Raw genomic sequence first — 57,671 nt, forward strand, 5'->3', positions numbered from 1 at the left:
ACAACCTCGCCCTCACCGGATAGTTCAACGGGCCGCGCAACGACCAACCGTGCCCGAGGCGACCCGAAGATCATTTACGGGACGGCCCTTAGGAAACGGGACTTAACACGCACTGATATGTGCGCTGTGCCCGGACGAATCGTGCGTTGCTGGCGACGCGCTGCAGGTGCCCGGGGCCAGAGCCTGTGTCCCTGGGCTGCCACTGCCCGCCAGTCATGCCTCAGGCTCCTGTGTCATGCTTCTCTGTCCGTTGGCGATCAGCTCAGCGACTGCGAACGAGTCGCACAGCGTGCCGGCCGGGGACATGGGGACGGACCAGTACGACCGCCAGGCAGCCGGGTTGAGCTCGACAGCATCCACTCTCGGAACGCCCAGGTAGGTGCCGCGTCCTAGGCCGTCGACTCCCAGGGCGCGCCATGGGCGGGCCGCTGCCTGCCATTGCACGAGCATGCTGGGTCGCACCAGCGCGTAGTAGCGGCGGCCGTGCGGGTCGCAGATGACGGGGCCGCCGTCGAGGGCCTCGCTGAGGAAGGCGTCGACGGCCGGGGAGGGCATCGTCTCCTCGTCGGCTGCGGCGAGCACGAGGCGGGCGGGTAACCGTACGGCTGCGAAGAGCGTGCCCAGTGGCAGCAGCGCTACGCCTTGGTCGGTCCACTCCTGGCGGGCCGTGCCGGGTGCGCGGGTCGTGGACAGGAGCCAGTGTTCGGTCCCCAGCTGCTGGGTGGTGCGGCTGAGCACGAGCGTTCCGGGATCAGCTTCGACGGGGCGCAGGACGTGCGAGGACTTGCCGGTCACTGGACGGCTCCCAGCGCCCGCGGCGCGGGCATCGGGCGCACGAAGCCCAGGGCCTCGGCGAGTTCGGTGAACAGGCGCTGTCCGTCCGTACGGGACAGCACCAGATCGACGTCAGCGCGGCGCTCGTCGACGGCGTACAGGGCGAGGGGCACGCGCACTTCACCGGTGACCGCGTCGGTGGTGAGCGGCTCGTCGCGCCGGGTGGAGGCATGCAATCGGGAGAGCAATACGTGACCCCGTTTCCGTAGGTGACTGAGCGCGGAGCGTCACCGTAAGGGGCCGGGCAAGAGAGAAGGGGGACAGATTGTCCCCCTGTCCCTGGCTGTCCCTGTCGTCAGCCGGTGGCGACGCCTACCAGCTCGGCCAGGTGACTGGCCTCCTTGCGCATGGCACGCGGGGCGCTGCGCCAGAGGTCAGCCGCGACGTGCCGGGCGGATGGGGTGTAGGCGACGGTCTCGGCACCGATCCGGTGGGCCATCTGCATCACGTGCAGGGCGGCCGTACGGTCGCCGCGCTGCAGGTGGCCGCGGGCGACCTCAACCCACAGGCGGGCCTGCCGCTCGACGGAGGGCATCGTGTCGGGGTCGATGTCGTCTGCCAGGCCGAGGGCCTTCTGAGACTTCCGCAGGTCCGTCGCCACGCTCACAGCGTGAAAATCGACGTTCGCCCGTCCGAAGACAGTGGAGGGGTGCACATAGGCGGGGGGCAGCGACTTGGCGACCTGATCGCCCTTGCCCCAGTACCGCCACGCGTCACCCTCCCGACCCTCGCGGGCGGCAGTCACGGCGGCATGCAGTTGGAGTGCGCCGTAGACGCCTCGCCAGTCGTCGGGCGCGTCGTCCAGATGCGGGCGGATGAGGTCAGCGGCCTCGTTGACGACGCGTAGCGCCTCCTCGGGGTAGGCCGTTTCCCTGAGGATGTTGCCCATGTTCCAGGCCGCGGCCGCTATCGCGGCGGGCTGGTCAGCGTCCTGCGCGGCGGACAGGGCACGGTCTGCCACGACCCACGCAAGCTCAGCCGGCGCCACATAGGCGGTGGCCTGCCCAGTGAGCCGGTAGACGTCGGACAGGGCGACGAGGGCCGCCCGACGCCCCTCGCCGTCGAGAGCGCGCACGGCCGCCTCGGCGTCCCGGATCAGGTCAGGGAGGAGAGACCCGACCTCCGTGCGGTTGTGTTCGGAGGTGTGCCACAGGCGCCAGCTCTGGTCGACGCGCCCCTGCAGAATGGCGGGGTCCGCAGTGCTCGTCGTCCGGGGCGACATGGTGCGTTGCATGACGGCTGTCCAGATGGCCGGCATCGACGGATGGTTCAGCCTTCCGAGCGGCACGGGTGCTGCGGGGCCTTCCGTGTTGCCGGTGATCACGGACAAGTCGGAGAGCTGGAGCGCGGCAGCCAGACGCAACAGCAGCGTGTGTGAGCTTAGTTCGCGCTCGCCTGACTCGATCTTCTTCAGCCAGTCTGGGCCGCGGCCGCACAGCTGGGCGAGGGTGGGACGGGACATGCCGCGCGACTCGCGCAGCACCTTGATTCGTTCGCCGACGCTGAGGGTGGACGAGGTGTCGGACAGCTCGGGCATACTGAAGCTCCGTTCTGTGGTCGCACTCAGAACGGTACGCTGACCGGCCCCCGTGAACTACGGGGGCCGTCGTACTTCCGCCCCCGGAGACAACGCAGAGAGGCCCCCTGCGCCACCCGTGAGGGCAGTGCAGTGGCCCGGCTTAAGATCTCCGGTCGTGGCAGACATCCCCGACGAATTGATCAAGCTGGAACGATCCGCCGAAGAGGCGCACGTGAAACTCGCCGGCTAATCAAGTTCGACTACTCACTGGCGGGGCCACGCCCACGTCGTGATGTCCCCCACGTACACGTCCAACCGGGCGGAGGGCTTGCGCAAAGCTCAGCGCCGCGAGTGCCGGGTGGGCTGCGGGTTTTGCTCATCAATGTGTAAAGGCCCATGGCCCTTCGGGGGACGCACGGGCACGCGGGCCACGGCACGAGCGGCTGTCGTGAAGCGCCGGCTCCCTGCGGTGCGGGGGCCGGCGCCTCGGCGGCACTTGTTACGGGTTGACGCAGCCGATCGAGCCGACCGGATGGTTGTTGCCGGTGGAGGTGGCGGTGAAGCCGAAGCTCACGCTGCCGTCCGGCGCGACGGTCCGGTTGTGGTCGACGTTTCTGACCGTGACCGTGCCGTCGGATCCGGTACTGAGCGTGCCGTTCCAGACCTGGCTGAGCCGGGTGCCGGTGCCGAGTTGCCAGCGCACCGCCCAGCCGTTCATCGGCGACGTGTTGTGGTTCATCACCTGGACGGCTCCCTGGAAGCCGCCGTTCCAGGCGTTCGTCACCGAGTAGACGGCCATGCAGCCGGTGTGCGGGTCGGTCGGGGTGGGAGTCGGCGTGGGCGTCGGGGTCGGGGTCGGGGTCGGGGTACCGCCCGAGCCGCGGATGCCGGTCACCTCTCCGTTTCCGCCGTCGAAGACGATGTCGGAACAGGAGAAGAAGTTCTCCTGGCTGTCCGAGCGCACCCACTGGATGAACAGCACCGCGTCACCCGAGCGGCCCGCGGGCAGGTTCAGGTTCCAGAAGTAGTGCCCGGACTCGCTGCCCGGCGAGCCCGACTGGGCGGGGTTGGTGACGGTCTGGATGAGCTCCAGGTCGCTCCAGTCGAGCGAAGTGCTGGGGGAGTAGCCGGGCTTGGAGAGGTACACCCGGAAGTCGCCCGGGTGGGCCGCCCAGTTGCTGTACCGGACCTGCATGCTCTTCCCGGAGGTCAGATGTGTGCGAGGCCAGTCGGAGCGGGCGGCGTTGTAGCCGGTGAAGTTGTACGGGGAGCGGTCGCCGGCGCTGCACAGCTTGCCGTCCGGCACGTAACCCGCGCCGCGCCCGCCCGCGTTGGAGTCGAGAACGGCGAACCAGTTGTACAGCGCCGTGGATCCGCTCTCCGCCAGCGCGGCCTTGCACGCCGGGTTCGTCGGGTCCAGGGCGCCCGTGCCGGTCTTGGCGTCCAGATAGCAGAGATAGGTCCGCGATCCGGGCATCATCGCCACCCCGTGCGCCTGCGCGCTGCCCTGCCCGAGCAGGGCCAGACCGAGACCGCTGAGCAGGGTGGCGAGCACCGCCGCCAAGGAGAGGAGCCGGTTTCTGCGTCGAACCATGGTGTGCCTCCTGTCGTTCCGTGGCTGTCCGCTGTGGAGCCCCCGCCCGCCCGGGGACGCGGTCGCTCCGGGCGGGCAGGGGAGTGTGGGGATACGCGGATCAGGCGGGCGGTGCGCCCCAGGCCAGGACGGTGCCGAGGTAGCCGGGGATCGCCGGGGCGTCGGTGTACGTCGTGGCGGTGGTACGGCTGTGGTCGCCGACCTCGTTGAACGCGGACCAGTCGGACTTGGCCATCCGGAGCTGGATGTCACCGCTGTCCCGGCCCGCGGCCAGCGAGCCGGCCGAGAACCCGACCTCGAGGTAGGCGTCCGCGCCCGCGACCGGGGTGCTCAGCGGGACGACCCGGAGCTTGACGTTGGAGCAGCCGACCGCGGCGTAGTCGCAATAGGCGTTCACGGTCGGTGAGCCGCCGTCCCGGGTGAAGTAGTAGCGGGCGGTCACCCCGGTCAGGTCGAGAGCGGCGCTGCCGGTGTTGGTGATCCGCAGGCCGGGGCGGATGGCGTTGTCGGTGGCCGAGGAGTCGTTGTTCTTGTAGGCGACCTTGAGGCCGCCCGCCGGGTCGGGGCCGCCGCCGCCCGTCTCTGTGGTGACGCTCAGGGCGGTGGAGGCGGCGGAGACGTTCCCGGCCGCGTCACGGGCGCGCACGGTGTAGCTGTAGGCCGTGGCGGCGCTCAGCCCGGTGTCCGTGTAGGTGGTGCCGGAGGCCGGCGAGCCGACCCGGGTGCCGTCGCGGTACACGTCGTACCCGGTCACCCCCACGTTGTCGGTGGCCGCGGTCCAGGCCAGGGAGACACTGCTCGCGGTCTTGGCGGTGGCCTGCAGTCCGGTCGGGGCGGTCGGGGCGGTGGTGTCCCCCGGGTCGGTGCCGCCCGTCGGCACGGCAGGGTAGGCGTTGCGGACCAACATCAGGAACTGGTTGTGGAACCAGTGGCCGGCCAGCGGTGCGTCGGGCAGCGCCCCGGTCTTGTTGTTGCCGGCGTTCGGCGCGGTGTAGTCGGGGTCGCACATCGGGTCGGCGCGCTTGCCCTCCTCATTGGGGATGTCCTTGCTGGCCCCGTCGGACTCACCCGGCGGCTTGACCCACAAGAAGGCGTCGAGGTGCGAGTCGGGGTATCCCGAGGGCGCGGCCTGCGGCGGCTGTCCGAGCCCGGCTCCGCTCGCGTTGCACCACAGTCCTCGATGCGTGCGCCGGTCGGCCTTGGACTCGTTGACGTAGGTGTCGAGGGTGGTGCTGGTGCTCTCCGCGGTGGGCCGCGCGGGGCCGCCCCAGCCGTTGCGGGAGGTGTCGATCACCAGGCCGGTGGCGGCGGGCCAGCCCGCCGAGACCAGCGCCCGGTGCACGTTCTTCGTGAAGTCCACTTCGTCGAAGTTCGGGTTCCACTCGTAGTACTTGCCCGACTTGACCGGGTTGCCGCCGACCTGCTTGTCGGGGTTGGTCAGGAACGGCTCCTCCAGCGGCGTGTAGTTGGCGACGTTCGTGATCAGCCCGTCGACGCTGCTCAGCCCGGCCGCGGTGCCCCTGGCCACCTCGGTGTACTGCTGCACGGTCTGGGTGAGGTTGTTGTCCCAGCCGAGCCAGCCGGAGTGCGCGTAGTCCAGGTAGGTGTACACGTTCGGGATGGCGTGCAGCTTGTCCAGGGCGTATCGGATGCCCTCGACGTAGATGCCGCTGCTCTTGGCCTGGGCGCACTCGGGGTCGGAGGTGTTGGTGACCAGGTTGGGCAGGCTGTCGGGCTCGACGACGGTGGTGATGCGGATGTCCTGGTACTTGGGGTTCTTGAAGACGTTCGCGATGACGTCGATGTACTCGCTCTTGTAGCGGGCCAGGCCCGCCTGGGTGAGCGGCAGTTCGCCGCTGGAGGCGAGCGCGGCGCAGTCCCGTCCCGGCAGGTCGTACACCACGAAGGTGGCGGTGATCGGCTGTCCGGGCTTCTTCTGGGCGAGCGCCAGGTCGAGGTGGTCGGCCAGGCTCTTGCGTCCTGCGTTGGCCTCACCCCCGTGGACGGCCGCGATCCGGTCCATCCAGACGGCGGTCGGATAGCTCTTGACCTTCTCCATCTTCGCCTTGAGCGCGGCGTCGGAGGTCTGCGCGATGGACGTGCTCACGTGCTCGGCGTAGTCGGGGTTGAGGTAGAAGCTCGCCCCCGCGAAGGGGTTGTCGACATGGGCTTCCGCCGCTGCCGCGGGTTGTCCCCCGATCTGGCCCGCCACCCCGAGCATCAGGGTGGCCAGGGCGGTGGCCAGGGCTGCCGACCGTCGTCGGCGCGTGCGCGGCAGCCAGGCGCCGTCGGCTCTGGTCGGGTTGGTCATCATGCCCTCCTCGGTGGTACGTGCGGGTGTGCCGGTCGTACGTCAGGAGCCGGTGCACTGCGGAGCGGGCGAACCCGCGCCGCCGTTCGCGGTGAAGCCGAACGAGGTGGAGGCGCCGGGGGACAGGGCGCCGTTGTGGGCGGCGTTGCGGACGGTCGCGCGGCCCTGGGCCACGGTCAGGGAGCCGTTCCACAGGCTGGTGACCGTGGAGCCGCCCAGGTCCCAGTCGACGGACCAGCCGGTGAGCGGGCCGGTGCCGGAGTTCTTGACGGTCATCTCCGCCTGGTAGCCGCCGGTCCAGGCCGAGACGACCTTGAACTGAGCGGTGCAGGAGGTGGGTTGGGGCTCCGGGTCAGGGTCCGGGTCGGGGTCGGGATCGGTGCCGTAGGTGAGGCCGTGCCCGTAGGCGAAGAGGGGGCTCTTGCCGTCGCCGTCGTTGATGGGTTGCTGGGAGGCGCTGCGCATCCACGTCAGGGGGAGCTTGCCGGTGGGGGCGTGGTCGCCGAAGAGCACGTCCGCCACTCCGCCGCCCTCGGTGCCGGGCAGCCAGGCCGCCAGCAGGGCGCGCCAGTCCGGCAGTTGGGCGGCGATGTCGAGGGGGCGCCCGGAGACCAGGACCACCACGACGGGCACCCCGCTGGCCTTGAGCCGGCTGAGGGTCTGCAGGTCCTCCTGGTCCAGCCCCATGCCGCCGGGGCGGTCGCCGTGCATCTCGGCGTACGGTGTCTCCCCGACCACCGCGACGGCGGCGGTGTAGCTGCCGTCGATGCCGTTGCCGTAGCGGTCGTAGATGATGCGGGACGGGTCGGTCGCGGTGGCGCGGATGCCCTGGAGGACGGTGGTGCCCTGGGTGACGGGCCCGCTGCGGCCCTGCCAGCCCAGGGTCCAGCCGCCGCTCTGGTTGCCGATGTCGTCGGCGGACTTGCCGGCCACGAACAGCTTGGCGTTCTTCGGCAGCGGGAGGATCGCGCCGTCGTTCTTCAGCAGCACCTGCGACTGCCGCACCGCCTGCCGGGCCAGGGCCCGGTGTTCCGCGGAGCCCACGGTCGGGGTCAACGACCGGTCGGTGAGCGGCTTTTCGAACAGGCCGAGCTGGAACTTCTTGGTGAGGATGCGCCGGTTGGCGTCGTCGACGCGGGCCAGGGGGATCCGCCCGGCGTTCACCTCGCCGCGCAGCAGGGTGAGGAACTTCTTGTAGTCGTGCGGGACCATCACCATGTCGACACCGGCGTTGACGGCCGTGGTGATCTCGGCGCCGGTGAAGCCGCTCTGACCGTCGAGCTGGTCGAGTGCGGCCCAGTCCGAGACGACGAACCCGGTGAAGCCGAGCTCGCCCTTGAGTACGTCGGTGACCAGGTACTTGTGGGCGTGCGAGCGCACGCCGTTCCAGCTGCTGTAGGACAGCATGACCGAGCCCACGCCCCGCCGTACCGCCTCCTGGAAGGGCGGCAGATGGATCGCGCGCAGTTCGGCCTCGGACAGTTCGGTGTTGCCCTGGTCGACGCCTCCGGTGGTGCCGCCGTCGCCGATGTAGTGCTTGGCGGTGGCCAGTACCGACGCCGGGTCGCCGCCCAGGGCGGTGCCCTGCATGCCGGTGACGAACGTGGCCATGGAGGTGGGCAGTTCGGGCTTCTCCCCGAACGACTCGTAGGTGCGGCCCCACCGGTCGTTGCGGGCCACGCACAGACAGGGCGCGAAGGACCAGTCGATGCCGGTACCGGCCACCTCCTCGGCCACCGCCCGTCCGACCCGCTGCACCAGCGCCGGGTCACGGGTGGCGCCGAGGCCGATGTTGTGCGGGAAGAGGGTGGCGCCGCGTACCGCGTTGTGGCCGTGCACCGCGTCGATGCCGTAGATCATCGGGATGCCGAGCGGGGTGGTGAGGGCGGTGCGTTGGAGGGAGTCGTAGGTGTCGGCCCAGGTCTGTGCGTTGTTGGGGCTGACCGTCGAGTCGCCGCCGGAGAGCACCGAGCCGATGCGGTAGGCGGCGAGGTCGGACTGCGGGACGAGTGCGTCCTTCTCGATCTGGGTCATCTGCCCGAGCTTGTCGTCGAGCGTCATCCGGGAGAGCAGATCGGCGACTCGCTGGGGCACCGGGACGGACGGGTCCTGGTAGGGCAGGGCGACGGCGGCGGTCGGGACCTGGGCGGGTGGTGCGGCGGCGAGACCGGTCACGGCGAGGGCCGCGGCGCACAGGGCTGCGACGAGGGCGGGGCGGCGGGCCCGGGGACGTAAGGGCACGCCGGCGCGTGGGGTCGGCGGGCGGGGTGCGGACGCGGTGCGGCTCGGGCTCATGGGGTGCGGCCTTTCCGGGTGCGGGCCGGAGGGGCGGAGGTGGGGGGCCGGGGCCCGCTCTCGTCGGTGCGGGAAGGAGGGCGAGCCCCGGAGGAGGCCGGTGCGGCGTGCCGGCGAGGTCAGGCGCTGGCGCAGGCCGTGCCGTTGAGGGTGAAGGTGCCGGGCTTGGCGAAGGTGCCGCTGTAGGTGCCCTGGAAGCCGAAGGTCTGGCTGCCGCCGGCGGCGATCTGCGCGTTGTGCGCCACGGGAGTCGCCGTCACCGCGCCGGAGGCGCCGGACAGGGTGGCGTTCCAGGCGCTGGTGACGCGCTGTCCGGAGGGCAGGGTGAAGCCGAGCTGCCAGGTGTTCAGGGCTGTGGTGCCGGTGTTCTTGACCGTGACGTCGGCGGTGTAGCCGCCCTGCCAGACGTTGGTCGCGTAGGTCACCTGGCAGGTCGTGGTCGGGTTTCCGGGGCCGCCCGGACCGCCGCCGCCACCGAGGTTGACGGCGGAGGAGAAGGAGTTCACCGCGAGTCCGGCGCCGTTCTGCCACGGCTCGAACCCGGCCTGGACGCTGGTCAGGTACCAGTTGTTCTGCGCCATGCCCCGGGCAACCGTCTGGTCGACGAAGTCCATGACGTCGAAGCTCCAGTTGCTGATCGCCGAGGGAGCGACGAAGGAGATCACGTCGTTGGAGCCGTTGCTGCCGGTCCACACCTGCCAGGTGCGGCCGCCGACGGTGGCGGTGCCGACCTGCGAGCCGATCGGCTGGATGGAGCCCACCCGGTTGAACCAGATCATGATCTCGGTCCGGTTGACGCCGTCGGTGCGGGGCGTCGGGTCCAGCCAGATGTCGTACGAGGCGTTGTAGACGGCGTTCGAGACATAGCTGTACGAGATGCTGCTGGGCGCGGTGGAGATGTTGCTGAGCTGCGCCGGAAGGTTGGTGCCGGGCGAACAGTTGGTGTAGTGGCAGCCGTTGAACACCGACGGGTACGACTTCGGGGCGCCGTTGGTGGGCACCGAGCCGTCGGCCTGGGTGAGGCGGAAGCCGGTGTCGGTGGCGGTGACGCATTGGGTGGCGCTGGTGCCCCAGCGGTTGTTCTGTACGACGTAGCGGCCCTGGATGACGGTCGAGCCGTACTGCTCGCAGATCGTGGTGTCGGCCTGGGCCGGCGGTGCGGCGACGAGGAGAGCCGCGAGCGCGGCGAGAGCGGAGAGCAGTGCGGCGAACAGGCCGCGCGCGGTGCGGGGACGGTGCGGTGACGGTCGCATGCGGGTGCCTCTCTGGAACGTGGCTCGGTTTTCGGGGCTGGTACGGGAGCGCTCCCACCTCCCCACTGGTGGGAGCGCTCCCACTCCGCCGGTTCGGGTCGGACTGTAGGAGTGCTCCCATGTCCCTGACAACCCTGTGCGCACGAATGCGGTCGAAGGGATTTTGAAGTCGCAGGTGAGGCGAGTGCGTCCGTAACCTTTCGACGGGATCCGGGAGTTGGGAGCGCTCCCGAAAGGTTTCGCCCAGGCCCGTCGACCGGCCTCAGGCCGAGCCGCGCACCACCAGACGGGTGCGCAGGATGACATGGCGCCAGGCGACCTCCGGCTGCTCCATCTCCTCCATCAGCAGCCGCACCATGGTCCGCCCGATCTCCTCCAGCGGCTGCCGGACCGTCGTCAGCGACGGCTCGGTGTGCCGGGCGAGCGGGAAGTCGTCGAAACCGATCACCGCGACGTCCTCGGGCACGCGGCGGCCCGCCGCCCGCAGCACCTCGAGGGCTCCGGCCGCCATGGTGTCCGAGGCGGCGAAGACGGCGTCCATGTCCGGGTGCCGGGCGAGGAGTTCGGCCGTCGCCCGGCGCCCGCTGTCCTCGGTGAAGTCGCCCTCGACGACCAGTGAGGGAAGGGCTTCCGCACCGGCGGCGGCCAGTGCCTCCCGGTACCCGCGCAGCCGGCACTGGGTGACGTACATGTCGAGCGGCCCGGTGACGGCGGCGATCCGGCGGCGCCCTCCGCGCAGCAGGTGCTCGACCGCGCCGCGGGCCCCGCCGACGTTGTCCGCGTCCACATAGGTGACGTGCTCGTCGCCCGAGCGGCGGCCGAGCAGCACTGTGGGGAGTCCGGCGTCGGCGAGCATGTCCGGCAGCCGGTCCTCGGCCCGTACGGACAGCAGCAGCACTCCGTCCACCCGTCCGCCGCGCGCGTACTCGACGAGGCGCCGCCGCTCGGCGTCCGTGCGGACCAGGGTGAGCAGCAGCTGCACCGAGGTGTCGGCGAGGGCGTCGCCGACCGAGCGGATGATCTCGGAGAAGAAGGGTTCCCCGAACTGCCGCCAGTCCTGCTCGGTCAGCGCCAGCGCCACCGCGTCCGCGCGCCGCACGGCCAGTGAACGGGCCGCCAGGTTGGGCACGTAGCCCAGTTCGTCGATGGCCCGCTCGACGGCCCGGCGCGTGGACTCCTTCACGCCCGCAGCGTTGTTGACGACCCGCGAGACGGTGCCGCGCCCGACACCGGCGCGAGCCGCGACTTCCTCCAGCGTCGGCGAGCCAGGGCGCTGCCTGCCCATAACCACCCCCAGGACACCCGATCTTACGGGCCGCGCCCCGCTGTGATCGGACACCCCGGAAGATCGGCCGGAGTCGCGCTCCCGCGGCTCGGTCTTGCGCACCTTTCCGGACACCGTCAAGGAGAGGAGTCGATGACCCACACCCAGGCCGGTCTCGGGCCGGGATCCTGTAGGGGTCAACTGCCCCGCGCAGCACGCCCGTACGGCCTCCGGCGTGGGCAGGTCGGCCGGATCGCACGGGATGACGCAGCACCTTCACGCGCAATGGGTCTCGCCGGTGGCGTCACGAGGTGACGGACAGAGGCCATTTCTGAGCGCGAACGGGGAAGACGCTGATGTCTCAAGGGGTGATCGAGCAAGCACCCAGACCTCCGACCCCTGAAGCTGCCACTCGGGAAGCCGCGCCGCCTCGGAGGAAGCGGGCGAAGCCCTTGGGCGAGTGCCGCCACGTTATCGAGGCCGCACACGACAGGCAGGCCGGCGCTCTGGAGCATGGGGTTCACAGCGTCGGGGAAGCACGCGTTCACCACAGCGGTGCCGGGACTGGCCTCGAGGGCAGCAGTTGCCGCCCGAAGCACCGTGGCAGCCTGGAGTGGCAACGTGACTCCGAAGCCCGCCGCACGGACGAGTGAGGCCCAGGCGGAGGCCTGGGCTCACGTCTCGGTGGGTGAAGTCTCCGATGAGGCCACCACGAGGACCTGCGGTTGGTAACGGCTGAGAAGCGGGCGCAGGTCCGCGCCCTGACATTCGCCAGGATCCCCATCTGAGCCCAGGCCGGCGAACAGCCTGGCAACCAGTCACGCCGAAGACCGTTGCAGTGTCAGACCGTGCCCTACGAGCTCGTAACTTGATCTTGTTGCAGTACCGTGGTCCGGCGTGGCCGAGGTGACGATTCCGCCGTTCGGGAGGATGTGAGTACCCGGCCATGGATCGTGGACGACGACTTGCGGGTGTTGAAGATGCGTCCGTTGGGGCTACCGACCTGGTCGGACTCGCCCGTTGGTGAATTGGTCGGTCGCGGCGAACAGTGGCTGTTCTCACCATCTGACGCCCGCAGCAGACACCCTAACTCTCAGCTCGTTGCGGACTCTCGGGTGTCAGCGGTCAGAACCTCCACCAGGGCCTCAACAGGGACAACGGCCTCCGGGGCGGCTGGCGCGAGCACCGGGTCAGGGGGCTGTAACAGGAATCCGCTCCAGACCCGGAAGTCGGCGCTGCCACCTGCCGTGTCGTCACGGAGCACGGGGCGGCTAAGTTTCTGGAGCCGTCGAACGGCGACAGGCACTGGAGCCGTACCCCGAGCTCCCAGGCCCCTTCCGATCCTGCGAATGACCGACGTGGGCCCGAGTTGTAACGGTAGGACGAGCGGAAACGGCTTCTCGGAACCGGCCATTGAGGCACCGTCACCCCGCTAGGCTCGAAAGAGCGCCTCCGACCAGCGGGAATTGCGAAGTCTCACAGGAGTACCCGTACTCCAGCCGAAGTTCGTCATCGATGCCAGGGTCGTGTTGTGGACTGTGCTCGACGTACGCCTCCGCCTGATCCGGCGGAGGCGTACGTACCGGGCTCAGAACGGTGCGGGTGCCGACCACAGCCCGCGCCCGTGCGTCCCCACCAGGAGCCGTCGGCCGTCGGGGGAGACGTCCAGGGAGACGATTCCGGCGTGGGGCAGGGCGCCGGACAGCCGGTGCCAGGTGTACCCGCCCTTGCCGCCGGGCGTGGCCGCGAAGACGCCGACGTCCGTGCCGACGACGACGTGGCCGTGCCACAGGGCGAGCGCCCCGGCGGGTGCGTCGGGCAGGTCGCCGGTGCGGTCCGTCCAGGTGCTGCCGCCGTCGGTGCTCTCGAAGACGTGTCCCTCGCCCGCGCCGGAGACATAACTGCGGGTGAAGCCGCCATACGTGGCCCAGACGTGGCGAGCGTTGTGCGGGTCGACGGTCAGCGAGGTGACGTACCGGTTCGGCAGCGGTGCGGTGAGCCGTTGCCAGGTGCCGCCCGCGTTGGTGTCGATGCCGCTCGCATACGTGGGACCGCTCCAGTCCTCCCAGCCCGCGTAGGTCACGGAACCGTTCGCCGCAAGAGCGGTGACGGCGTGGTTCTCACCGGTGTCGTGGACGTTCTTCCAGTCGCAGGCGGTGGCTGCGCAACGGGTGTCCCAGCCCTTGCCGCCGTTGTCCCAGACGTACCGGCCGCCCGCGACCCAGTGGTTCACGTCGCCCACGTCGGAGGTGTAGGGGGCGATGAACTCCGGGCCGGGGTCGCAGCCCTTCAGGTCGGCGTTCCAGTCGCAGGCGGGGGAGACGTTCGTGAAGGAGGGTGTCTTGTGGTCGGAGCGACCGCCGTTGGTGGTCAGTACCAGGTCCAGGTTGACGTACTCGTTCACGGCACGGTCGGCGTTCGCCGGGTCGGCGAGGACGAAGCCGCCGTCACCGCCCGAGGGTTGGTACAGCTCGCGCGCACCCGGCAGGCTCAGCACGTTGCCGTTGTCCTGGGTGCCGCCCCAGGTGGACAGGGCGCCGGTGGCCGGGTCGCGGGCGTAGACGGCGTCGTAGTACTGCAAGGTGCGCAGGTCCTGGTTGAGGTTGGTCCATCCCTCGGAGGGGAGCAGAGGGTCAGGGTGCAGAGTGGCCGAACGCTCGTAGACACCGCCGTCGTTGCCGAAGTAGACGCGGTGGTCCGCGCCGAAGGCGATGGCGTGCTGGTCGGAGTGGGTCGTCATGGGGCAGCCGCCGGCGACCAGGCCGTCGGTGTAGCACTTCAGGCCGTAGTTCCAGTACGGACCGACCGTCGCCCAGGTCTTTCCGGCGTCCCAGCTCTCGAAGACCTCGGAGAAGGCAGCGTAGACGTGGTTCGGGTCGGCGGGGTCCACGGCGACGTACTGGTTGTACCAGGCGGCGCCGGCCGGGTCGCTGTTCTGCGCGCCCGCCTCCTTGAGGACGTCCTCGTCGGCGACGGCCGTCCAGGGGCCGGACGCCTCGCCGCCGGCCGAGCGGTACACAGCACCGTCGTCGCTACCGTTCGCGCCGTCGCCGACAAGGGCGAACAGCTCGTGGCCGTCGGCCGAGTACGACAGGGTGGACCGGCCCGGGGTGACGCCCGTGAGGTCGCCGGCCGGGATGACCTTGTGCCAGGTGCCGGGTGTGCCGTAGTCGTCGGACGCGTAGATGGCGTTCGCGTCGCCGGCGTAGGTGAACTGCCGTGCGATCACGGCCACGACCGTGCGCCCGCCGGTCCCGGGGCGTACGGCGACGTCCGTGGCCGCCGAGGAGAAGCTGGTGTCCGGGGCGCCGGGGGCGAGAACGACCGTCCAGTCGGAGGTGATGTCGTCGGCATCTCGACGCAGGACGCCCTCGTTGGTGGCGGCGTAGACGTGGCCCCCGCCGTCGAAGGTGATCCGAGGGACGACACTGCCGTCCATGCGCTTGCCGACCTGCTCCCAGGTACGGCCCCGGTCGGTCGACCGGTAGATGCCGAGGCCGGTGTAGGAGTCGCCGGAGTTGCTGGGCTCGCCGGTGCCGATCCACAGGGAGTGGTCGGCGGGGTTCACGGCCAGGGCGCCCATGGCGAGGGTCTGCTGATGGTCGGAAAGGGGCCGCCAGTGCCGTCCGTCGTCGTCCGAGCGCCACAGGCCGCCGTCGGCTGCGCCCATGTAGACCGTGTGCCCGTCGACGGCGAGGGAGGAGACGCGGCCGCTGTTCAGGCCGTATCCGGCGCCGAAGTTCGACGAGACGGAGTCGGCGTATCGCTTGTCCTCCTGTTGGAGAGGGACGTCGGTGACTTCCCGCCAGGAGGTCGGGACGGTCGGTAGAAACTCTGCCTGGCTCCAGGCATGGGGCAGCGCGCCCGGCGCGACCGTTGCGCCGGGCGCCGTCTTCATGCGGGCCTGCTGCGCGAAGGCGGCGGTCGGGTCGTCGTGGTCCGTGCCGTCGTCGCCGTCGTCGTCGTTCGCGATCAAGGCGTGGACGGCGGTGTCGTGAGAGGTGTCGACCGGGCCGGGTCTGAGGTGGGTGCCGGGGTTGCCGGTGGTGGCGGGCGACGCCGCGTCGGCGCGGCCTGCCACCAGTATCAGGGCGCAGGCGGCGACGATGGCCGCCAGAGCCCCATGTGGGGGGCGGTTGAGATGCATACGCCTGATCCCACAGCAACCACTTGAACCTTTGAGATACGGCGCGGCCATTCTTCTGCAAAGATCATCTCCCGTGCTGGTCAAGGGAGTTGAGTGAGTCGACGAGTCGACTTCAGCCCCTTCGCCGTCCCCTTCGAAACCGGCCCGGCCGGTGCCGCAGCGCCTCCAGCACAGCGCCCACGTCCCGCTTGCCGGCAGACCCCGTCGGACGACGGCACCATGCGCTTGTCGACCAGCCCCCACAAACCTGTTTGCGGCAGGCGTGCCGCATCCGCTGCACCGCCGTACGCGTCACCCGGGCGAAGCCGAGCGGCGCCAACTCTTACGCTCCGGCCACACGCAGCAGCGGTGCCACGGTCAGCTGCACCTCTTGCGCGGGGAGGCTGGCGCCGATCGCCCGCATCTGGCCGCCCTTCGGCCGGCCCAGAACCTGGGCCTATGCCGGCGGGCTGCCCGTCGCCGACTCCGTGCGCTTCCTGCCGGTCCTGCCGGAGGCGGTGGTAGAGATCGAGGTCGACCAGGCTAGGCCGGAGTTCGGCCGTTATCGACACAGACCGCGGGGCCGACGGGTTCGCGTGACCTGACACCTGAGCTCGTCGACGAGGGGCGTTGATCCAGAAGGCGGTCCGATTCCTGAAACGGGTATTCGTCAAAGTAGTCGAGGATGCATACTAGGGATATGGCTGACACGACTGTCAAGATCGATACAGAGACGCGCGACCGGTTCGCGGCCCTCGCCGCCGCCCGCGGTATGAGTGTCCGCGCCTACCTCGCGGAACTGGCTGTCGAGGAGGAGAACCAGGCCAAGCTGTCCACGGCCACAGACGCCTTCCGCGCCGCTATCCGGCGCCCGGGCTTCGCTGAGGCCTTCGACCGTGACTTCGGCGGGCTTCCTGCCCTGGCCCCCCGCCGGGCGGCCTGACCTTGGAACTGCACGTCGACATCCGCTGGCTCCTCGACCGACAGGAAGAACTCCTCGGCAAGGACCTCGCGGTACAGGACTACTCCGCCCTGGTCGCCGCTGTCGCCCGCCACCGGGTGAATACCCCGGCCTTGGACGAGGGCTCGCCCGACGCCTACTGGCGAGCGGCGGCGCTCATGGAACAGATCGTGCTGATCAGGCCCCTGCCGGCACGCAACGAGTTCTACGCCTACGGCGTCGCCGTGGCCTACATCGAGGCCTCCGGGGAGACTGTGGACGCCCCGTACGAACAGTGGCGGGACCTGATCACCGACATCCGTGCACTACGGCTCACCGTCTACGACATCGCCGACCGGCTGCGGTCCTGGCGCAGCAACGGGTGAACAACACTCGCTCGTGGTATGCCCCGGTTCTGATGGAGTCCTTCTGGGCCCGCGTCCAGGTCGAACTATTCAACCGCAGACGGTGACGGACGCGTCTGGAGCTGTCCACCGCGCTCTTCGAGTACCTGGAAATCTTCCATAACCGACAGCGCAGGCACTCCGCGCTGGGCATGCTCAGCCCAGTGGAGTACGAACTCCGCACCCACCGGTAGCGTGAAACCAAGCAACTCGACTCCACCCAACTCGGGGCAGTCCCGAGCCTCCATTAGACCCGGAGCGGTTCACTCTGGCAGGTACGAGAAGCATGGAGTGATCAACCGGTGAGTTCGGGCCCGGGGCTGGCCGGTCAGCCCGGTAGGTACCCCGGGAGTGCACCGTGCGTAGAACTGCTGGGGTGTGAGTGAGTCGTGGAAGCAGTGACGGATGTCGTCGGTGTGGACGAGAGTCCGCTGAGCGCCCCGGCCTCGATGAGTGCCGGGGGCTTGTGATCGTCTGCGAGCCCTGTTCGTGATCGCGGCAGCTTGTCCGGAGCTTCGTCAGGCGAGTGAGGTCCACACGCTCTTGATTTCGGTGTACAGGTCGATGGCGCCTCTGCCCATCTCGTGTCCCCAGCCGCTGGTGCCGAAGCCGCCCCACGGGGCGGAGGCGTCCACGGGGTTGGGCATGTTGATGAAGACGGTCCCGGCACGGACGGCACCGGCGACACGGTGGGCGGTGGCCACGGCGCGGGTCCAGACGGCGGCGAGGCCGTACTCGGTGTCGTTGGCGCGGGCGACCGCCTCGTGCTCGTCGTCGTAGGGGAGGACGGAGAGCACCGGGCCGAAGATCTCCTCGCGGGCGATGCGCATGTCGTCCCGTACGTCGGTGAAGACGGTGGGCCGGTAGAAGTAGCCGGGCAGATCCTCGTCGCGGGTGCCGCCCGTGACGAGGGTGGCGCCCTCCGCCGTGCCGCTGCGGACCAGCGCGTCGACGTGCGCCAGGTGGTCCGCGGTGACCAGCGGGCCGAGTTCCGTCTCGGGCGCCCGGCCCGGCCCGAGGCGCATCTGGCCAGCGGTCTTGGCGCAGCGCTCGGCGAACTCGTCGGTGAGGGAGCGGTGGACGAGGAAGCGGGTGTACGCGGCGCGCACCTGGCCGCTGTTGAGCAGCGCGCCCTGGAGGCAGCCGGCCACGGCCGGGTCGAGGTCGGCGTCGGGCAGCACGGTGCTGGGTGCCTTGCCGCCCAGTTCCAGCGAGACTCGCTTCAGGTTTCCGGCCGAGCTCTGCACGATCGCGCGGCCCGTCTCCGTGGAGCCGGTGAAGGAGACCTTGTCCACTCCCGGGTGCTCGACCAGGGCGCGGCCGACCTCCGGACCGCCGGTCAGCAGGTTCACCACTCCGTCCGGGACGCCCGCCTCCTGGCACAGCTGCACGAGGCGGAGCGTCGTCATCGGCGTCTGTTCGGCGGGCTTGACGATCACCGTGTTGCCGCAGGCCAACGCCGGTGCGATCTTCCAGCTCGCGATCATCAGCGGGAAGTTCCAGGGCGTGATCAGCGCACACACGCCGACCGGCTCCCGCTTGGTGTACTGCAGCACGTTCGGGAACGACACGGGCGCGGTCTCGCCATAGAGCTTGGTGACCCATCCCGCGTAGTAGCGGAAGTGCTCCGCGGCGCTCCTGACGCTCACCATGCGCGAGATGCCGATCGGCTGGCGCTGGTCGCGGGTCTCTACTGCTCAATTCTGCTTTCGGTGGGTATAGCTGCTGGTAGCGGGGTGGTTGCGGGTGCTCGGGGGCGGGTGCTGGATCATGGTGCTGAGGGCACGGCCGGGCCGTGACGAGGGTGAGCAAGCGGTGGTTCACCGCCTGGCGGCTGCCAGGAAGGCGCCGAAGGTTCTGGTGGAGCGGTATCGGATGGTCGAGCTGAGCTGGGACGGCTGGCTGGTCCCGCAGATCGCAGGCGAGCTGAGGTGCAGTCAGAAGACGGTGCGTCGCTGGCTGCACCGCTTCAACCGCTCGGGTCTTGAGGGCCTGGAGGATCTGGGCGGGCAGGGCCGCAAGCGAAGGATCACCGAGGCCGAACGCTCCCGGATCATCGCGATGGTCAAGCAGACCCCGCCCGGCCGGCTCGAGGTGCAGCCGTCGAACGAGATGTGGGCCGCGGACGAGTCGGGGCCCTCGGAGTGGACCTTGGACACACTGGCTGCAGCGGCCCGGGACCTGGGCATCGAGGTCAGTCGCTCCCAGGTGCGCCGGATCCTGCTGGCCGAGGGCGTGCGCTGGCGGCGCACGCGCTCGAGAGATGCGGACTTCGAGGGAAAAGGACGTGGATCGTCGAGCTCTACAACCAGCCCGCCCGCCGGCGCGACGGTCGTCTGCGCCGGCGATCGGGCGCAGGCCGCCTCGGGGCAGCGGAAGGCGCCCTGGCGAGGCCCGGCCCGGCACCCGGGAAACGGTGGCCGAGGTACTGGGTTGGGCCCCTCGCGTTCCGGGCGGCTTGAGCAGGGTCGCCGCCCCGCTCGCCGCTCATCTCGCAGCTCTCGAAACGGCCTTTGACGTTCGTTCCTTGCCGAACCGCCGGCACCCGAAGGCCTTCGACAGCGAGGCCCCCTGTGTGACGTGGATCACGACGATGGGAAAACCTGTCGCCCGGGGCGGCCGTCTAGAAGGTGTGAGATCAGTCAAAGCAGCGCTGCACGAGGTGGACGAGGAGCGTCTCGTCCGGCTGGTGGCAAAAGGCGACCGTGCCGCGTTCGAGGAGCTGTACCGGCGCACGTCACCGTGGATGGCGGTGCGGCTGCGCCGTCGGTGTGTGGACGAGCAGATCGTCGCGGAGGTCATGCAGGAGACCTACTTGGCGGTGTGGCGCGCGGCGGGCGCGTTCGCCGGGGCCGCGGTGGGAGGGACGGCCACAGGTTGGCTGTGGACGATCGCGGCGCGCCGCCTCATCGACGCGTTCCGGCGCAGGGCCCACCACGCGGAGCCGCCGCCGGCCGCCGCTCCGCCCGACGTGGCGCCCGCCGCCGAGGAGTTGGCGCTCGCGCAGACCGTCGGCGGTGAGGTCGGGGACGCGCTGCGGCGCCTCGCGCCGGAGCTGAGACAGGTGCTGCAGGCGATGGTGCTCGACGGGCTGTCCGTCCGGGAGACGGCGGTCCTGCTCGGGCTGCCCGAGGGCACGGTCAAGACCCGTGCCCGCCGGGCCCGGATCGAGATGCGGAGGACGCTGGCGTGAGTATCGAACACGCATCGAAGCGGATCATCGAGGGGTACGTGCGCGGCGGCGCGGACCTCTCCGCCGACGAAGTGTGGGCCGTGGAGGCGCATCTGGAGACGTGCCGGGTGTGCCGTGACCAGTTGTCCGCAGCTGTCGGTGCCGGGGTGCCCGCCGTGGCGTCGCTCGTCGACACCGTGTGGTCGGACCTCGAACCCCAACTCGCGGTCACTGCCACGATGCCGCACCGACAGCGCTGGTCGGCGCGGCTGTCGAGGTGGATGACGCCCACGATGGTGCCGTGGCTGGCCATGGTCGTGGGCATGACGCTGCTGGCCCTGCTGCTCGAACTGGCCGACACCGCATCCGGCGAGGTGTCGTTCGTCCTGCTGCTCGCGCCGGTCCTGCCCGTGCTCGGCGTCGCGGCGTCCTGGTCGCGCGGCCTGGACCCGGCGTACGAGCTGACGGCCTCGGTGCCCAGGGCCGGGCTTTATCTGGTGCTGCGGCGCACCGCGTCCGTGCTCGGTGTGGTCGTCCCCGCGCTGCTGGTGGGCGGCTGGGCGACGGGAGTGATGGTGGTGCAGTGGTTGCTGCCCTGTCTGGCCTTCACCTCGACGACCCTGGCACTCGGCGGAGTCGTCGGTGTCACCCGCGCCGCCTTCGCGCTGGCCGCTGTGTGGGTCGGTGTGGTGGTGGCACCCACCATGGCCACCAACCGTACGACCTTCGCCCTTCAGACAGGTGGTCTGCCTGCGTGGGGGCTGATCCTCGCACTCGGTATCGGTGTCGTGATCGCCCGCCGAGGCGCGTACACCGTGCTGGGAGCTCATCGATGACCATCGGAAAGAACATGCGAAAGGAACGCCACATGACGTCCGCGGTGAGCGCGGCCGACATCGCGCCGACGGCCTACGCCTGGGAGATCCAGGCTACCGGGCTGAAGGTCAGGGTCGGCAGGAAACGGATGGCCGTCGACGGCCTCGACCTGTCGCTGGGCATCGGCGTCCACGGACTCCTCGGCCCCAACGGGGCGGGCAAGACCACCCTCATCCGGACGCTGGCCACCGTGCTGCGTCCCACCGAGGGCAGCCTGGAGCTGCTCGGCGAGTCCGTGGGCGGCACGGGCGAGCACCGTACGGTGCGCCGCCGAATCGGCTATCTGCCGCAGGAGTTCGGCTACTACAAGCGGTTCACGGTGCGCGAGTTCGTCGAGTACATGGCGTGGCTGAAGGAGGTGCCCAAAGCGAGCATCCCCGCGGCGGTGCAGCGCGCCGTGGAGCGGGTGGGTCTGGCGGACCGCGCCGACGAGAAGATGAAGGCCCTCTCGGGTGGCATGGTGCGCAGGGTCGGCATCGCCCAGGCCATCGTCAACGACCCGACGATCCTGCTGCTGGACGAGCCGACGGTCGGCCTGGACCCGGCGCAGCGGCTGCGCTTCCGCGAGCTGCTGCAGGAGTTGGGTACGGACACGTGCGTGCTCGTCTCGACCCACCTGGTGGAGGACGTCGCCGCCGCCTGCACCGACGTGGTGCTCTTCGCCGGGGGACGGCTGGTCTTCAAGGGTCCTCCGGACGAGCTGGCCTCGGCCGGCGGCCCGGAGCACGTGGGGGACAGCCCGCTGGAGCGCGGCTACTCGGCCCTGCTGCTCAACCCCGAGCAGAGAAGGGGCACTTGGTGAACGGCCGCGTTCTGCGTATCGAGTTGAGGCGTTCGGTCGCCCCGTGGGCCGGCGTCGTGATCCTGGCGCCGGCGCTGACGTTCCTGTACGTGCCGGGCGGCGCCTGGTGGAGTGGCACCACGGCGTGGACGGCTCAGTGGACTCCACTGGCCATGTGGACCCGCTCCCTGCTGTTCTACCTTTGGCCGCTCGCCATCGGCCTCGGAGCGTTGCAGGGACTGCGCGACCACCGCTCGAAGATGTCCGAACTGCTGACGAGTACACCGCGGCCCGCCCTGCAGCGCGCGGCCACCCTGACGGGCGCGACGGCCATCACACTAGCCGGGGCTTTCATGTTCCTCGTCCTCGTGGGCGGGGTCCAGGTGCTCGCCCACACCGAGTACACGCACCTCGGATGGCTGCCGATCTCGCTGGTGGGGGTGTTCTTCCTCGTCGCGGGGGCCGTGCTCGGCATGGGGGCCGCAAGGGCCCTGCCGTCCACGCTCACCCCGCCCGCGCTGGCCATGGGCGCCTTCGTATTCACAGCCCTCATGCACATGTCGCTGGGCCGGACGGAGACAGACACGAGGGACGGGTTCACCAGCACGGAACCGAACCGGGTCTCGCTGCTGTCACCGACGTTGGAGGACGTGCGCGAGGCGTTCGTCACGCTCTCCGCCTCCGTGCACGTCGGGCAGACGTTCTGGCTGCTCGGCATGGCTGCGACCGGCTTCGCGCTGCTGGTCGCCGTGACCCCGCGCGCCCGGCTGATCGCCCTGACGCCCGTCCTGGCGGGTGCGGCGATCGCCCTGCTCGTCCTCCCCTCCGACCCGGGCCGGATGTATGTCGTCGACAAGGCCGCCGCGGAGTTGGTGTGCGACGGCCCGGTGTGCGTGACGAAGACGCAGCAGGCCCGACTCGCAGACCTCGCAGGTCCGGGCAAGGAGGCGCTGCGCCTGCTGCATGGTGCCCTGGGTGATCAGGCGCCGGACTCGGTCCGGGAGAACACCGCCGTACTGCCGAAGGGCTCCACACCGCGGTGGTCTCGCAAGACCGTGCTCCTCGACTTCGATGATGGGATCGTCGCCGCAGCGACGGGCGAGGAGCTGACCCGGGCCCTGATCGCGAAAGGCATGGTGCCAGGGTGCACTCCCGTCGGCTGGAGCAGCTTCGGGGGAGATGACTTCGCGCAGACCGTCGCGGCGGGCTGGGTCCTCGGGGACCTCAAGCCTCTCGCCGGCACGCCGGCACGTATGCGCAGCGAGGTCGAAGCGGAGACCCGCCCGGTGTGGAAGAAACTCAAGGCGCTTCCACGGGCCGAGCAGCTCTCGCGGATCAATGCGATGCGCGCCGCCGCGCTCTCCTGTGAGGGAAGCCCGTTCGATGTACTGTCCGGCGGTGCGTCCCGGTGAGATGGCTGACGTTGTACGCGCGTTCGCGTCAGGTACCCGCGTCGCTCGCCGCGGTGCTGATCGGCGCGGTGGCGGTATGGGCACTCGCCCGGGACGGGAGCTCGGGGCCCGGTGATCCGAGACTGCCCGCGCTCGTCCTCACCACGGGGGCGATGGCGGTCTCGGTCGGGCTCGGCGGGCAGGACCTCGCGCTGGACCGGACGGCCGCGATCCGCTGGGTGCCTCGCAGGGCGGCACATGTGCTCCTCGCCGGCGCGGCGGTCGCCGGGGTGCTGCTGACAGTGCAGACCGTGGGCGTGTCCATGGCCCCCACCGCGTTCGTCGTCCGGGACAGCGCGGGCCTGATAGGACTGGTCGCCCTTGGCGCGGCGCTCTCGGGCGGCCAGTACGCCTGGACGCTGCCGTTCGCCTGGCTCTCGTTCGTGTTCTTCGCCCCGCCCCCGACGAGTGTGCCGATGCAGGCGGTGATGTGGATGCTGTTGCCTCCCGGCACGGCAGCGGGCACCTGGACGGCCCTGGTCCTCATGGTCGTCGGCACCGCGGCGTACGCCGTCGCGGGTCCGAGGCGGTAGCCGGACCGGGAGACCGTCGGGCCCCGTCGGCAGGTTGATCGCGGCGATGCCGCGAAGGAGTCCCGGCCCGACCGGCCAGCGCCCCAAGCTGGACCCGCCCGGTGCAGTGCAGTCACGGGTTGATCCTGAGAAGGCCCGGGCGCGGGCGCCGGAAGTACGCGCCCGGACGTGTCAGAACCGGCGATCCGTGATGTTCCGTGAGCTTCTTCAGCGTTTGCAGCTCCAGGGTGAGGACGGCCTTGGCGATTGACGTCATGCGGTTGGGGCTGCAGCGGGACCTGCGGAAGATCCACCAGGACTTCAGGCGGGCGACCTGGAGGACGATGAGACTGCCGCTGGCGCGAGGAGATCCGGCCGGGTCAAAGTTCAGAGCAGCTTCTCGCCGATCCTGCCGTTCGGGTACAGGGCAGCGGCACGTGCAGCCAGTTGATCAGCCCTTAAGTGACCCAGGCCAGGCGGCCTGGCGGGACCATGGCGCGCGCCAGCAGCTGATCGTGACCCTGACATCTGTCAGGGTCGCAACGTCCCGGGTCCGCCCCTACAGTTCGAGGCGCCGGCTGGGCGTCCCCTGCACCGCTACGGCGGCTGAAGCGGGGGACCAGTGAGAAAAGGACAGTGGATGACCAGGACCAGGAAGTATCTCTCCCTCTGGATGGCAGCCCTCGCCCTGACGGCGGGCGGTGTGATCGCCGCCCCTTCGGCCAGTGCCGCTGCCAGCGCCGAGTGCGGAGTTCGGGCGAGCGACGGCCGGCTGTGGTGCGGGAACGGAGCCCCCGCCATTCTGCGCTCGGGCGCCTATCACGAAGCGAACATAACGGGGCAGCTCTATTCCACCTTCAGCTGGTTCGACTGCTGGACCTATGGTGGACTGCACGGCGGCGGCAACACCACCTGGTACCACACCAAGGGTGACTGGACCGCTCCTGGCTACGACGGGTGGGGCTACGTCCCGGCGGACTGGGTCAACACACCGTCCTCGTTCGACGCCGATCCGAGCGCGCGCGGTCTGCGGCACTGCTGAGAGCAGCACTGCCGAGCTCGCCGGACCACCTCCTTGATGTCGTCGGTCTCGTCCACGAGACCGACGACATCGTCGTCGTGGCGCCCCATGTCGGCGACCCATTCCCTCCCGTTAACGGTGCCTGACGGATCAGTTCCGGGTCACTCGGGGATGATCTGTCCATGGGGTATGAGGCGAAGCGCCCTTTGGGTGCAGAGCAAGATCTAGTCACAGGTGGTAGCACCCTGCCCGAGGCTACAACCACTGAGCTTCTTCGATGTGGCCAACCGATCGGGTGACGGCCCGTGCAGCGCAACGAGCGAGGCCCCCGGGCTGTTGATCGAGATGTCTGACTTCTCAATCACGTTGCTCGGGGGCCTCGGTGGTCGTCCATCCTGCCGCACTTGACCTGCCGCATGCACTCGTGGAGTGGGTCACCATGTTGATCGTCACCCGTGAGGGCGACCGGCGCTGCAAGCTCCGTCCGTCCCAGCGAGCGATGGTGGCACTGGTGTACCTGCGCGAGCACATCACTCTGGCGAAGATCGCTGCCGGGTTCGGGATCAGCGAGTCCACCGTGCATGGCTACACCAGCGCAGTCGTCGACCTCCTCGCCGCCCGTGCACCGGGTCTGCTGAAGACGCTGCGCGAGCATGATCCCGACTTCGTCCTGCTCGACGGCACTCTCGCCGAGTGCGACCGGGTCGGCGACGGCCGGGCCGACTACTCCCACAAACACCGGCGCCACGGCGTGAACGTGCAGGTCGTCACCGATCCCGGCGGCCGGCTGTTGTGGCTCTCGCCCGCCCTGCCGGGCCGCACCCACGACCTGACCGCTGCCCGCACCCACCGGATCATCCGGATCTGCGAGCGCCAGGGCGTTCCGATCGTGGCCGATCTCGCCTACCAGGGCGCCGGTCCGTGGCTGACTACGGGCATCAAACGCAGGCCCCTGAAGAAACTGACTCCCACCGAGAAGACTCGCAACCGTGCCCTGGCCGCAGCGCGCGCACCCGTCGAACGCGGCGTCGCCCGCCTGAAGTCCTGGCGGATCTTCCGCAGGTCCCGATGCAGTCCCAACCGCATGACGTCAATCGCCAAGGCCGTCCTCACACTGGAGTTGCAACGCTGAAGAAGCTCCGTGAGCGCTGGGCCGGTCGTGGGGTCGGATGTCGGGGCCGGAATTGGCCATGCTGAATGCAGCTCATGCGCGGCGATCAGCCCTTGAACCGCGGATACGCGGTCTGCAGTCGTCCTTACCCGGTGGGTAAGGACAGCTCTCCCGGTTGTTGAACCGGCCTCGGCACTCACGGTGGTCAGTCTGGTGCCGGCCAGGCAGCCGTCGATGAGGCCGGGCCGGACCTGGCTATGACGTAAGAAGCCGTTGTCTTTCCGAGAGTGGCGGGTGCGTTTCCGCTGGTCAGGTGTAGGGGCAGTGTTTCGGCGGCAGGGACGATGGGTGGTGTCGCTCGTGGATGGAGGTGCCGGGATGCCGTCGTGACGGGGTTGCTGGAGGAGCGTGAACGCGCCGCTCGGCAGCGAGTGGAGGCTCTGCAGGCCGAATTGCGCGAGGCGGAGTCTGTGTGGGAGCGGTTCGTCATCGCCCGTGAGACGTTGGGCGAGGTCCTGGGCGGGTCCCACGAAACCGGGGACACCGCGCAGGCTGTGGCGGCCGGCGAACGGCCGGTGCGGGTCACGGCCGCAGTTCCCAGTTCGGCGGTGCCGCACCGGGAGGAAGGGCTCGCGCCCACGGTTCTGGCGCCGGACTACCGGCGGATCATGGACATCCTGGCCGGTGGGAACGGAGCGGGCGGGGAGGCGATGGACTGCCGTCAACTCGCAGCGGCTCTCGGGCTGGCCGCTCCCGGCGAAGGTCGAAGCAGTGCGGTCGAAGGCGAAGCGCCTGGCCGCTCGGGGCTGGCTGACGGAGGAACGGCCGGGCCTGTTCAGCGTGTCCGTCGCGCGAGCCGGCGGCTCATGACCATGCTCATCGACCACCAGATCACCGCTTCGGAGGTGCTGGTGCGCGTCTCGTAGTCGCGGCCAGGCCGCGTGAATGCATCAGCCAGGCGAACGTGCGCTCCACCAGCCACCTCTTGGGGAGCATGGTGAAGCCACTGGTGTCGTCGCTGCGCCTGACCACGGTCAGAGCGACGCGCAGGACCTCGCGGGTGAAGTCGACGAGTTGTCCGGTGTAGCCGCCGTCGGCCCACACCCGCGTGATGTGCCAGTACCGAGCGTGCAGCCGGGCCAGCAGCGTCCGGCCCGCGTCCCGGTCGGTGACCGAGGCCGCGGTCACCGTCACAGCCAGCAGCAGTGCGAGGGTGTCCACCACGATGTGCCGCTCGCGGCCGTTGACCTTCTTCCCGCCGTCGAATCCCCTGCTCGCGGCAGGCACTGACGCGGCTCCTGTGACCGACTGCGCGTCGATGACACCGGCCGTCGGTTCCGGATTGCGGCCCACAGCCCCGCGGACCCGGCTGCGCAGCCGGTCGTGGAACTCGGCGGCCAGGACGTTGTCGCGCCAGCGACGCAAGAAGGCGTAATCGCGGTCCCACGCGGGGAAGTCCGCGGGCACCGCCCGCCAGGCGATGCCGCCCGCGACGAGATAGCGCACTGCGTTCATCGGGCGCATCCAAGTGATCAAGCGCCGCCGGCAGGGCCACAACCAGCCGACGTCAGTCCGGTAGGGAGTCCTGGTCCTCCTTCACGGGAGGAACCTCCTCGACCGGAGGCATGAAGGCCCGCAGCCACCGCTCCGTCTGTGCGACGTGGGCCTGTGCGGCGCCGGCCGCGGCGACGGGGTCGCGGTCGGCGATGGCGGTGGCCAGATTGCGGTGGTCGGCGTCGCTCTTGCGGCGCAGCTCCGGGCCCTCGGGGAGGGTGAAGACCTGGTACTTGCGGGAGCGGGCGCGGAAGACGGAGAGCAGGGAGGCGAGGGTGGGGTTGCCGCCGATCCGGGCGATCTCGGCGTGGAAGCGGTGGTCGAGCTCAGAGGCCTTGGTGGGATCGGCGGTGGCCTCCATGGCCTCGATGAGGGAGAAGAGCGTCTCCACGGACTCCGGTGTGCAGCGCGCCGCGGCCTGGGCCGCGACGTGGGCCTCCAGTACCCGGCGGATCTCGTACACCTCCAACAGGCCGGTCAGCGGCAGGAGTTCGAGGGTCAGCGAGAGGCTGCCGATGACGTCCTCCGGCCTGAGCTGGGAGACGTAGGTGCCGGAGCCGTGCCGCGGTTCGACCACTCCCAGGGCCGCGAGCATCCGTACGGCCTCGCGCAACGACCCCCGGGAGACGCCGAGTTCCTCGCAGAGCTCCCCTTCGGGCGGCATGCGCTCGCCCGCGCCGAGGCGCCCCGTGCCGATCATGTGCCGTAGACCGTGGAACGCCTTGTCGACTGCGGACATCCGACTCCTCCCGTGACTTTGAGGGGTCGGCGGCGGCATCCGGACCCTCCCGGAACTGTACCGAGTCGCCGGATCGTGAGTCATCAGATGTCTTGTGCGTATCGGCCTTGAGTCATCTGATGACTATTGCCGTCTGATCCCTTGATTGCTGGAAAATCGGCTGCCAGGATGCCGACTCATCATATGTGTCCTGGTGGGCGTCCGATGTCCTGTCAGGGTGCCCGTCCGTAGATGTGGAGTCATGTGAGCGAGACCGAGGTCACCACAGCCCCGCGCCCGCTGCTGCTGGCCGACGGCCGGCCCGCTGCCGGGGCCTGGACGCTGGACCCCGCGATGAAGCACCTGAACCACGGCTCGTTCGGGGCTGTCCCCCTGGTGGCGCAGGAGCGGCAGAACCAGCTGCGTGCGGAGATGGACCGCTCCCCGGTGGTGTGGTTCCCGGCGCTGCCGCAGCGGATCGCCGCCACCCGGGTCGAACTCGCCGCCTTCCTGCGGGTCGCCCCCGACGACCTCGCCCTGGTGCCCAACGCGAGTGCCGGTGTCAGCGTCGCGTACGCCGGCCTCTCCCGCCGCCGCGGTGGCGAGATCGTCGTCACCGATCACGGCTACGGGGCCGTGACCATGGGAGCCGAACGGCTGGCCCGCCGCTGGGGCGGCCAGGTGCGCACCGCCCGGGTGCCGCTGGACGCGGACGAGGAGCAGGCGTACGAAGCCGTCGCCGCCGAAGTGGGCGAGGCCACCGACCTCATCGTCCTCGACCACATCACCTCGGCGACCGCACGCCGGATGCCGGTGGAACGGATCGGCGCTGAGGCCCGGCGGCGCGGCATCCCGCTGCTCGTGGACGGCGCGCACGTCCCCGGTCTGATCCCCGCCCCCCTCGACGGGGTGACGTGCGACTTCTGGGTCGGCAACCTGCACAAGTGGGGCTGCGCACCGCGCGGCACCGCCGCCCTGGTCGCACGCGGAGCGCTGCGCGAACGGCTCTACCCCCTGATCGACTCGTGGGGCGCTGCCGATCCGTATCCCGACCGCTTCGACCAGCAGGGCACGGTCGACGTCACCGGCTACCTGGCGGCGCCGACGGCACTGGACTTCATCGAGCGCACCTGGGGCTGGAGCACCGCCCGCCAGTACATGGACGACCTGGCCGGCTACGGCGAGCGCGTCGTCGGCGTCGCCTTCGCCGAACTGACCGGCGTCTCCAGCGCCGTCGACGTGGGCATGCCGGTTCCCGGCATGCGGCTGGTGCGGCTGCCCGCGGGGCTGGCCGGCAGCCGCGTCGAGGCCGACGCGCTGCGCGACCGGGCGGCCCGGGAACTGGGGGTGGAGACGGCCTTCACCAGCTTCGGCGGCGTCGGCTACCTGCGGCTGTCCGCCCACGTCTACAACACCGCAGCCGACTACGAGTACTTCGCCGAGGCCTGCGTCCCCGTCCTCGGCGAGTGGGCCCGCGCGGCCCGCGAACAGCCCGGCGCGTCGTAGGCGGCGCGACCCCCCAACCCCCGTCCCCGAAGCCGCTGCCAGCGCGGCCGTATCCAAGGAAGAGGTCGGCACGATGAGAAGAAGGACGGCAGCACTCGCCCTCGGCACAGCCAGCGCGTTGGTCCTGTCCGGCTGCTCCGCCATGAGCGGTGGTGAGGGCGGCGGAACCGTCACCCTGAACATGGTCGAGAGCCTGACGAACCCCGCCCGCACGGACCTGCTGAAGGACCTCATAGCGGACTTCCAGGACCAGAACCCCAAGATCAAGGTCAATCTGATCTCGCCGCCCACCGAGCAGGCCGACCAGAAGATCCAGCAGATGCTCCAGTCCGGCAGCGGCGTGGACACCCTCGAGGTGCGGGACACCACCGTGGGCCCGTGGTCGAACAACGGCTGGCTCTACGACATGAAGAAGGACCTGGGGCCCTGGAAGGGCTGGCAGGCCATGACGGAGAACGCCGTCGAAGCCTCCGAGGACGCCGACGGCAAGACGTACTTCGTCCCGTACGGCTTCTACGGCCTGAGCGTCTTCTACCGCACCGACCTGATCAAGGAGGCCGGTTTCAGCAAGCCGCCGGCCACCTGGGAGGAACTGCTGACGCAGGCCTCCGCCATCCACGACCCGGCGAAGCGCCGGTACGGATACGCCTTCCGAGGCGGGGCCAACGCCAACGGCAACGCCACCGCCGTCATCGAGGCATACGTCGCCGACGAGATCGACCCCGCCGACGGCTTCAAGCTCAAGGACGGCAGCACGATCTTCTCCGCGCCCGAGGCCCTCGACGCGATGGAGACGTATCTCAAGCTCTTCAAGCAGGCGTCCCCGAAGTCGTCGGTGTCCTGGGGCTACCCGGAGATGGTCGAGGGCTTCTCCAACGGCTCCACGGCCTTCCTCCTGCAGGATCCCGAAGTGATCGCCACCGTCTCGGAGTCCAAGGCCATCGCGAAGGACCAGTGGGACACCGCACCGCTGGTGGCGGGCCCCAGCGGCAAGACCGTCCAGCCGCTGGCCACCGCCGGATGGGGCGTCGCGGCCGGCAGCAAGCACAAGGCCGAGGCCGTCAAGCTGGTCGAGTTTCTCTCCGAGGGTGAGGCGTCGACGACCTTCACCAAGAAGAACAGCCTGGTGCCGATCCTCAAGTCGGCGACCGAGGACCCGTTCTACAAGACCGGCCCCTGGTCCAGCTACGTCACCATGACGGAGCACCCGGAGAAGTACCTCAACGTCAGCCAGCCGCGTGGCGTCGCCTGGTGGACCGAGTGGCAGCAGAAGGCCGATGCCGACGTGCAGAAGATGGTGCTCGGCAAGACGACGCCCAAGGAATTGCTGGCCGGCTGGGACACGTACTGGACCGAGAAGCGGCAGCAGGAGCAGTAGGCATGCCCACCGCGTCCGAAGCGACGAGTACCACGAAAGCGACGAAATCGGCGTCGGCGCGCTCCTTGCGGAACCGGAAGGGGGGAGCCCCGCCCGCCCGCGGCGCGGAACGGGGCCGCCGCAAGCCGGAGTTCACCTCCCGCCGAGGCCTGCTCATCGCCGCTTTCATGGCCCCGGCCGCGATCTTCGTGGCGGTCTTCACGTACTACCCCATGATCGCCGGCAGCCAGATGGCCTTCCGCCACTGGAATCTGACGGATCTGTCCGACACCTCCTGGGTGGGCCTGCAGAACTTCCGCGACGTCTTCGCCGACCCAGCCTGGGGCACCGTGCTCGGCAACACCGCTGTCTGGGTATTCGGGTCGATCGTGCCTCAACTGCTGATCGGCTTCGCCCTCGCCTTGTGGCTGCGCCGGAAGTTCCGCTTCCGTGGCCTCTACCAGGCGCTGGTCTTCTTCCCCTGGGCGATCTCCGGATTCCTCATCGGCATCCTGTTCCGCTGGCTGTTCAACAGCGAGTTCGGCGTCGTCAACGACCTGCTGCAGAAGGCGGGGCTGATCGACGAGCCGGTCGCCTGGCTGGCCGATCCCAAGACGGCGATGTTCGCCGTCGTGGTCGCCAACGTCTGGTACGGGGTCACCTTCTTCACGATCATGATCCTGGCCGCGCTGCAGTCCATTCCCGAGGAGTTGTACGAGGCGGCGGCGCTCGACGGCGCCGGCAAGGTGCGCACGCTGTTCCAGATCACCATCCCGTACATCCGGGTCACCCTCGCGCTGACCGTGCTGCTACGCGTCATCTGGATCTTCAACTTCCCCGACCTGATCTTCGGAATGACCGGCGGCGGACCCAACAACGAGACGCACATTGTGACCACCTGGATGATCAAGATCACCCAGCAGGGCGACTACGGCAGGGCCTCCGCGCTCGGCCTCATCGTGGTCGCCACGCTGCTGGTGTTCGCGGTCTTCTTCCTTCTGGCCACACGTGAGAAGCGAGAGGTGAAGCCGTGATCGGCAAGGAGTCCACGGCCGGCCGGGCCACCAAGTTCACCTTCCTGGGGCTGTGGCTGGTCTTCACCGTCTTCCCGCTCTACTGGATCACCGTTACGTCGCTGAAGGCGCCCGGCGACATCTTCGCCTTCCCGATCGCCTATTGGCCCGAACACTTCTCGCTGGAGAACTACAGCGGGCTGTTCGGCAAGGCCGACTTCGGCGTCTACCTCACCAACAGCCTCATCGTCGCGACGGTCGCGGGTGCGGTGGCCACGGTGATCTCGATGCTGTCGGCGTACGTGCTGGCCCGCTTCGAGTTCCGTACCAAGTCAGCGCTGTTGATGGCCGCGCTGGTCACCCAGATGATCCCGACCTTCATCGCCCTCGGGCCGCTGTATCTGCTCATGACCGACCTCAAGCTGGTCGACAACCGGCTCGGACTGATCCTCGTCTACATCGCCGTCTGCATCCCGTTCTGCACGGTGATGCTCCGCGGCTTCTTCGAGAACATCCCGGACGCGCTGGAGGAGGCCGCCATGATCGACGGCCTCTCCCGGTTCGGGGCGCTGTTCCGGGTGCTGCTGCCGGTGATGCGTCCCGGGATCGTGGCCGCGTTCATCTTCAACTTCGTCAACTGTTGGAACGAGCTGTTCCTGTCGGTGACGCTGATGAACAGCGACGGCAACAAGACCGTGCCCACGGCTCTGAACGGGTTCATCTCCAGCTTCAACATCGACTGGGGCTCGATGTCCGCGGCGGCGGTCCTCACCATCCTGCCCACGATGGTGCTGTTCGCCTTTGCCAGCCGCCACATCGTTCAAGGGCTCACCGCCGGCGCGGTGAAGGGATGAGCAATCGCGCCCCGCCCCGCGAGGCGGGGCGCGATTTCCGACGGGGGAGGGCGTCAGCAGCTGAGGTTGCCGCCCGGGTCCACGCCCAAAAGCTGCGTGAACTGCTGGTACTTGTCGATGCGGCTCTGTACCTGCGAGCACCAAGGACCGCCTCAAGGTCGCCCGCGCCCACGCCCAGGTCGCTGACGCGCGCCGTGAGTTCCACCACCAGCTCTCCACGAAGCTGATCTGCGAGAATCAGGCAATCGCGGTGGAGGACCTGGCGGTGAAAGGACTCGCGCGCACCAGGGTGGCCAAGTCGGTGCAGGATGCTGGATGGGCATCGTTCCTCGGCATGCTCGCGTACAAGGCGCAACGGTATGGCCGCACCCTGGTCATGATCGGCCGGTTCACCCCGCCGTCCCAGACCTGCTCCACCTGCGGCGCCGTCCACGACCGGGACACCAACGCCGCGATCAACGTGAAGACGGCCGCCGGACTGGCGGCATCGGCCTGCGGAGCGCCGGTAAGACCAGGAGCAGTCCCGGCACAGCGCGAAGAAACAGGAAGCCACGGATTCCCGACCGGAAACCGTGCCGCGTAGCGGCACAGCAACCAGTCGAGAAGGCCAGAATCCTCGTCCTTCAGGACGACGAGCATGTCAACGATCCGGGCGTCTGCGGCCTGCCTGTTCCGTGCTGTCGGCGCCTTCCCCCGGCACGTACACGAATGCCGCGTGCGGATAGTCGGCGGCCACCACAGGGGAGGCCTCCAAGGTGTAGTCGTACGTGATCCTCTCGTACTCCTCATGGCTGAGTTCCACCGACGAAACTCCGAGGCGGTACAAACAGGCGTCCGCCCCTGACAGTTCTCCCGCGATCGGGGTGAGACCGGAGAAGTCGTCGTGCCGCACCTCGCGGAGCTTCGGCGCTCAGAACACCTTGACCCCATCCGGCTTGCGTGCCGCGGGGTGGTGCCCGGTAGGTCACCCCGCCCCAGGGCGTCAGGTCGACCAGAGCACTGCGCCGTTCTGGACGATGACCACCTTGGCGTTGGCACGCAGGACGAGTTGGGCTCCTTCGTGGCCCCAGGTCTGAGAGGCCCAGATGGGGCGGTCCTCGCCATTGTGGATCACGAGGTTGCCGTCCGACTGGAAGATTGCCCGGTGGTTCGAGCCGAAGGTCATGGACGCCCAGATGGGGTCGCCGTGCTCGTTGTAGACGACGAGGTTGCCGTCGGTCTGCATGACCATCCGGATGCGGTTCGTCGTCCAGGCCTGGTTGACCTCCAGGACGCTGGTCGCGAAGACGGTCTCGGTGCTCCAGTTCGGCTGCGGGGTCGCCCTGGGCTTTGCCGTCGGTTTTTCCGTCGGCTTCGTCGCCGGTTTGCTGCTCGGGCTGGACTCCGGCGCGGGCGCGACCGGCTGGGGAGCGGCGACCTTGGCCGGCGCGCTCTTCGTCGCGGTCGCTTTCTTCGAGGACGGACTGGGCTTCTCGGCCACGTAGTCGTCGAGGGCTGCGGGAGCGGACGTCGGGTTCAGAACGGTGTCGGAGCCCTCCGCGGCCAACCCGTTGGTGGAATCCGGGGGGCCGTCGTCCTTCGCGCTGCCGGTCAGCAGGAGCGGAATGGCTATCAACGCGGCGCCGGCTATCGCCGCGCCCGCCAGGATCGGCTTGCGCGGACGTCCACTGCCGACACCGGTGTTGGTCTTGGTGCCGGGCGGCATCGCCGCTACGACGGCCGCCACGGCGACGCGCTCCTCAGATGCCTCGGTGGTCCCGGCTGCTGCTGAGGCAGCGGCTTCCCCGGACCCGGACCCGGTGGAGGTGGTGGTCTCCCTGGTGGCAGTGGCGGCGGTGGTCTCCTCGGCTGCGGAGGCGGCCGGTTCCTCGGCCCCGGTGGCACCGGTCTCAGCCGCGGCGTTCCCGGTCTTCGCCCCGGTGTTCCCGGAATCCGCCTCCGGTGCAGGAGTTGCGGCCGGGGCCTGGCTCGGGGCCGGCTCGTCCGGTGCGTCAGGCGCGGGCGGTAATCCGGTCTCCCCTGCCCGGGTGGCGGCCGCCTCCGCGTTCGCGTCGGGGGTGGGGTGCTGGGGGGACATGCGGTACTCCTCCTCGGTGGCGGAGTTGTCGGTTGTGGCCGGGGCCTGTGCAGTGGTCGGCTGGACGAACACCGGGAAGTCCGGCGGGCGTTGATCGAGTGCCGCGCCGGGATGGGCCGGTTCGGCCCGGTCGCAGTCGTCGAGGTGCACCGACCCGCCGCGGTGGCGGCCGCAGACCGATCCGACGCCTTCTCGAGCTGCCAGGTCTTCCCGTACGGCCCAACTTAGCCCGTACCAAAGGCGATCAGTCGACCACCTCCCCCAACTCTGTCGTCGCTTTGTCCACTCACGCCACGCTGCTCCCGGAAAGTTCCCGCCCCGGGCGGCAAACGGGCGCGCGGGCGCGCGATTCGGACCCTGCCAGCTCCGCAACGGGCGGTGCTCGTGTGGCATCCTGGGGCTCCCGATCTGATCATCGTCGGCACGTGCGAAAGCCGACGGCGCCCAAGTGTTCGTACTGACCGAAGAGTTCAGGTGGAGATGCGGCCCGGACAACGGCTAGAAGGCGGGCCCGACGTGCCTGACAGCTCTGGGCCGGTCACCGACACACCCCAGATACCCGAGGCCGTACGGGACGCCGCCCGCCGGGCGCCGGGCCACTGGATCGGGATGGTGGACCCCGAGTGGACCGCGGACCATGTACCGCCGGAATGGGCGGTGTTGGGGGAGTGGCAGTCCGACGAGAGCGGGGAGGTCGGGGGCTACCGTCCCAACCCGGCCTACCGGCCCTCGGCCCGGGTGCTCGGCTGGCCGGAGCCCACCGACCCGGTGGACGCGGCGGCGCAGCGGGCCGCCACCGGTTACGGTTCGCTGGACGAGGCAATCTCGGCGCTCGCACAAGCGGAGATCACTGTGGTGCGCGGGCCGGACGGCGGGCCGCTGACGGCAACCGGTCTGGACGGGGCCCCGGTGATCCTTTTGTTCACCTCGCCGGCACACGAGTTCATGTCCGCTGCACTTCACCATGACACCGTTCCGGCACAGGACTTGGCCCGATCGTTGCGCGGTTCCGGCGCGCAGCTGATGGTCAACGCCGGTGCCGCGGCCCCCCTGCTCGTCCCGGCGGACAGGCTCCTCGACGCCTTACCCGAACCGGAAGCCGAGCAGGCGCCCGCGGCCCCCTCCGAGGTCGGGACCCGCAGCTCTTCCGAACCCTGGCCCCATACCACAGGGAGGACCCCGTGACGCGTCCGGCCCAGCACACCCCCACCTCCGCGCAGGCGGAGTCCGGTTCCGCCGGTGAGGAGACGGCCTCGACCGCCGTCGTCGCCCAGCCCCAGCCTGAGGCTGAGGCGGAGGCTGAGTCCACCCAATCTCAGGGCGAGGCCGGCAGAGCGAAGCCCGGCGCCGAGGTTCAGGCGTCGGCCGCCGCACCCGAGGCCGCCGCCGAAGGCTCTGCCACCGAGCCAGGGCCCGAATCCGAAGCCGCCCCCGGCAGCCGGTCCGAGTCCGAAGCCGAGCCGAACTCCGATTCGGAGTCCGACGCCGGCGCCGCCGCGGAGGCCAAGAGCCGGCTGCCCGCGCTCGTGCGGACCATGACCGCGACCGCCATCGACCGGCCGCAGCAGCAGGCCGCTCCCGTGGGGCGTCCGGGCAAGGCGGTGCTGGCCGGGGCCGCGGTCGCTGGGGCACTGCTGGTGTCGGTGCCGTTCTTCGTGCTCACCGGGGGCGACGACAAGGGCGCCAAAGCGGCGCCGGCGGGAGGCACCGTGCTCGGTGGCGGCGCACAGGAGGCGCCGGGTGACTTCGTGGTGACCAAGCCCGGCACAGGGACGCCGGACGACGGGGAGAGGTCCGCCAAGCCCGACAAGCCGGTGAAGCAAGCCCCCGGCGGGGGAGCGGCGCAGGGCTCGGGCAAGGAGACGCCGAAGCAGGACGGCGGCGGGAAGGACCAGCCCGAGGGGGACTCGGGCAAGCGGGGCGAGCCCGCCGAGTCGGGTGGCGGGAAGACGTCCGGGGGCGGCGGCGCCGACCGGCCCGCGAACTCCAGTTCGGGCGTGACGTTCAGCGCCCCGGTCTCCCTGCGCAGCCACCTCTCCGGCCGCTGCCTCGACGTACCGAACGCCGACTTCGGCGACGGCAAGAAGCTGTTCGTGTGGGACTGCAACAACGGAGTGGCGCAGAAGTGGCAGTTCGCCTCCGACGGCACCATGCGCATCCAGGGCTTGTGCCTGGATGTGGCCAACGCGAACTACAACGACGGCACTCCGATCCAGATCGCCCGGTGCAGTGGCAACGCCGCCCAGAAGTTCGTCCTGAACGAGCGCCACGACCTGGTCAACACGGTCGTCGGCAAGTGCGTCGACATCAAGGACAACAACACGGGCAACGGCGCCTGGCTGCAACTGTGGACCTGCGCCGGCACCGACAACCAGAAGTGGAGCGTCTGAGCGCGCTCCGGACGCCTTCCGGCCGAGAGCATCACTCCCGGCATCTGCCCGCCCCGGCAGCGGGGCATGATGGCCCCGTCGGTTCGCCGACATCCGCCCCCGGACACCGGGGGCGCCAGCTGAAGACGTTGCCCCAGCAAGGAGGTTGGTGCGTGTCGCGCCAGGTACTGACGGTCGGTCCCGGGGACCGGGACCGCTACCGGACGATCGGTGAGGCACTCGCGGCTGCCCGTACCGGCGCGCTGATCAGCGTCCGGCCCGGGACGTACGCGGAGAACCTGGTGATCCACACCAGGGTCACCCTCACCGCCGCCGAAGGCCGGGGAACGGTCGAGATCCGGCCACGTTCGGGCAGCGTCCTCGCCCTGCGTGCCGACGCGGTGATGCTCTCCGAGCTGTCCCTGCGCGGCGGTGATGCCGAGTTGCCGGCCGTGGACGTACGGCGCGGTCAGGCCGCGCTCGACGGCTGCGAGATCGTCGGCGCCGCCTGGACCGCGGTACTGGCCGGGGGCACCGGCTCCCTCGCGCTGCGCGACTGCCGGGTGAGCAACCCGCAGGGCGCCGGCATCGTCGTCACCTCGACCACGCCCACCACCGTGGAGTCCTGCACGTTCGAGCACCTGGGCACCAGCGGACTGGTCCTGTCCGAACAGGGCGAGGCGCGGCTGCGTGGCTGCACGGTGCGCGCCGCCCGCGGGAACGGCCTGCTCGCCAACGGCGACTCCACCGGCAGCGTCGAGGACTGCGACATCTCCTCCACCGACAAGCCGTCCATCGCCCTGGAGCAGAACTGCTCTCTCACGGTGGTGCGCACCGTGGTGCACGACACCAGCACCGGAGTGCACCTGAGCAGCGCGGGCCGTACGACGCTGGAGGACGTGCGCGTCACCGGCGCCTCCGGGAACGGGATCGCACTGGCCGGGGGCACCGACCCGGTACTGCGCCGCTGCCGCGTCTCGCGTGCCCGGGGTTACGGAATCGTGGTCACCGACCGGGCGCGCGGCACCTTCGAGGACTGCTGGGTGGACGGCGCGCAGGGCGCGGCGCTCAGGGTCGCGGGGGCTGCCTCCCCGGCGCTGACCGGTCTGACGGTCCGTGACTGCGAGCAGGCGGGGCTGCTGTTGGAGGAGGACTCGGCACCCGAGCTGGACCGCATCGAGGTCATCGGCGGGTCGCCCGCGGTCTCGGTGCGCGGCGGCGCCAACCCGCTGCTGCGCCGGGCCCGGCTGGTCGAGCCCGCCGGTGACGGCATCACGGCGGGCAAGGACGCCCGTGGCCGGGCCGAGGACTGCGAGATCGTCCGGCCGAAGGGCGCGGGCGTGCGCGTGGGCTCCGGCAGCACCCTGTACCTGGCCGGCGGCGGCGTCTCGGACACCGCCACCAGCGGCCTGGTCGTGGAGGACGGCGGCAACGTCACCGTCCGGGACTTCCGCGTCGAGATATCCGGCGAGGAAGGTGTCGTCGTCGCGGCGGGCGGCGAGCTGACCGCCAACCGCACCACGGTGCACGCCGCACAGGGCCACGGCTTCCTGCTCCGTGAGGGCGCGCTCGCCTCGCTCAGCGGCTGCGAGGTCTCCGGCGGTGCCCAGGACGGCTTCCGGGTGGAGTCCACCGCCCCGGTCTCGCTCGTGAACTGCCTGGCCCGGGAGAACGAGGGCGGCGGCCTCGTACAGACCACCCCCGGCGAACGGCTCGCCGTGGACGGCCTGAAGAGCACCGGCAACGGCAAGCGGGACGCCTGGGGCAGCGGCAGCGCCGAGAACACCGACCCGGCCGGCTCCGGGGCGGCGGACGCGCCCCCGCCGGATCGCGTGGACGGTCCGCTCGGCGCCCTCAACGCGCTGATCGGCCTGGAGAACGTCAAGCAGCAGGTCGGCACCCTGGTCAATCTGACCCAGCTCGCCCAGCGCCGCGAACAGCTCGGCATGTCCGCACCGCCGATGAGCAGACATCTGATCTTCTCCGGCCCGCCGGGCACCGGTAAGACCACCGTCGCCCGCCTTTACGGGGCGATCCTGGCCGAACTGGGTTCTCTGCGCAGCGGCCACCTCGTGGAGGTCTCCCGCGCGGACCTGGTCGCACAGGTCGTCGGCGGTACCGCGATCAAGACCACCGAGACCTTCCAACGGGCCCTCGGCGGCGTCCTGTTCATCGACGAGGCGTACACACTCACCGCGGACAGCGGCAACGGCGGCGCCGACTTCGGCCGCGAGGCGGTGGACACCCTGCTGAAGCTGATGGAGGACCACCGCGACGACGTGGTCGTGGTCGCAGCCGGCTACTCCCGCGAGATGGAGTCCTTCCTCGGCTCCAACCCCGGCCTGGCCTCCCGCTTCTCCCGGACCGTCGAGTTCGAGAACTACTCCGTGCCCGAGCTGGTGGCCATCATGGAGAACATGTGCGGCCAGCACCAGTACGAACTGGGCGAGGGCACCGCGGAGGCGCTCGCGGCACACTTCGAGGCGATGCCCCGGGACGCCGGCTTCGGCAACGGCCGCGCCGCACGCGGGGTGTTCGAGGAGATGGTGGACCGGCAGGCCGTACGCCTCGCCTCGCAGGCCCAGGTCGGCGAGCACGACCTGCGGCTGCTCCTCCCGGAGGACGTGTCCGCGACCGCTGCAACGAAGGCCGCCGAGTCCGGCGCGCCGCAGGACGACCCGCTGACCCGCCTCGGTGACATGATCGGCCTGGCCGAGGTGAAGCGCGATGTCGCGGACCTGGTCAATCTCATCACCACGGCCCGCCACCGCGCCGCCGCCGGGCTGCCGGTGCCCTCCCTCAGCCACCACCTGGTCTTCACCGGCCCGCCCGGCACGGGCAAGACCACGGTCGCCCGTCTCTACGGCGAGATCCTGACCCAGCTCGGGATCCTGGAACGAGGGCAGCTGGTGGAGGCGGCCCGCGCCGACCTGGTCGGCCGGTACATCGGCCACACCGCCCAGCTCACCCGCGAGGTCTTCGAACGGGCCCGCGGTGGCGTGCTGTTCATCGACGAGGCCTACACCCTCACCCCGCAGCGCGGCGGCGCCGACTTCGGCCAGGAGGCGGTGGACACGCTGCTGAAACTGATGGAGGACCACCGCGACGAGGTGGTCGTCATCGTCGCCGGCTACACCGACGAGATGGAGCGCTTCCTCGCCTCCAACCCGGGTCTGTCCTCCCGCTTCCCGCGCCGGATCACCTTCGCCGACTACTCCTCCGAGGAACTGGTCACCATCGTGCGCGCACAGGCCGCGAACATGGGCTACGAGTGCGGACCCGGCACCGGCCCGGTGCTCAAGTCGTACTTCGAGGCGCTGCCCCGGGACCGCTCGTTCGGCAACGCGCGGCTCGCCCGGCAGGTACTGGAATCGATGGTCACCCGCCAGGCGGGGCGGCTCAGTTCGCTGGCCGCGCCCACCCTCGACGACCTGCGCATCCTCGTCCCCGAGGACGTCGCCGCCGCCCCGAAGGCGGCCGGCCTGTGAAGCCTCCCGCCCGTGGGGCCGCCCGTCTGCTGTCCGGCGCCGGCCTCGCCGCCGCACTGCTCCTGCCCACGGCCGTCACGGCCCATACGGCACCTCACTCGGGGATCCCGGCGGCCGACGGAAAGAAGGGCCAGGAACTTCCGGCGATGCCCTCCGCGCTCGACGCGGACGCCGAGTGCACCGCCGCCTCGCGTGAGCAGGCGAAGAAGCAGGACTGGTCACGCCAGCGACTCGACCTGGACCGGACGCACGGGCACGGCATCGGCGAGGGTGTGACCGTCGCCCTGATCGACACCGGCGTCGCCCCCGACGCCGACGGCCTCGACGGCCGCGTCACCGCCGACGGCTCGGCGGCCGACGACTGCGTCGGGCACGGCACCTTCCTGGCCGGGCTGATCGCCGGCCGCGGCGCACGCCTGATGGGAGTCGCCCCGGGCGCGCGGATCCTTGCCCTGCGCGGGACGGACACACGCGGTGAAGCGAGCCCGGCACTCGTCGCGGCCGCGGTAGACGAGGCCACCGAAGCCGGGGCCGACGTCATCGCGGTCACTGTCGCCCTGCCGCGCCGGAGCAAGGAGCTGACCCGCGCGGTCGCCGACGCCCGCCGCGCGGGTGCCATCGTGGTCGCCGCGGCCACCCCCGACCCGCCGACGCGGGGCGGCAGCGACGAGATCCCGTCCCGCGTGTACTGGCCGGCCGGGGAACCGGGAGTCCTCTCGGTCGCCGACATGCTCCCCGGCGGCCTCCGCCCGGACCGGGCCCTGCCCACCACGGGCATCGACCTCGCCGCCCCCGGCGCCGGCGTGGTCTCGGGCGGCCCGCGCGGTGACGGCCACTACCTCGGCGCCGGCGCCTCGGTCGCCGCCGCCTACGCCGCCGGTGCCGCCGCGGTGGTCCTCGCGGCCCACCCGGACGACTCGCCCGACGCCGTCACCCGCCGCCTGACCGCCACCGCTTACCCCGCCGACATCCCGCAACTGGACGTGTACGCCGCCGTGACCACCGTCCTCGGCGACCCGGGCACATCGGCCGGCACCGACCGCGCCGCGGAGCGCGTCGCCGTCCGTGACACCTCCGACGCCGACGCCGCGACCGACCGGGCCACGCTCTTCGTCATCCTCGGCTCCACCGCCGTACTCACCGTCCTGTGGGCCGCTTTCACCCTGCCCAGGGCACGCGCCCGTGGCTGGCGCCCGGCGCGGGCCGCAGGCGGGGGATCGGCAGAGGACTGACGGTCTGTACGGGAACGACGGCGGCGGCGGGGATCACCAGGTGATCCCCGCCGCCGTCGTTCCGTCTCAGCCTTCCTGGCCTGCGGCCGGCTCCACCAGCGCCGTCTGCATCAGCCGTGCCTTGCGGCGGGCGATGTGGAGGGCCCGGCCCGGCGGCAGGTTGACGGGCTTCGCGTTGCCGAAGAGGCGGCCCTCCGTGGGCGGGCAGGAGAGCAGGATCGCGGGGTTGTTCGCCTCGTCCATACGGCGGATGAGGGAGTCGCTCAGACCCCGGCCCGCGCCCATGGCGCTACGGGCGACGATCACGTGCAGGCCCATCTCGAAGCCGAGCGTCAGATGCTCGAAGAGCGGCTCGAAGGGGCTCTGGAAGGAGTTGCTGGAGACCATGTCGTAGTCGTCGACCAGGATGAACAGACGCGGGCCGGTCCACCAGTCGCACTTGCGCATCCGGGCGGGGGCGATGTCGGCGCCGGGGACACGGGTCTTCATCGCGCGGGCGGCGCCGTCGATCGTCTCCTTGAGATTGTCCAGGGAGATGACGTGCCCGATGCGGTACTCCTCCGGGATGCCGTCCACCAGCGTGCGCCGGTAGTCCACCGCGATGATCTTCGCCTCGTGCGGCGCGTACCGGGCGGTGATGCCCGCGGTGATCCGGCGCAGCTGGTTGGTCTTGCCGCTCTCCGTGTCGCCGACCACGATCAGGTGCGGGGTGCGGCTGAAGTCGTGCCACACCGGTTCCAGGGCGTCCTGGTCGATACCGAGCGGAAGGCGCATGCCGCCGCCCTCGGTCTGCTCGGGCGCGGGGAGTTCGGCGAGCGGCAGCCGGTGCGGCAGCATCCGGACCTGCGGCGCGGCCGGGCCCGGCCAGTGCTTGGCCACCTCGCCGACCAGGTGGGCGACCCCTTCGCCGAGGTCCTCGAGGGAGCCGCTGCCGTCCAGGCGGGGCAGGCCGGCGAGGAAGTGCATCTTGCTGTCGGCGGTGATGCCACGGCCACCGCTGCGCGGTACCGAGCGGGCCTTGCGGGTGTCGATCTCCGAGTCCATCGGATCACCCATCCGCAGCTCCAGGCGGGTCGCCGCCTGGTCGCGGACCTGCGCGGACAGCTCCACCCAGCGGGTGGTGGTGATGAGCAGGTGGATGCCGTAGTTCAGGCCGCGCGCGGCGAGTTCGTTGAACTTCGGAACCAGGTCGTCGTAGTCCTGACGGACCGTGGACCAGCCGTCGACCACCATGAACACATCGCCGAACGGCTCGTCGGGGAACTCCCCGGCGGCACGGCGACGGCGGTAGGACTGCATGGAGTCGATGGTGTGGTCGACGAAGAACTGCTCACGGCGGGCGAGCAGCGTCATCACCTCGGCGACGGCCCGGTGCACGCGCTCCGGGTTGAGCCGCGCCGCGACCCCGCCGACGTGGGGGAGCGCGGCGAACTGGGAGAGACCGCCGCCGCCGAAGTCGAGGCAGTAGAACTGGATCTCGGCCGGGGTGTGCGTGAGGGCGAGCGCGGCGATCAGGGTGCGGGCGAGGGTGGACTTGCCGCTCTGCGAGCCGCCCGCGATGGCGACGTGGCCGCCGGCTCCGGACAGGTCCACGACCAGCGGGTCGCGGCGCTGCTCGAAGGGCTTGTCGACCAGGCCGACCGGGACCCGGAGCCTGCCCGTGCCGGACCAGCCTGCGGCGGTGAGGCCGCGCTCGGGGTCGGCGGCGATACCGGGCAGCAGCGCGTCCAGCGGGGACGGCTCGTCCAGCGGCGGCAGCCACACCTGGTGGGCGGCGGGACCCGAGTCGCGCAGCCGGTCCAGGGCGACGTCGAGCAGAGTCTCCTCGTCGCCGCCCTCCTCGGTCTCCGGCTCCGGAACGGGCGTGGGGTCGAGGGTGCGCGGCACCACCCAGCCGCTGGTCCACGGCACCACCTGGCTGGCCACCCGGGCCTGCACGACCGCGCCGGTGCGACGCCGGTAGGTGCCGGAGGAGTAGGCGGCACGGAAGCGCGTCAGGGCCTCCACACCCGACTTGAGATAGCCGCTGCCGGGCTGGGCGGGCAGCTCGTAGGCGTCCGGGACGCCGAGTACGCCCCGGCTCTCCATGGCGGAGAACGTGCGCAGGCCGACTCGGTACGACAGGTGGCTCTCCAGCTGGTGCATGCGGCCCTCGTCCAGGCGCTGCGAGGCCAGAAGCAGATGCACGCCGAGCGAGCGGCCGAGGCGGCCGATCATCACGAACAGGTCCATGAACTCGCGGTGCGCGGAGAGGAGTTCGCTGAACTCGTCGACCACCACGAACAGGCTGGGCAGCGGGGTGAGGTCGGCCCCGGCGGCGCGGGCGCGCTCGTACTCGAGGGCGGAGGTGTAGTTGCCGGCCGCGCGCAACAGCTCCTGGCGGCGGATGAGTTCGCCGTGCAGGGCGTCCTGCATGCGCTCCACCAGGGCGACTTCGTCGGCGAGGTTGGTGATGACGGCGGAGGTGTGCGGCAGCTCCTCCAGGCCGAGGAAGGTGGCGCCGCCCTTGAAGTCGACGAGGACGAAGTTCAGGGTCTCCGAGGAGTTCGTCAGGGCGAGGCCGAGGACGAGGGTGCGCAGGAGTTCGCTCTTGCCGGAGCCCGTGGCGCCGATGAGCATGCCGTGTGGGCCCATGCCGCCCTGTGCTGACTCTTTGATGTCCAGTTCCACCGGGCGGCCGTCCACGCCGACCGCGATCGGCACCCGCAGCCGTGCGGAGCCGGTGTGCCGGGCGAACAGGGCTTTGGTGTCGTGCCGGTGCAGGTCGGGGATACCGAGCAGGGTGGTCAGCTCCACGTCGCTGTCCAGCGGCTGCGCGATGTCGCTGCCCAGGCTGATCCGGCGGGAGGCGAGCAGCCGAGCCAGCGACTCCGCGCCGAGCGGACCGAGCCGGTCCGGCCGGCCGAGCGGCACCGAGCGCTCCTTGCGGCTGCGGTCGGTGCGCACCAGATTCACCTGGTCCGGCCCGACGGTCAGCCGCAGCGTGTTGCGGCCGGGCCGCCAGCGCAGCGCGCCGGAGACGTCCAGCACCACGGCGTTGCGATAGCCGTGGCCCTCCCAGCGATGGCCCTCGGGGACGGTGATGCCGTCCAGGACGACGACCGTGTACGGCTCGTCACGGCCCGGGCGGGCATCCGGGTCGAAGCCGGGGCGCTCGGCGAACTCGGCGCCGAGCAGGTCGTCCAGCTCGGTCAGGTCGGCCGTGATCCGGCGGACCTGACCGGCGCCGTCCTCCTCGTGCGGATGCAGCGCGTGCGGCAGCCACTTGACCCATTCCCAGTCGGGCCGCCGCTCGTCGCTGACACAGAGGGCGATCCACAGCTCCTCCGGCGCGTGGAACACGGCGAGCTGACCGAGAGCGGCACGCAGCAGAGCGCGTACGGCTTCGTTGTCGGCGCCCTCGGGGGTCCCGGAGGACGCGGCGACCTCCTCGTCCAGTGCCTCCTCGGGGCGCAGCAGGACCCGGGCCGACGAGCGCAGATAGAGGCCCAGAGGCTGCTCGGGAATCGTGGAGTAGGCGCGGATGAAGCGGCGCAGGGCGTGTGCGCAGAGCGGTTCCAGGTCCTCGACGGGGCGGGTGGACACCGGGTTCAGTGTGAGGGCGAGCTGCTGTTCGCCCACCGCGAGCCGGACCTCGCCGAAGTCCTCGTCGGCCGGGCGGCGTTCCCACAGCCGTGAGGTGCGCGCCAGCGAGCGCAGGGACGAGGGCTCCGGGTGACGCCAGGCGAGCGCCCGCTGCTGCTCCACGATGGTGGACCGGACCCGCTTGCGGGTCTGCGCCAGATAGCGGAGGTAGTCGCGGCGCTCGCCCTTCAGGCGCTGCTTGCGCTCACTGGAGCGGCGCATCAGCTGGCCCAGCAGCATCGCGCCGGCGGACAGCGCCATCACACCCATCGCCAGGTAGATGAAGACGCCGTTGCCGCCGCCGGGGCGCAGGAACATCAACATCATCGAAACCGACATCAGGGCCATCGGCAGATAGGTCCATATCGCCGAGGTGTCGGGCACCGTCTCGGCGAGGACCGGCGGCTCCTGGAGGGTCAATTGCCCTTCGGGCATCTCGGGACCGCGCCTGCGGGCCGGCCGGCGAAACAGCACCACACTCAAGGAACAGAACCTCCGGTTTCACTGGCTTTCCGGCCCGCGCCGAATACCGGGACAGCCGGTAGCCGGAAAGACCGCACCGCGCTCATTTTCCGGGGACCCGGGTACGCGGTGAACGCCGGATGAATGTTGTGAGCGGAAAGCAGAGAACGGTCAACTCTCCCACCATTCAACTGCATACCGGACAAGGAGCCCGGTCCCCAGCACGTTCCGGCGAGCGTAGGCAGTAGTCTGCATTCACGTAACGCGACCTGTCCACGCGGGGGAGGTGGTTGCCGGGCTCGCGGACGTAATTCCCTTGTCCGACCCCCCTGTTCTGGCCCGTGCGGACCCTCCGTACTCTTCGCACTGTCCCGCTCGCGGGGAAGTCCTCCTGTCAAAGCCCCCACGGAAGACGAGAGTTCAGCTGATGACCGACAGCGCGGTGGCCGAGCTGTGCCGCCTGACCGTACGTGCGCCGAGCGTCTCCGTCGATCTGGCCGTGCCCGCCGACGTGCCGGTCGCCGATCTGCTGCCCACACTGCTGCGTTATGTCGGCGAGGAGGCCGAGGAGGCCGGACTCGACCATGCCGGCTGGGTGCTCCAGCGGCTGGGCGACGCCCCGCTCGACGAGGAGACGACCCTCGCCCGGGCCGGCCTCGCCGACGGGGATGTGCTCTATCTGCGCCCGCACACCGAGGCCCTGCCCGAGGCCCGGCTCGACGACTTGGTGGACGGCATAGCCGACACCGCCGGCCGCAGGCTGCACACCTGGCACCCGGAGGCGGCCCGCGGGCTGCTGGTGGGCGCCACCGTGGCGACCGTGGCCGCGGCACTGGTGCTGGTTTTCTGGCCTGGGGCGGCCGGCTCCGGCTCGGTCAGGGCGGCCTGTTCCGCCGTGACGGGGCTGCTGCTGCTCGCGGGCGCGGGCACCGCCAGCCGCGCGGTCGGCGACCGGCTGTCCGCGACCGCGCTCGGCCTGCTGGTCGCACCCTGCCTGGCGCTCGCCGGCTGGGTGCTGCCCGGCGGTGACCTGACGGGCCCGGACGCGGCACAGGTGGCGGGCGCCCGGCTGCTCGCGGCGGGCGCGGCCGGTGCCGGCGGCGCCGTCCTCGCGCTGGCCGCCACCGCCGTCGGCGCTCCGGCCCTGCTGGGCACCGCGGTCGTGTCGGTGGCCATCGCCATCTCCGGCGCCCTGATCGGCTACACGGACCTGCACGTGCCGGCCGCGGTCGCGCTGGTCGCGACGGTGTTCGTGCTCGCGGCCGGGACCGTGGCGCCGTTCGCCTTCAAGCTGGCCGGGATGCGGATGCCCGCCCTGCCCTCCTCCGCCAGCCAGCTCCAGGAAGGCATCGAGCCCTACGCGGGCAGCGACGTCGCCGAGCGCACCGAACTGGCCGGGCGCTGGGTCACCGCACTCTTCGCCGTCACCGGCATCATCGCCGCGGGTGCCCTGCTAGTCCTCGCCGAACACCCGAACCTGCCCGAGGTGCTGACCGCGCTCGCGCTGAGCCTGCTGCTGCTTCTGCACTCCCGGGGGCTGGTCCACATCGGCCAGCGGCTCACCCTCGCGGTGCCCGGGATCTGGGGCCTGCTGCTGCTCGCCCGCAGCTGGGCGGCCGACAGCGACGGCGACGGGCGACTGGTGGTCTTCGCGGTACTGCTCGGCGCGGCCGCCGCGTTGGTGATCGCCGCCTGGACGGTGCCCGGCCGCCGCATGCTGCCCTACTGGGGCCGGGCCGCGGAGGTGGCGCACACCGGCATCGCGGTGGCACTGCTGCCGCTCAGCCTGTGGGTGGCGGGACTCTTCGGCTGGCTGCGCGGCCTGTTCGGCTGAGTACACCCGCACTGCGGCAAGAGAACGACTAGGAGAGGCCGTGCAGTCCAAACGCGACCAGGTACACGCCCACACCTTCATGATGGGCAGGCTCAGTTCGGGCCTGCTGATGGCCGACCCGGACGCCCCTGAGAGCCCGCTCGGGCGCACCACACGCGGTGTGGTCTTCGGCGTACTGGTCACCGTCCTGGTCGGTGCCGGCGCCACCGTGTACGGTCTGCTGCGGCCCGGCGGGAACGACGCCTGGCGCGACGACGCGCACCTGGTGGTCAACCGCGACACCGGCGCCCGCTACCTGTGGACCAACACCGACGGCGTGCTGCACCCGGTGCGCAACTACGCCTCCGCGCGGCTGATCGGCGGCTCCGACCTGGAGACAGTGGACGTCGCCACCGCTTCGCTGCGAGACGTCCCGGTGGGCGCCCCGGCCGGCATCCCCGGCATCCCCGACACCGTGCCCGAGCCCGGCCAACTCGACGACGGCGCCTGGCACATGTGCGTCACCGGCCCGGACGGCGCGCTGCCGGACACTTCCGGTGCCGTGGCGAGCACCGGGGTGGAGAAGCCCGGGGCGACCACCCTGGTGGCCGGTGCGCCGCTGGACTCCAACGGCATCGGCGGCGACCGTGGGGTGCTCGTGAGCGGGCCCGACGACACCGAGTACCTGGTGTGGCGGGGCAGCCGGCTGCCACTGGACCGCGAGTCGGACGCCCGCAACGCCCTCGGCTACGGCTCCGAGCAGCCCATGCCGGTCTCGGCGGCCTTTCTCGACGCACTGGCCCCCGGTCCCGTCCTGAAGCCGCCCGTGGTGGCGGGACGCGGTGAGGAAGGTCCTGAACTCGGCGGGGAGGCCAGCCGGATCGGCCAGCTGTTCAAGGTCAGCGTCCCCGGCGGCGACAGCACCTACCACCTGCTGCGCAAGGACGGCCTGGTACCGCTGACCAGGCTCGGTGCCGCCCTGGTGCTGGGCGACCCGGCCACCCAGAAGGATGCCTACCAGGGGCGCTCGCCCGAGGTGCGCACCCTCGGCGCCGACGCACTGCGCGAACACCGGGCCGGGGACCAGGACACCGGCGCCTCCACGGAACTGCCCGACGCACCGCCCCTCCCGCAGTCCGCGCCACGCGGCACCGCGCTCTGCGCCCAGGTCGACGGCGACGACGGCGGCGTCCGGATCAGATCGGTGCTCGTACCGCTGACCCGGCTCGCCCCGGTCGCGGTGTCCGAGGGCACCGCCCAGCCGCTGAAGCCCGCCTGCGTCCCGACCGACGCCACGGTGGTCCGCCCCGGCCACGGCGCCCTGGTCCGCGCCCTCAACGCCAGCGGCGCCGCGCACGCGGGGACGAGCTACCTGGTGGCGGAGAACGGCGTCAAGTACCGCGTCTCCACCAAGAATTCGCTGGCCGCGCTCGGCTACGAGACCACAGACGTCACCTCCGTCCCGGCACCGCTCCTCGCGGCACTCCCGACCGGCGCGGACCTCGACCCGGCCGCCGCCTCGGGCGTCGTCGAGCCCAAGGTGACCGCTCCGCAGTGCGCCCCGGACCCGGAGCGAAAGGCGGACGAGGCGAGCGCCATTGCGGACAAGGGGGACACCGTACGCTGATCACGGCAAGGGGCGCATTCAGCGCCGATGAAAAGGAAAAGGGCGGGACCAACAGAAGTATTGAGCCAAAGTGGTTACCGATGGAGTGAAGTCCGCGGAGTCATCGCGGACGGCTCGCGGCGAGAACCTCAAACAAAGCTCAGATATTTCGGACCAGCCATGGCCGCGGAATCCCGGGGAAGCGCTTGCAAAGCGGGATGCGGCGCTTCGTGATGCCCGTTCGGCTTCCTCCGGTGCCCGCTTTTTGCCCGCCTCGTGTTGCCCGGCGGACGGTGCGTGCACCAGGAGTCCGGCCGATCGGAGAGGCTTGTTCATAGCGCTGAAACCTCCGCACAACTCCCTTGCCACGTAAGAATTCCGAGGCGAGCTGACCGAAGCTCAAATCTTCCCTGTGCGCGTTGCGCGGAACGCCGGCTTCTCTTTAGCCTCAGCAAGCAACTGTGCGACGAGACAGGGCTGAACGAAGGGAGCGCGACATGGCGGACAGCGCCGCAAGGAAAGCGGACTATGCCAAGGGCTTGGGGGGTGTCTCCTCGCTGGAGTCGGCCCGGAGCCAGGTCGAGAAGATTCAGAACAACGTGGCCGAGATCGCCGCGCGTTCGGGCGTCGGCGGCGACGAGGGCCAGGCCCTGCTGAAGCTCTTCCGCAGCTGGAACGCCGAGGCGCAGAAGGTCGTCATCCAGATCAGCAAGATGGTCGACGCGCTCCAGGAGAACGTGACCTCCGCCAACCGTCTGGCGCAGGAGAACCAGGACCTGACCGAGGTCCTCAACAGCAAGACCAGCCAGGGCGTCTTCGAAGCGCTGAGCTGACCCGACCGGTAGCACCGGCCCCGTCACGGCGAGGCCGGATCCCTTGAGCTTCCCGGGCCGGCGCCCGGCCGTACGAGAGGAGACGTCATGGCCGACGGCATCATCGACGTGCAGTACCCCGTGGTCCGCAACGCCATCGAGGAATTGATGACGCAGACCCAGCAGATCATCACCACCCTCAACAACCTGGAGGACGAGCTGAAGCCGCTCGTCAACTCCTGGGAGGGCTCCGACCAGGAGACCTACCGTCAGGTCCAGGCGGAGTGGGACCAGGCCACCAAGAACATGGCCCAGCTCCTCGGCGACAACGGCGAGCTGATCCAGAGCATCCACGACAACCACTCCCGCGACGAGCGCAAGAGCGCCGACAACTGGGGCAATGTGCGGGCCCGTTAGGGTCCCGCCGCAACGTCCTCATCGTCGAGGGTTCGGCGGCGTGGCCCGGCCGTCGTCCGTGAACGGGGCGTCTGCCGGGCCCCCGTGTCCCCGTCCGGCACCAAGCGTCAGGAGTGCGTCCCATGGCCGGTGAGAAGGCCGACGTAAAGCATTTCGACCTCAAGCAGATGGAGAACTTCCGGGACAACGAGGTACAGCCGGTCTACACCGCCGCGAAGAAGCACAAGGAGGAGGGCGACGGGTCCCACATCCGCCCGCTCGGCCACCTGATCGACGGGCACACGACACCGGACAACCTCGCCCAGGACAAGCAACTCCTGCGTATCGGCAGGATGGTGACCGAACCGCTGGTCTCGGGACCGAAGCTGATCGAGGACATCCGCACCGCGGCCGAGGCCATCGACAAGCTGCTCGGCGACCAGATGGACCTCTTCAAGGAGTTGAAGGAGGCCCTCACCGAGACGATCGAAGAGGCCAACAAGACCAAGGACAAGAACCTCGACGCGATCGACGCCCAGACGCTCCTCCAGACCTTCGACGAGGTCGACACCCTCACCGCCGGCGGCACCGGCGACCCGGACGACGAGTCCTGACCAACTCCGATAGAAAGGGCGCCCGGTGGCCGATCGGTACGATCCCAACTCCGTCGTCAACGTCGACAAGTTCGACAACGCCGGCGACCCGTCGAGTGACACCTGGGCCACCCTGGTCACCCATATCACCGGCTATCCGGTGCCCGACCGCAACACCATCTTCGACACGCTCCGCTCCGACCACGGCGGCAAGCTGTTCCGGATGGACATCCAGGAGCGCAGCCTCTCCGTGCTCGTCAAGGACTCCGGCTTCCTGACGAACAAGGGTGAGGACTACGACATCTGGTTCTTCAACAGCGGCAAGAAGCGCTCGATCATGCAGGCCCGCATCGTCTTCGAGGGCCGCGTGAAGGACGGCGAGAACATCATCTTCGCCGGTCCGGGCTCGGACAACGTCCATGACGCGCAGGTCCGTGAGGGCAACGAGTTCACGGACTACAACAAGGACAAGATGAGCACCATCCCGCTCGCCCGGTACATGAACGGGCCGCGGGCGGCACTCCTCGCCCTCCTGGGCGGCAACACCACCGACGCCCGGTTCAGCAACCTCGGCGTGCCCGGGGCAGACGTCGTGGACCTCAACTCCTTCAACACGACAGGGGAGTCCTTCGACTTCGCCGCCAAGTTCTTCAAGGACCACGCGGTGGTGCTCAAGGACTGGGAGGACCGCTTCGGCCGGGACGACGCCAGCTGGAAGGGCGAGGCGGCGGAGGTCTTCCGCAGCCTGCTGACGAAGATTCGCGAGAACTACGACAGTTACGTCGAGACCTTCAACGAGAGCCCCGGCGCCGGCGACGGCACCGGAACCGGTGGCACCGTGTACTCCCGCGCCCTGTCGCTGGGCCGCAAGTACCTCGAGGACGCCGCGAACAAGCTGCTGGAGGCGTGGCTCGCCTGGGCCAAGTCCCCGTACTACGACCCCCACCAGGTCCTGCGCTACGTCCTCGACGACCTCGCCCAATGGGTCGACGCCAACAACGTCGCCAAGACGGACATCAAGTCCTACACCTCCCGCTACACCACGACCGTCAGCCACAGCCCGCAGGCCGGCTTCACCCAGGTGCACCCGGAGTACGGCGACCTCACCGACATCGCGAACTGGGCGAAGGTCGGCGACAAGGCCGTCAAGATCTGGAGTCAGGGCGTCAACGAGTACCTCGGAAAGCCTGCCGCCGAGGTGCAGTCGAACCTGAACAACCACTTCCTCGACCTGGGCGACGACTTCTCCGACAACGTGCCCAAGCCGAAGTCGACCAGCACCGCCTCCGAGGAGTACTTGGAGAAGAAGGCCAAGGAGGAGCAGGAGGAGATCAACCGGCAGAACGAGGAGAACCGCAGGTACCAGGACGAGCTGCGCGCCGAGCAGGAGCGTCAGCGCGAGGAGGACCGCAAGTACCAGGAGGAGCTGCGCGCCGAGCAGAACCGGCAGCGGGAGGAGGACAAGAAGTACCAGGACGAGCTGCGCGAGGAGCAGCGGCGGGAGCAGGAAGAGGCCAAGCGGCAGGCCGAGGAACAGGCCAAGGCCATGGAGGAGAGCCTCGGCGGTATCAACAACCCCAATGGCGTCACCGAACAGAACATCGACGGCCTCGACGACCTGCTGAACCAGAACATCCCGGTCACCGAGAGCCTCGGCGACCTCGGCGACGTGAACGGCCAGGGCGGCGACCAGGAGGCCTTCACGTCCACCCCGCCCCCGGGCATCACGAACCTCGGCAACCTCGGTGCGGTGAACAACAGGCAGGACGGCACGAACAACGCCGCCAACGAGGCGGTCACCCAGAACCTGGGGAACCTCGGCGACCTGAACACGGCCGGCGGCTCGGTCAAGACCCCGACCGGTGGCAACACCCAGCTCGACGCCGGCAAGCTCACCACCGACTTCCCGGACGGCAGCAGCACCAGCTTCGATCCGGACAGCGGGGTGCTCACCACCACCCACCCGGACGGCAGCGTCACCACGCAGAACCTGGGCGATGGCACCAAGGTGACCAACCCGGACGGCTCGGTCACGTCCCTCGGCGACGACGGCAAGCTGACCACCACGTTCCCCGACGGCAGCGTCCAGACCGTCGACCCCTCGACGGGGCAGGTCAGTACCACCGACCCCGACGGCACCACGACCACCCAGGACCTCGGCAACCTGGGCGACCTGAACAGCCAGAACAACAACGCGGACCTGAGCGACCTCGGCGACATCAACTCCGACCTGCCCACCCAGTCGGAGGGCGACCTGGGGAACCTCAACACCGACCGCAGCGGCCTGGAGACCCCGACCGGCGGCAGCACCCACCTCAGCGACGGCGACATCGCCACCGACTTCCGCGACGGCAGCAGGATCAGCTTTGACCCGGACAGCGGTCTGCTCACCAGCACGAACGCCGACGGCACCACCACGACCACCGACCTCACCCACGGCGCGACGGTGACCAACCCGGACGGCTCGAAGACCAGCCTCGACAACGGCATGCTGACCACGGAGTTCCCCGACGGCAGCAAGCAGGTCATCGACCCGGACACCGGCATCGCCACCGTCACCGACCCGCAGGGCAACACCGAGCGGATCGACCTGCACGATCTGAACTCGTCCGGCGGCCCGGACACCTCGGACATCCTCGACGGCCTCGGCGATCTGGAGAGCGGCGGCCTCAACGACACCGGCGGCGGCACCTCCACCCAGGACCTCTCGCTCTTTGACCTCGGCGTCGGCGGCGCGGGCGACGGGTCATCCGGCGGCGGCGTGGGGGAGAGCTACCTCTCCGCGGACAGCGCCGGCGGAACCGGAGCCGAACCCCTCTCGGACGACGCCGCCGACAGCGCGGGCAGCCCGCTCGCCTCCGCCGCGACAGCCGGAGCCCCCGGCGCGCCCGGCATGCCCGGCAGCCCCGGCATGCCGATGGGCGGTATGGGCGCCGGCGGCATGGGAGCGGGCGGCGACAAGGGCAACGGCGAACGCGTACGTGCCGTACTGGTCGACGCGGCCGAGGAGAGCGAGCGCCGCAACCGCCGTCGGCGCAGCCCGTGGAACCGCCAGGAGGACGACGACACCTTCCTCGCCCCGGCCTCCCGGGTGGCGACCACCGGCGGCGACTCCCCCGAGGAGGAGACGGAGCCGGGCCGTAACAGGGCCACCAGCTCCGACTACCTGGAAGAGGACGCCGACGTGTGGGGCACCGAAGAGGGCGGCACACCGGCCGTCATCGGACGGTGAACGCCGTACGGCCGCGGCCCGAGCGCCGCACCGAGACGAATCACACCCGGCCCCCGCTTCCGCGGCGGGGGCCTCACCGGGCAAGATCAGCAGGGCAGTTGACGGACCGGCAAGCACGACCGGGCGTACGGACCACACGCCCGGACGCACACGGAGACCGACGGGGAAGGCAGGAGCGGGCGTGACGGAACCGCTGGAGAAGCGCCTCGAGAAGGCGATGGCCGAACTCCAGGCCGCCCAGGAGGCGGTCGCGCGCACCGAACGCGAGCTGCGGCAGGCGTCGTTCGCGGTGCTCTCCTCCGACCGCGCGGTCCGCGCCACCGTGGGCCCGCAGGGTGAGCTGGCCGGGATCGAGTTCCTGGAGAACAAGTACCGCGACATGTCCCCCCAGGAGCTGGCCGCCAGCGTCCTGGAAGCGGCGAACGCGGCACGCCTGAAGATGAACCGGCATGTGATGAAGGCGATGGCGCCCTTCACGGAACCCAGCAGCAATGTGCCGGAGCTGAAGGGCTTCGAGCTGGACTGGGAGCGGATCTTCGGCCCCGAGGTACTGCGCGACGACGAGGACACCGCGCGCGACGACCGGGCCATCCCCGCCTGGCGGGACGCGCTCGGCGAGGACGGGGAGGACTGATGGGACAGCGTTACTACGCCGACCCGAACCGCATCGAGGCCCTGGCCAGGCAGCTCGAGGAGATCGGCACCCTGGCCAAGGGCATCACCGAGGAGTTCCTCGACGAGCTGGCACCCACGGTCAGCTGGCCAGGCACGGAGGGCGACTTCGCGGAGAAGGCCAAGCCGCAGGAGCAGAAGGAACGGCAGACCACCAAGGAGACGATGATGTCCATCCGCGACGCGGTCGTGGGCATCACCGACGCCACGGTCAGCCAGGTCCGCATGATGAAGGACACCCGCGACCGCAACATCGAGGACGTCGAGCGGGTCAACAACCGCATCGAGACCGATGGGCTCAACGGTGACGGCCCGGGCGGGCATGGCCGCCGCTGACCTCCGCACCGCCGGCCGCTCCCGCACCACGCCGGGAGCGGCCGCTCCGTCCTGCCCGAACGGCCCACAGGACGGCCACCGATGAGCATCAAGGCATCGCCCGAGGTCAACGCGATGATCTTCATCCTCACCGGGGAGAAGCTCATCGACGCCGACGAGGACCTCGCCTACGAGAGCCGCAGGCCCTACTCCGGCCTGGGCCGCAAGGTGGACCGGCTGTCCTCGCTGATCGACAAGTCGGTCCACGACATCGCCGAGGTGATGCCGGACGACCTGTCCAAGTCGTACGCCAAGGCGATGGGCATGCTCATCGACGACGGCGGCAAGAACTACCTGCGCGAGTTCGCCGAACAGCTCGAGAAGATCGCCGAAGGCCGGCGCAAGACCTCCATGGACATCATGGAGTCCAAGTGGCAGGTCATCGCCGAGGTCATCCGGCTGCTCATCGAGATCGCCATCTACCTGGCGATGTCCTTCTTCACCGGCGGCGCCTCGGCCAGCCAGATCATGATGGCCAAGCTGCGCAGCCGGTTCCTCATCCTCACCACGCTCACCCACCTACTCCAGCGCCTGCACCTGGCGCCCTCGCTGACGGAGGCGTTCGCCGAGGCGTTCACCACCTTCGCGGTGCGGCTGGCGATGATGAACTTCGCCCCGAACGGCCGCCGTCCCGACGGCTTCGACTGGAACGACATCCTGAAATCCGCCGCATTCGGCGCCGCCGCGGGCTTCCTCACCAGCATCTTCGACGACATCGCGAAGAAGATCGTCAAGAGCTACGACAACAACTTCCTCAAGAACGGGCCCGACCTCGACTTCAAGCCCAACCCCAATCTGAAGAACACCCCGAACCCCGAGTTCAAGAACAACGGCCCCGGGCCCAATCCCAAGCCGGACCCCGACCCCGGACCCAACCCGAAGGACCGGCCGGACCCCGTGCCGAACGCGAACGGCCCGGGCCTCACGAACAACCCGCCGGTGACCTTCCGGAACGACCCGCTCTCCTTCCGGAACAACCCGAACCTGTGGCGCAACAACCAGATCCTGCGCAACAACGCCGACCGGCCGGGCGCGCTGGCCGGACACTACGGGATCAAGGGGACCTCCGACTTCCTCGCCGCCGGCGCCGGCGAGGCACTCGCGGAGATCCTGATCAAGGGCGCCTTCGACGGAGACTGGTCCACCAGCTGGTCCACCTTCGTCGGCGCGGGAATCAGCAGCCAGGTCGAGGCCACGCTCACCGACACCGCCCTCAACAGCGGCGCCGAACTGCGCCATGTCATCGACAAGTTGCGCAACCAGCCGCCCACCGTCTCCGTCGACTCCGGTGACACGGGCGACACCAGGGACGCCGGCACCCGCGACGGCGACTCCTCACGCACCCAGGACGGCGACGGCCCGGATCGCACCGGCGGCCCCTCGAACACCGACCTCACGGGCGGCGCCGGCTCCACGCGTACATCACCGACGCCCAGTACCGCGGACAGCCCGCCGCCGTACACGAGCCAGGACCCGCCGCTCTACACCACCCAGGCCCCTCCGCCGTACTCCCCGGGCTCGCTGCCCGCGACGGCCGCCGAGAACGCCCTGTGGCAGCAGGTCCACAGCGGCCCCGCCGACATCCGCGAGCAGGCCCTGCACGACATCGCCGCATTGCGCGGCGCCCAGCCGCCCGGCAACTCGGAGATCGAGGTCCGCGACAGCCTGCACGGCAACCTCTCGCAGGTGCCCGAGGTCCGCGTGGTGCCCGCCGGTGACGGTCCGACAGTCCAGGTCGACGCCGACGAGGTCCGTCGCGCCCTGGACGGCTTCGGCACACCTACGACGGTGGAGGACCCGATCGGCGGACCGGGGGCTGCGGAGAGCGACTTCGTCAGCACCTCGGACGTGGCCGTCCAGAACGGTGCAGACCTCAACGGCACGTCGGATGTCACTGTCCAGAACGGCAGGGAAGCCAACGGCACTTCGGAGGTGACTGTCCCAAACGGCAGCGATACCCAGGCCACTTCGGACGAGTCCACCCACAAGAGTGCGGACGGGACGGCCGAGCAGGAGGCACCGGGCCAGGCCGGCGGCAATCCCGTGGCGTCCAACGGGTCCCAGATCGCGTCCGGGACCAACACCGGCGCCCGGCCGGGCGGTACGCCCACGCCGGGAAGCACCACCCAGACTCCCTCCGGCGCGCAGCCCCAAGGCACCCGCACACCGGAATCCACGGCGATGCAGGACAGTCCGCAGATCGCGCAGGACGGTTCCGCGCAGCCCTCCGTGACCTCGGAAACCTCCCCTGCGCCGGAGACCACGTCCGACCCGGCGGAGAACTCCTCCGAGAACGTCTTCACCCCGCACACCGACCTCACCAACGCACCGCCGAAGGTGAGCACCCTCGGGTCCTACGCCGACACCGGAGACGTGGGCAAGGCGCCACCGCTGACGATCGTCGTCTCGGAGGTGTCGCCGCCCGGGGAGGGGTCCCCGGAGGCTGCCGACCTG

The 57,671-nt window shown here is 70.2% G+C and carries 42 protein-coding genes and 5 pseudogenes (1 of these 47 running past the window's edge); 30 read left to right on the forward strand and 17 right to left on the reverse strand.

Going from position 1 to position 57,671, the window contains the following annotated elements:
* Positions 1-213 precede the first annotated feature (213 nt).
* The 9 genes from PH203_RS40030 to PH203_RS40070 all read right to left on the reverse strand — a co-directional run bounded on the left by PH203_RS40030 (position 214) and on the right by PH203_RS40070 (position 15,217).
* On the reverse strand, positions 214-795 hold the full coding sequence (locus tag PH203_RS40030) for a hypothetical protein (protein ID WP_289926842.1): 582 nt from the start codon (positions 793-795) through the stop codon (positions 214-216).
* The gene (locus tag PH203_RS40035; RefSeq protein ID WP_289926844.1) at positions 792-1,010 is read right to left on the reverse strand and encodes a hypothetical protein; all 219 of its coding nucleotides are present in this window, start codon (positions 1,008-1,010) and stop codon (positions 792-794) included. The genes PH203_RS40030 and PH203_RS40035 overlap by 4 nt, the downstream gene beginning before the upstream one ends.
* 119 nt (positions 1,011-1,129) lie before the next feature.
* Positions 1,130-2,371, reverse strand: coding sequence for a helix-turn-helix transcriptional regulator (locus PH203_RS40040; protein ID WP_289926845.1), 1,242 nt, complete (start codon positions 2,369-2,371; stop codon positions 1,130-1,132).
* A gap of 481 nt (positions 2,372-2,852) precedes the next feature.
* Complete coding sequence (locus tag PH203_RS40045; RefSeq protein ID WP_289926846.1) at positions 2,853-3,947, reverse strand: lytic polysaccharide monooxygenase; 1,095 nt, start codon at positions 3,945-3,947, stop codon at positions 2,853-2,855.
* A gap of 100 nt (positions 3,948-4,047) precedes the next feature.
* Complete coding sequence (locus tag PH203_RS40050; RefSeq protein ID WP_289926847.1) at positions 4,048-6,258, reverse strand: glycoside hydrolase family 6 protein; 2,211 nt, start codon at positions 6,256-6,258, stop codon at positions 4,048-4,050.
* Positions 6,259-6,300: 42 nt separating this feature from the next.
* Positions 6,301-8,553, reverse strand: coding sequence for a glycoside hydrolase family 3 N-terminal domain-containing protein (locus PH203_RS40055; RefSeq protein ID WP_289926849.1), 2,253 nt, complete (start codon positions 8,551-8,553; stop codon positions 6,301-6,303).
* A gap of 119 nt (positions 8,554-8,672) precedes the next feature.
* Positions 8,673-9,806, reverse strand: a complete 1,134-nt coding sequence (locus tag PH203_RS40060; protein WP_289926850.1) for a cellulose binding domain-containing protein — start codon at positions 9,804-9,806, stop codon at positions 8,673-8,675.
* 262 nt (positions 9,807-10,068) lie between these two features.
* Positions 10,069-11,091 (reverse strand): LacI family DNA-binding transcriptional regulator, encoded by a 1,023-nt coding sequence (locus PH203_RS40065; protein ID WP_289926851.1) that lies wholly within the window; start codon positions 11,089-11,091, stop codon positions 10,069-10,071.
* A 1,567-nt stretch (positions 11,092-12,658) separates the two neighbouring features.
* On the reverse strand, positions 12,659-15,217 hold the full coding sequence (locus PH203_RS40070) for a hypothetical protein (protein ID WP_289926853.1): 2,559 nt from the start codon (positions 15,215-15,217) through the stop codon (positions 12,659-12,661).
* Between the two features lie 679 nt (positions 15,218-15,896).
* Between PH203_RS40070 and PH203_RS40075 the strand changes: the two genes are divergently transcribed.
* From PH203_RS40075 to PH203_RS40085, 3 genes and pseudogenes are all read left to right on the forward strand, one after another.
* Complete coding sequence (locus PH203_RS40075) at positions 15,897-16,139, forward strand: antitoxin MazE7 (RefSeq protein ID WP_289926854.1); 243 nt, start codon at positions 15,897-15,899, stop codon at positions 16,137-16,139.
* Between the two features lie 2 nt (positions 16,140-16,141).
* Entirely contained in the window at positions 16,142-16,522 is a 381-nt protein-coding gene (locus PH203_RS40080) for a toxin Doc (RefSeq protein ID WP_289926856.1), read from the forward strand.
* Between the two features lie 89 nt (positions 16,523-16,611).
* Positions 16,612-16,734 (forward strand): annotated as a pseudogene (locus PH203_RS40085) (IS3 family transposase); the annotation flags it as partial.
* A gap of 324 nt (positions 16,735-17,058) precedes the next feature.
* Here PH203_RS40085 and PH203_RS40090 read toward each other — a convergent pair.
* Positions 17,059-18,222, reverse strand: a pseudogene (locus tag PH203_RS40090) (aldehyde dehydrogenase family protein); the annotation flags it as partial.
* An 88-nt stretch (positions 18,223-18,310) separates the two neighbouring features.
* On the opposite strand from PH203_RS40090, the gene PH203_RS40095 reads away from it, so the two are divergent.
* The 6 genes from PH203_RS40095 (at position 18,311) to PH203_RS40120 (ending at position 23,353) form a co-directional block, all read left to right on the forward strand.
* Entirely contained in the window at positions 18,311-19,057 is a 747-nt protein-coding gene (locus tag PH203_RS40095; protein ID WP_289926857.1) for a helix-turn-helix domain-containing protein, read from the forward strand.
* Between the two features lie 172 nt (positions 19,058-19,229).
* Positions 19,230-19,733 (forward strand): RNA polymerase sigma factor, encoded by a 504-nt coding sequence (locus PH203_RS40100; protein WP_289927018.1) that lies wholly within the window; start codon positions 19,230-19,232, stop codon positions 19,731-19,733.
* Entirely contained in the window at positions 19,730-20,548 is an 819-nt protein-coding gene (locus PH203_RS40105) for a zf-HC2 domain-containing protein (protein ID WP_289926858.1), read from the forward strand. The genes PH203_RS40100 and PH203_RS40105 overlap by 4 nt, the downstream gene beginning before the upstream one ends.
* Positions 20,549-20,580: 32 nt before the next feature.
* Positions 20,581-21,390: an ABC transporter ATP-binding protein gene (locus PH203_RS40110; RefSeq protein ID WP_289926859.1), complete on the forward strand. Its 810-nt coding sequence runs from the start codon at positions 20,581-20,583 to the stop codon at positions 21,388-21,390.
* Entirely contained in the window at positions 21,387-22,781 is a 1,395-nt protein-coding gene (locus PH203_RS40115) for a hypothetical protein (protein WP_289926860.1), read from the forward strand. Before PH203_RS40110 ends, PH203_RS40115 begins: the two co-directional genes overlap by 4 nt.
* Positions 22,778-23,353, forward strand: a complete 576-nt coding sequence (locus PH203_RS40120; RefSeq protein WP_289926862.1) for a hypothetical protein — start codon at positions 22,778-22,780, stop codon at positions 23,351-23,353. Before PH203_RS40115 ends, PH203_RS40120 begins: the two co-directional genes overlap by 4 nt.
* Positions 23,354-23,567: 214 nt before the next feature.
* Here PH203_RS40120 and PH203_RS40125 read toward each other — a convergent pair.
* A pseudogene (locus tag PH203_RS40125) lies at positions 23,568-23,666 on the reverse strand (IS5/IS1182 family transposase); the annotation flags it as partial.
* A 306-nt stretch (positions 23,667-23,972) separates the two neighbouring features.
* Between PH203_RS40125 and PH203_RS40130 the strand changes: the two are divergent.
* The 3 genes from PH203_RS40130 to PH203_RS40140 all read left to right on the forward strand — a co-directional run bounded on the left by PH203_RS40130 (position 23,973) and on the right by PH203_RS40140 (position 26,390).
* Positions 23,973-24,374 (forward strand): hypothetical protein, encoded by a 402-nt coding sequence (locus PH203_RS40130; protein ID WP_225890818.1) that lies wholly within the window; start codon positions 23,973-23,975, stop codon positions 24,372-24,374.
* A gap of 361 nt (positions 24,375-24,735) precedes the next feature.
* Positions 24,736-25,485 carry a transposase family protein gene (locus tag PH203_RS40135; RefSeq protein WP_289926865.1) on the forward strand — a complete coding sequence of 250 codons (750 nt, stop codon included), beginning with the start codon at positions 24,736-24,738 and terminating at the stop codon, positions 25,483-25,485.
* A 365-nt stretch (positions 25,486-25,850) separates the two neighbouring features.
* Positions 25,851-26,390: a hypothetical protein gene (locus PH203_RS40140; RefSeq protein WP_289926867.1), complete on the forward strand. Its 540-nt coding sequence runs from the start codon at positions 25,851-25,853 to the stop codon at positions 26,388-26,390.
* Here the strand turns inward: PH203_RS40140 and PH203_RS40145 are convergent.
* Together PH203_RS40145 and PH203_RS40150 are read right to left on the reverse strand one after the other, a co-directional pair.
* A complete protein-coding gene (locus tag PH203_RS40145) occupies positions 26,356-26,979 on the reverse strand; it encodes an IS5 family transposase (RefSeq protein ID WP_289926870.1) in 624 nt (207 codons plus the stop codon). The genes PH203_RS40140 and PH203_RS40145 overlap by 35 nt on opposite strands.
* 52 nt (positions 26,980-27,031) lie before the next feature.
* Positions 27,032-27,757, reverse strand: a complete 726-nt coding sequence (locus PH203_RS40150) for an FCD domain-containing protein (RefSeq protein WP_289926871.1) — start codon at positions 27,755-27,757, stop codon at positions 27,032-27,034.
* Between the two features lie 243 nt (positions 27,758-28,000).
* Here PH203_RS40150 and PH203_RS40155 point away from each other — a divergent pair, with 243 nt between their 5' ends.
* From PH203_RS40155 to PH203_RS40170, 4 genes are all read left to right on the forward strand, one after another.
* Positions 28,001-29,242, forward strand: coding sequence for an aminotransferase class V-fold PLP-dependent enzyme (locus PH203_RS40155; RefSeq protein WP_289926873.1), 1,242 nt, complete (start codon positions 28,001-28,003; stop codon positions 29,240-29,242).
* A 73-nt stretch (positions 29,243-29,315) separates the two neighbouring features.
* Positions 29,316-30,620, forward strand: a complete 1,305-nt coding sequence (locus PH203_RS40160) for a sugar ABC transporter substrate-binding protein (RefSeq protein ID WP_289926874.1) — start codon at positions 29,316-29,318, stop codon at positions 30,618-30,620.
* Positions 30,621-30,622: 2 nt separating this feature from the next.
* Complete coding sequence (locus tag PH203_RS40165) at positions 30,623-31,633, forward strand: sugar ABC transporter permease (RefSeq protein ID WP_289926876.1); 1,011 nt, start codon at positions 30,623-30,625, stop codon at positions 31,631-31,633.
* Positions 31,630-32,466, forward strand: coding sequence for a carbohydrate ABC transporter permease (locus tag PH203_RS40170; RefSeq protein ID WP_289926877.1), 837 nt, complete (start codon positions 31,630-31,632; stop codon positions 32,464-32,466). Before PH203_RS40165 ends, PH203_RS40170 begins: the two co-directional genes overlap by 4 nt.
* Positions 32,467-32,519: 53 nt before the next feature.
* Here the strand turns inward: PH203_RS40170 and PH203_RS40175 are convergent.
* Positions 32,520-32,603: pseudogene (locus PH203_RS40175) on the reverse strand (chitinase); the annotation flags it as partial.
* Between the two features lie 11 nt (positions 32,604-32,614).
* On the opposite strand from PH203_RS40175, the pseudogene PH203_RS40180 reads away from it, so the two are divergent.
* Positions 32,615-33,049 (forward strand): annotated as a pseudogene (locus PH203_RS40180) (transposase); the annotation flags it as partial.
* Between the two features lie 57 nt (positions 33,050-33,106).
* Here the strand turns inward: PH203_RS40180 and PH203_RS40185 are convergent.
* A complete protein-coding gene (locus PH203_RS40185; protein WP_289926881.1) occupies positions 33,107-33,358 on the reverse strand; it encodes a hypothetical protein in 252 nt (83 codons plus the stop codon).
* Between the two features lie 90 nt (positions 33,359-33,448).
* A complete protein-coding gene (locus tag PH203_RS40190; protein WP_354671299.1) occupies positions 33,449-34,693 on the reverse strand; it encodes a mannose-binding protein in 1,245 nt (414 codons plus the stop codon).
* A gap of 324 nt (positions 34,694-35,017) precedes the next feature.
* On the opposite strand from PH203_RS40190, the gene PH203_RS40195 reads away from it, so the two are divergent.
* From PH203_RS40195 to PH203_RS40210, 4 genes are all read left to right on the forward strand, one after another.
* Positions 35,018-35,728: a type VII secretion system-associated protein gene (locus PH203_RS40195; RefSeq protein ID WP_289926882.1), complete on the forward strand. Its 711-nt coding sequence runs from the start codon at positions 35,018-35,020 to the stop codon at positions 35,726-35,728.
* Positions 35,725-36,933: a ricin-type beta-trefoil lectin domain protein gene (locus tag PH203_RS40200; protein WP_289926883.1), complete on the forward strand. Its 1,209-nt coding sequence runs from the start codon at positions 35,725-35,727 to the stop codon at positions 36,931-36,933. The genes PH203_RS40195 and PH203_RS40200 overlap by 4 nt, the downstream gene beginning before the upstream one ends.
* A 152-nt stretch (positions 36,934-37,085) precedes the next feature.
* Positions 37,086-40,400 (forward strand): right-handed parallel beta-helix repeat-containing protein, encoded by a 3,315-nt coding sequence (locus PH203_RS40205; RefSeq protein WP_289926884.1) that lies wholly within the window; start codon positions 37,086-37,088, stop codon positions 40,398-40,400.
* Complete coding sequence (locus tag PH203_RS40210; protein WP_289926886.1) at positions 40,397-41,632, forward strand: S8 family serine peptidase; 1,236 nt, start codon at positions 40,397-40,399, stop codon at positions 41,630-41,632. Before PH203_RS40205 ends, PH203_RS40210 begins: the two co-directional genes overlap by 4 nt.
* Before the next feature lie 66 nt (positions 41,633-41,698).
* Here PH203_RS40210 and eccCa read toward each other — a convergent pair whose 3' ends face one another.
* Complete coding sequence (eccCa, locus tag PH203_RS40215; RefSeq protein ID WP_289926887.1) at positions 41,699-45,691, reverse strand: type VII secretion protein EccCa; 3,993 nt, start codon at positions 45,689-45,691, stop codon at positions 41,699-41,701.
* A gap of 454 nt (positions 45,692-46,145) precedes the next feature.
* On the opposite strand from eccCa, the gene eccD reads away from it, so the two are divergent.
* The 9 genes from eccD to PH203_RS40260 form a co-directional block, all read left to right on the forward strand.
* The gene (eccD, locus tag PH203_RS40220) at positions 46,146-47,552 is read left to right on the forward strand and encodes a type VII secretion integral membrane protein EccD (protein WP_289926890.1); all 1,407 of its coding nucleotides are present in this window, start codon (positions 46,146-46,148) and stop codon (positions 47,550-47,552) included.
* A gap of 40 nt (positions 47,553-47,592) precedes the next feature.
* Complete coding sequence (gene eccB / locus PH203_RS40225) at positions 47,593-49,158, forward strand: type VII secretion protein EccB (RefSeq protein ID WP_289926893.1); 1,566 nt, start codon at positions 47,593-47,595, stop codon at positions 49,156-49,158.
* A gap of 476 nt (positions 49,159-49,634) precedes the next feature.
* Positions 49,635-49,970, forward strand: a complete 336-nt coding sequence (locus PH203_RS40230; protein ID WP_030955148.1) for a hypothetical protein — start codon at positions 49,635-49,637, stop codon at positions 49,968-49,970.
* Positions 49,971-50,057: 87 nt separating this feature from the next.
* Positions 50,058-50,366, forward strand: coding sequence for a WXG100 family type VII secretion target (locus PH203_RS40235; RefSeq protein WP_289926901.1), 309 nt, complete (start codon positions 50,058-50,060; stop codon positions 50,364-50,366).
* Positions 50,367-50,488: 122 nt separating this feature from the next.
* Positions 50,489-50,959: a type VII secretion system-associated protein gene (locus PH203_RS40240; RefSeq protein WP_030955146.1), complete on the forward strand. Its 471-nt coding sequence runs from the start codon at positions 50,489-50,491 to the stop codon at positions 50,957-50,959.
* A gap of 25 nt (positions 50,960-50,984) precedes the next feature.
* On the forward strand, positions 50,985-54,170 hold the full coding sequence (locus PH203_RS40245; protein WP_289926903.1) for an AAWKG family protein: 3,186 nt from the start codon (positions 50,985-50,987) through the stop codon (positions 54,168-54,170).
* A gap of 181 nt (positions 54,171-54,351) precedes the next feature.
* Positions 54,352-54,804 carry a YbaB/EbfC family nucleoid-associated protein gene (locus tag PH203_RS40250; protein ID WP_289926904.1) on the forward strand — a complete coding sequence of 151 codons (453 nt, stop codon included), beginning with the start codon at positions 54,352-54,354 and terminating at the stop codon, positions 54,802-54,804.
* Positions 54,804-55,178, forward strand: coding sequence for a hypothetical protein (locus PH203_RS40255; RefSeq protein WP_289926906.1), 375 nt, complete (start codon positions 54,804-54,806; stop codon positions 55,176-55,178). The genes PH203_RS40250 and PH203_RS40255 overlap by 1 nt, the downstream gene beginning before the upstream one ends.
* An 81-nt stretch (positions 55,179-55,259) precedes the next feature.
* Positions 55,260-57,671: the start of a hypothetical protein gene (locus PH203_RS40260; protein WP_289926907.1), read on the forward strand. Its footprint extends 16,197 nt past the window's final position; the window shows 2,412 of its 18,609 coding nt (coding positions 1-2,412); its start codon is at positions 55,260-55,262; its stop codon lies off the right edge, out of view.

This window comes from Streptomyces sp. S.PB5 (assembly GCF_030403745.1).
GTDB lineage: Bacteria > Actinomycetota > Actinomycetes > Streptomycetales > Streptomycetaceae > Streptomyces.

Bases quoted from the DNA above. Each gene is read 5' to 3' on its own strand.
- PH203_RS40165 (WP_289926876.1), top strand. From the start codon at position 30,623: ATGCCCACCGCGTCCGAAGCGACGAGTACCACGAAAGCGACGAAATCG.
- PH203_RS40055 (WP_289926849.1), bottom strand. From the start codon at position 8,553: ATGAGCCCGAGCCGCACCGCGTCCGCACCCCGCCCGCCGACCCCACGC.
- PH203_RS40070 (WP_289926853.1), bottom strand. From the start codon at position 15,217: ATGCATCTCAACCGCCCCCCACATGGGGCTCTGGCGGCCATCGTCGCC.
- PH203_RS40255 (WP_289926906.1), top strand. From the start codon at position 54,804: ATGGGACAGCGTTACTACGCCGACCCGAACCGCATCGAGGCCCTGGCC.
- PH203_RS40110 (WP_289926859.1), top strand. From the start codon at position 20,581: ATGACGTCCGCGGTGAGCGCGGCCGACATCGCGCCGACGGCCTACGCC.
- PH203_RS40045 (WP_289926846.1), bottom strand. From the start codon at position 3,947: ATGGTTCGACGCAGAAACCGGCTCCTCTCCTTGGCGGCGGTGCTCGCC.
- PH203_RS40060 (WP_289926850.1), bottom strand. From the start codon at position 9,806: ATGCGACCGTCACCGCACCGTCCCCGCACCGCGCGCGGCCTGTTCGCC.
- PH203_RS40075 (WP_289926854.1), top strand. From the start codon at position 15,897: ATGGCTGACACGACTGTCAAGATCGATACAGAGACGCGCGACCGGTTC.
- PH203_RS40130 (WP_225890818.1), top strand. From the start codon at position 23,973: ATGACCAGGACCAGGAAGTATCTCTCCCTCTGGATGGCAGCCCTCGCC.
- eccCa (WP_289926887.1), bottom strand. From the start codon at position 45,691: ATGCCCGAAGGGCAATTGACCCTCCAGGAGCCGCCGGTCCTCGCCGAG.
- PH203_RS40050 (WP_289926847.1), bottom strand. From the start codon at position 6,258: ATGACCAACCCGACCAGAGCCGACGGCGCCTGGCTGCCGCGCACGCGC.
- PH203_RS40230 (WP_030955148.1), top strand. From the start codon at position 49,635: ATGGCGGACAGCGCCGCAAGGAAAGCGGACTATGCCAAGGGCTTGGGG.
- PH203_RS40150 (WP_289926871.1), bottom strand. From the start codon at position 27,757: ATGTCCGCAGTCGACAAGGCGTTCCACGGTCTACGGCACATGATCGGC.
- PH203_RS40160 (WP_289926874.1), top strand. From the start codon at position 29,316: ATGAGAAGAAGGACGGCAGCACTCGCCCTCGGCACAGCCAGCGCGTTG.
- PH203_RS40240 (WP_030955146.1), top strand. From the start codon at position 50,489: ATGGCCGGTGAGAAGGCCGACGTAAAGCATTTCGACCTCAAGCAGATG.
- PH203_RS40040 (WP_289926845.1), bottom strand. From the start codon at position 2,371: ATGCCCGAGCTGTCCGACACCTCGTCCACCCTCAGCGTCGGCGAACGA.
- PH203_RS40095 (WP_289926857.1), top strand. From the start codon at position 18,311: ATGGTGCTGAGGGCACGGCCGGGCCGTGACGAGGGTGAGCAAGCGGTG.
- eccD (WP_289926890.1), top strand. From the start codon at position 46,146: ATGACCGACAGCGCGGTGGCCGAGCTGTGCCGCCTGACCGTACGTGCG.
- PH203_RS40065 (WP_289926851.1), bottom strand. From the start codon at position 11,091: ATGGGCAGGCAGCGCCCTGGCTCGCCGACGCTGGAGGAAGTCGCGGCT.
- PH203_RS40145 (WP_289926870.1), bottom strand. From the start codon at position 26,979: ATGAACGCAGTGCGCTATCTCGTCGCGGGCGGCATCGCCTGGCGGGCG.
- PH203_RS40235 (WP_289926901.1), top strand. From the start codon at position 50,058: ATGGCCGACGGCATCATCGACGTGCAGTACCCCGTGGTCCGCAACGCC.